Here is a 56,123-nt window from a genome sequence, read left to right as displayed (position 1 = left end):
CCGCTCGGGCTGGTACGGATCGGTCACGGTAGTGACCTTGGAGGCGGTGGTGCCCACCACCAGGGCCTGGCCGCCGGCGGTGTAGACATTCATGATGCCGCCGTCCTGCATCACCGCATTGCCGCCGGTGTAGCCGACCAGGTTGGCGATCAGCTGGTCACGGCGATCGAGCAGGTCCGGGGCCGCCGTGGCTGCGTTGCTGCCGATGGAACCATTGAGCTGGGCGATCTCCTGGGCCAACCGGTTGATCTCGGTGGCGCCGGCGATCAGGCCGTTATTGACCTCGCCATTGAGGTTGTTGAGCTGGGTATTGAGCTGCTGGAAGCGGTTGGCCAGGGTCTTGCCGCTGTCCAGCACGTTCTGCCGGTCGGCGCTGCCCGAGGCGTTGGATGAGAGTCCGCTGACCGAATCGAAGAAGTTCGACCAGACCCCGGCCACGTTGGTGGAGGCGTCGGAGAACATGGCATCGACCCGGTCGGCCATCGTGGACAACTGCTTCAGGCGCGCCAGCTCACCGCTGCCATCGAGCAGGCGCGAGATGGCCAGCTGGTCCGCCACGCGGCGGACATCGGTGATGCGGGTGCCATTGCCGACGTCGCCATACCCGTAGTTCTGCGGGTTGGCGGTGGCGAAGTCCACCTTCTGCCGGCTGTAGCCAGGCGTTTTGATGTTGGCGACGTTGTGGCTGGTGGTCGCCAGGGCCCGCTGGAAAGCGAGCAGGGCGCTGGTGCCGGTGGAGAGTACGCTGGACATGGGTTACCTCAACGACGGATGACACCCAGCCCGGTCGGGCTGGCGGTGCTGGCAAAAGTGCGGCCCAGGCGCTCGCCGGCATCGCTCACCGCCGCAACGGCGCGCTCGATGGTCGGGCCGCCGGCGATCGCGGCGATCTTGGCCGCGTAGGTCGGGTCAGTGGCGTAGCCGGCGCGCTGCAGGCCCTGCGCGAAGCTGCGCACATCGCTGCCGGCCTGCAGGGCGTTCTGGTAGCGCGGGCTGGTCTTGAGCAGGCGCACGTAGTCGGCGAAGCTCTCGCCCACCGAGTTGTAGGCGCGGAAGCTCGCCGTCTCGTTGCGGCGCACACCGTTGACGTACTCGTGGGTGCCGCTGGTGGCGCGTTCACCCTGCCAGCCATTGGCCTTGATCCCGAACAGGTTGTGCGAGCTGTCACCGCCACTGCGGCGGACCAGCTTGCGGCCCCAGCCGGTTTCCAGCGCGGCCTGGGCGACCAGCGCCTTGGCATCCACGCCCAGTTCACGCGCGGCCTGTTGCGCATGGCCCCAGATGCTGGCAACGAAGCCGGCCGGGGTATGCGGACCCAGTTCGGCCGCAGCGGTGGAGGCGGCCAGGTTGTCGACTGCGCTGGGGCCGCTGGCCGCCGGGCGGGTCACACCGCTCCAGCGGTCATCGCCCATGGCCCAGTCGGCGCTGGCTGGGTCGCTCCCGGCAGCCGCCGCATACGGATCGCTGCGGCCGATCGCCTCATGCATCTGGCTGCTTTCACGGCCCGCGATCAGGTCCAGCGCGCGTTCCATCGGCTGCAGGACGGCAGAGGGTGCCTCGCCGTTCAACTGCTGCAGCAGGTCGGCCTCGCGCGGCGCGGGCGGCGCGGCACTGGCCGGCAGCGGCATGCCGGCGGCCGGTGCATTGAGGCGGTAGGCGCGCAGCGCCGCGGCCGGATTGAGCGTGGTGTCGACCGGCTTGGCCGCCTCGCCTTCGGCGCCGCCCAGCTGGCGCGCGATCATGCTCGACAGCCCCAGGCCGCGCCCGCGGGTCATCGCATCGGCGATCTTCTGGTCGTACATCTCGCGGAACATGGTGTTTTCGCCGGGGAACAGCGAATCGCCAAAGCTCGCCTCGCGCATGCTCTTGATCAGCATCTGCGCGAACTGGCCTTCCAGCTGGCGGGCGACCTTGTCGACCTTGGCCGGGCTGTTGGGCTGGGCGGGATTGAGTTCCAGGGCCGGTTGGATGCGCATGTCAGATCACCTCGAGTTCGGCACTGAGCGCGCCGGCCTGCTTGAGGGCTTCCAGGATGGCGATCAGATCGCCCGGGGCCGCGCCCACGGCATTCACCGCGTGCACGATTTCATCCAGGGTGGTGCCGCCGTTGAACTTGAACATGCGGCTGCCATCGTTGGTGGCGGTGATGGTGGACTGCGGCGTCACCACGGTCTGGCCGCCACTGAACGCGCCCGGCTGGCTGACGTTGGCGTTCTCGTTGATGGTCACGGTCAGCGAGCCATGGGAGATCGCCGCGGCGCCCACGCGCACCTGCGCGCCGATCACCACCGTGCCGGTACGCGAATTGACCACCACCTTGGCCGGCGCACTGCCGGGGGTCAGTTCCAGGTTCTCGATGCGCGCCAGCAGGCCGATGCGTGCGCCTGGGTCGGACGGCGCGTTGACCGCCACGGTGACGCCATCGATCGCACGCGCGGCGCCTTCACCGAAGGCATTGTTGAGTGCCGCCACCATCCGCGAGACCGTGGTGAAGTCGTTCTTGTGCAGGTTCAGGGTGATGTCGCCACCGCCGCTGAACACATCCGGCAGCGCACGCTCGACGGTAGCGCCGTTGGGAATACGCCCGACGCTGGGCACGTTGACCGACACGCGCGAGCCATCCTTGCCCTGCGCACCGAAGCCGCCCACGATCAGGTTGCCCTGGGCGATGGCGTAGACCTGCCCATCGGCACCGCGCAGCGGCGCCATCAACAGCGAGCCACCGCGCAGCGAGACCGCGTTGCCCACCGAGGAAACGGTGATGTCGATCGGCTGGCCGGGCTTGGCGAACGGCGGCAGCTCGGCATGGATGGCCACGGCCGCCACGTTCTTCAACTGCGGATTGACGTTGGCCGGCACGTTGACGCCCAGCTCGCCCAGCAGGTTCTTCAGGCTCTGCACCGTGAAGGGCGCCTGGCTGGTGCGGTCGCCGCTGCCATCCAGGCCGACCACCAGACCGTAGCCGACCAGCGCGTTGCCACGCACGCCGCCGACCTGGGCCAGGTCCTTGATGCGTTCGGCGGAGGCGGGCGCGACCAGCGCGAACACGGCCAGCAGTGCCAGCACGGCACGCATGGTGTGGAACGACGCCGCGCGTCGCTGCCGGAACGGGGAGGGGAAGAAGGTCATGTCAGGCTCAGTACGGCGCCAGCGCCGAGTTGAAGAAGCGGCTCAGCCAGCCCATCGCGTTGGATTGGGCGATCGCGCCGCGGCCGCCGTAGACGATGCGGGCATCGGCAACGCGGCTGGAGGGAATGGTGTTGTCCGGGAAGATGTCCGCCGCGCGCACGATGCCCTGCACCTGCACCAGCTCATCGCCCCGGTTCAGGCGCAGGTTCTTGGCGCCCTGCACGACCAGGTTGCCGTTGGGCAGGCGCTGGATCACCGTGACGGTCACGCTGCCCTGCAGGCGGTTGCTCTGCGCGCTGGTGCCCTTGCCGGTGAAGTCGCGCGAGCCGGCGGCACTGGCGCTGAGGATGTCCTTGCCGCCCAGCGTCACCGGGGCACCGAAGATCGTCGGCGTGCCGATGCTCAGCTCCGACTCTTTCGAGGTGGAGGTATTGGCGGTGGTCTGCGCGGTCGTGTTCTCGGTCAGCGTGATCGTGAGCAGATCACCGACATCGCGGGCGCGGCGGTCCGAATACAGCTGCAGGCCGGGGCCGGCGGCGTAGATCGCACCGGCCGTGGCCTGGGCCGAGGGCGGCATGATCGGTTCCACCGGCGCCATGGCCGGGTAGGGGCGGACATCGCCGGCGATCACGCAGCCCCCGAGGGTGGCGATGAGGGCGGCGGCGGCGAGCAGGCGGAGGGTAGGGGCAAGACGCGACATGGCAGGTTCCCGGGTCGACCGATCAGACGTTCTGGTTGAGGTAGCCGAGCATCGCGTCGGTGGTGGAGATCGCCTTGGCGTTCATTTCGTAGGCGCGCTGGGTTTCGATCATCGAAACCAGCTCTTCCACCACGTTGACGTTGCTGCCTTCCAGCGCACCCTGCACCACGGTGCCCAGGCCGTTGAGGCCGGGATTGCCGTTCTGCGCCGGGCCGGAGGCGGTGGTTTCCAGGAACAGGTTTTCACCGCGGGCCTGCAGGCCGGCCGGGTTGACGAAGTCGGTCAGGGTCAGTGCGCCGATTTCCACCGAGGCGGCGTCGTCGGCCATCTTCACGCTGATCGTGCCGTCGGTGCCGATGGTCAGCGACTGCGCGCCTTCGGGAATCTGGATGCCCGGCTGCACCGGGTAGCCGCTGTTGGTGACCAGCTCGCCATCCTGGTTGCGCTGGAACGAGCCGTCGCGGGTATAGGCCGAGGAACCGTCCGGCATCTGCACTTCAAAGAACCCGCGGCCGTTGACCATCACATCCAGTGCGCGGCCGGTCTGCTGCTGGCTGCCCTGCTCGAAGTTCTTGGCGGTGGCCACCACGCGCACGCCGGTGCCGATCTGCAGGCCGGTGGGCAGCTGCGTCTGCGCCGAGGACGCACCGCCCGGCTGACGGACCTGCTGGTACAGCAGGTCTTCGAAACTGGCACGGTCCTGCTTGAAACCGGTGGTGTTGGTGTTGGCGAGGTTGTTGGAAACCACCGACATGCGCGTCTGCTGCGCATCCAGTCCGGTCTTGGCGATCCACAATGCCTGGTTCATGGCGTCATTCCTGTGTTGTAGCGGGTGGCCGCGTGGTGCGGCCCTTGCGAAGGGCAATGCATGGCGCGTGCCAGAACGGCGCCGGGATTACGTCACGGCGCGCGGTCAACCGCCCAGGCGCAGCAGGCTGTTGGCGCTGCGTGCGTTGTCATCGCCGTGCTTGATGACCTTCACCTGCATTTCGTACTGGCGCTGCAGCTGGATCATCTGCACCAGCGCACCGGCCGCATCGACGTTGCTGCCTTCCAGCTGGCCGCTTTCCAGCGACTTGCCCTGGGCCTGCACGAAGGGCTGCTGCGGGTCGTTGTTGCGCATCAGCCCATCCAGGCCGCGTTCCAGCCGTGCGTCGTCGGCCTGCACCACGCGGATGCGGCCGATGTTGGCCATCGTCTGCGGGCCTTCGCCCAGCGGGATGATCGAGATCGTGCCGTCGTTGCCGATGTCCATCGCCTGGTGCGGCGGGATCGCGATCGGGTTGCCGTTCTCATCCAGCACCGGATGGCCGCCGGCGGTCACCAGCTGGCCATTGGGCGTGATCGACAGCGCGGCGCCGCGGGTATACGCCTCGCCGCCATTGGCGCCCGGTGCCTGCACGGCCAGCCAGTTGCCGGCCTGCAGGGACAGATCCAGCGGGTTGCCGGTGATCTGCTGGGCGCCCATGCGCCGGTTGAAGCCGGCATCCACGTGCAGGGCATCCACGCGCGAGGCATAGCCGGTCCCCTTGATCGGGAAGGCCTCGGTGTTGGCGAGCGCCTCCTTGAAGCCGGGGGTATCGGTGTTGGCCAGGTTGTGCGACAGCGTGCCCTGCGCCTGCAGGGAGGCGCGTGCACCGGTCATCGCGACGTAGAGTGCCTTGTCCATCGGTGTAATCCCGTGTTGCGGTCAGTGGCTCATCAACGCAGGTTGATGATGGTCTGGGTGATCTGGTCCTGCGTGGAGACCATCTGCGAGTTGGCCTGGAAGTTGCGCTGGGCGGTGATCATGTTGACCAGCTGCTCGGTCAGGTCGACCGTGGAGGCTTCCAGCGAACCGGCCTGGATCTTGCCCAGGTTGGAGCTGTCCGGCGCACCGGTACGCGGCGTGCCCGAGGCGAAGCTTTCCGTCCACAGGTTGTTGCCCTTGGCTTCCAGGCCCTGTGCGTTGTTGAAGGTGGTCAGGGCGACCTGGCCCAGCGCCTTGTCATCGCCATTGGAGTAGCGGGCGTAGACGATACCCTCTTCGGAGACGGTGATCTCGTTGAGCTTGCCTGCCGCATAGCCGTCCTGCTGGGTGTTGCGCAGCGCGAACTTCTCGCCGTACTGGGTCGAGCCGCTCAGGTTCAGCGACATCGACAGCACGCCGGCGCCGGTGGTCGGGATGAACGGATCCATGACGATCTGGCCGTCGGCCGGGCTGGTCAACGCACCGCTGTCGGAGAACTGCAGCGTGGCCGGGGTCCCAGCGGCCTTGCCGTCCACGTAGTTGTAAACCTGCCACTCGTTCGGGTTTTCGGTCTTCACGAAGTAGGAGGTCTGGGTGTGGCTCACGCCCAGCGAGTCGTACACGGTGATGCCGCCGGTGGAGTGGTTGTAGCTGTTGGAGTCGGTCGGGTCGAAGGCGGCGACCGTCGGCTGCTTGGCGTTGGCCGGGAGGGTGAAGCTCACATCGACCTTGCCGGTCTGCCGCGGCGGGCTGTCGGTGGTCATCAGCTGCAGGTCGGTCAGGCGGCCGGCATCGAAGTTGGTGCCGTCCGCATTCGGGGCGAACACCTGCAGGCGCGCACCCTGCGGGTTGGTCACGTAACCGGCCTGGTCGGTCTGGAAATTGCCGGCGCGCGAGTACACGCGCTCACCGTTCATGGTCAGGGTGAAGAAACCTTCGCCGGAAATGGCCATGTCCAGGCTGCGCCCGGTCTGTTCGTTGTTGCCCTGCGAGAACTGCTGGGCCACGTTGGTCACCCGCACGCCGGAACCGACCGCGTTCTTTGACAGGCCATAACTGGTGGCCGAGAACAGATCGGCGAACTCCGCGCGCGACTGTTTGAAGCCGGTGGTGTTGACGTTGGCGATGTTGTTCGCGGTGACGTTCAGATCGGCATTGGCTGCGTTGATGCCGGACAACGAGACGTTGAAGCCCATGGGATGCTCCTGTGGATGCGGGTGAGGCGGCTCAGCTGATGCGGAGCACGTAGTCGATCGGGGCCGTGCCCAGACCCTTGAGGTTGAGGTACAGGCCGTCCGTGCCGACCGTGACGCTCTCCACCGGGGCCTGCACGTAGGTGTTGAGCTTGGTCTTGGTGCCGGCGGTATCGGTGTGCGAGGCGGCGATGGTGTAGGTGCCTTCGGCCATGCGGTTGCCGTTGGCATCCTTGCCGTCCCAATCGAAGGTGACTTCGCCGGAGGCCTTGGCTTCCACGCTGATCTGGTTGACCTTGACGCCGTTGGCGTCGGTGATGTCCACCGTCACGAAGCCCGCACCGGGCGCGGCGACCATGCCGGTCACATCGCCATCCTTCTCCAGGGCCAGCTTTTCCGACGGCACCAGCACTTCGTGGCCGACCAGGGCCGCGCCGCGCAGGATCTGGTCGCTGGACATCGAATCCTGGAAGCCCTTGACCGTGTTGTTGAGGTCGGTGATGCCTTGGACCTGCGACAGCTGCGCCATCTGCGCGACCATCTGGGTGTTGTCCATCGGCTTGAGCGGATCCTGGTGCCGCAGCTGCTCGGTCATCAGGCGCATGAAATCGGCCTGGTCCAGGGTGCTCTTCTTCTTGCTGGTATCGCTGTTGGGCGCGTTCAGGCCCAGTGCGGTGTAGATGTCGCTGCTGTTCTGGCCGACGCCGGTGGTGCTGCTCATGGGAGGGGATTCCTGCGGTAAGAGGGTCAGCGACCCATGGTCAGCGTGGCCAGCGCCAGTTCCTTGGCGGTGGTCAGCATTTCCACGCCCGCCTGGTAATTGCGCGAGGTGGAGATCAGGTTGACCATCTGCGCGACCGGGTCCACGTCCGGCTGGTAGATGTAGCCATCGGCATCGGCCAGCGGGTGGCCCGGCTCGTAGCGCTGGATCGGCGCGGCGTTGCTCTGGCTGATCTCCTTGACCTGCACCGTGGTGATGTTCGGATCGTTGCGGCTGGTCACCGACTGGAAGATCGGCTCCAGCGGCTTGTAGACCGCATCGGCCGAGCCGGCGACGGTGTCGGCATTGGAGAGGTTGGAGGCGATGGTGCTCATGCGCACGGACTGCGCCTGCAGCGCGGACCCGGCGATGTCGAAGATGGGCAGATTGCTCATGGCTTACTGCCCCGTGATCGCGGTGAGCATGGAGCGCACCTTGGATTCGACGAAGCTCAGCGAGGCGCGGTACTCCAGCGCGGCGCGGCCGTAGGCGGCACGCTCTGCATCCGGGTCGACGGTGTTGCCGTCGATGCTCGGCTGCACGCCTTCCTTGGCGATCTGGAACGGGTTCAATCCGTTGCCGATCTCATAATGCTGTTCGTTGGTGGTCTTCATCCGACCATTGGCATCCAGCCCCTGGGCATTGCGCAGGGCGGCATCGAAGTCCAGGTCCTGGGCCTTGTACCCGGGGGTGTCGGCGTTGCTCAGGTTGCTGGCGATCAGCTTCATCCGCTGCTCGCGCAACGGCATGGCCTGGGCGTGGACACCCAGATAGTTCGAAATCAGATTGGGCATGACGCACTCCCACGGGACGATGCCTGGGGCAGTGCAAGCGGCGTGCCAGAGGGGGCGGCGGGCCGCTCCCCGGCGGCGTTTTCACGCCGGGGTGGATCCACGCCGGGCGTGGATGTCGCCTAGCGGCCGGGGGTCATTCCGGCCGCGGTGGGCGGCGTGTCATGCCGCCATCGCCACCTTGCGCAGGCGGTCCAGCAGGAAGTCCGCCAGCTCATGCGGGGAGTACTTGGCCACGAACGCGTTCGCGCCGACCCGTTCCACCATCGCGTTGTTGAACACGCCCGACAGGGAGGTGTGCAGCAGCACGTACATGCCGGCCAGGCCCGGGTGACGCCGGATTTCCGTCGTCAGGGTGTAGCCGTCCATCGCCGGCATCTCGATATCGGAGATCACCATGGCGTAGCGCTCGGCCGGGTTCTCGCCCGAAGCATGGATCTGCAGGAGGTGATCCAGGGCCTGCTTGCCGTCCGAGAGCAGGGTCGCCCCGACCCCCAGCTGGTCCAGCACGCTGCGGATCTGCTGGCGGGCCACGCGCGAGTCGTCCACCACCAGCACCTGCATCGGCGGGGCATCGGGCGGCAGGGCCATGGAGGGATCCAGCACCGCCTCACCGCGGATCTCAGCGATGTCGGCCAGCACGCTTTCCACGTCGATCACCTGGATCAGCTCGCCCTGGAAACGGGTCACGGCGGTCAGGTAGCTCGACTCGGCGCCCAGTTCGGGCGGCGGGTGGATGTCTTCCACGGCGATGTTGACGATGCGTTCCACACCGCTGACCAGGAAGCCCTGGATGGAGCGGTTGAACTCGGTCACCACCAGGTAGCCGGGCGCCTTGTCGGCATCGGGCTCACGCTCGGGGTGGCCGATCGCCAGGCCCAGGTCCAGCACCGGCACCGAGCGGCCACGCACATCGGCCACGCCGGCGAACTGGCTGGGCAGCCCCGGCACCTGGAACAGGCCGGGGCGGCGCAGGACTTCCTGCACCTTGAAGACATTCACGCCAAAAAGCTGACGTCCACCCAGCCGGAACAGCAGCAGGGCCAGACGATTGTGGCCGGCCAGGCGCGTACGCTGGTCGATGCGGTTGAGCAGGTCATGGGACATGGCCTTGGTATCGGCGGCACCGCCGATGACTTGAGCGCGGCATGCGCAGGGGTTCGGCACGGCCCTTGCATCGTGCTGCCCATGTTCCTTGCCCGTGGAGTGCCCATGCGTTCTCTTGTCCTTGCCGCGCTGCTGCTGGTGGCGCCCGCCTGGGCCGCCGGTGGCTGGCAACCCGTGGACAGCATCCGCCAGGCGGCGCTGGGCACCCTGCCGGCCGGCAGTGAAGGTGACACCACGCTGGACTCGGCACTGCGCCTGCCGGCCTGCGGCCAGCCGCTGGCGGCCCAGCCGACCGGCAGCAGCACCGTGGAGGTCAGCTGCCCCGATGCGGGTGGCTGGCGCCTGTTCGTGCCCGTGAAAGTGCGTCGCAACCAGACCGTGCTGATCCTCAACCGTGGCGTGGCCGCTGGAGAAACCCTCTCGGCGGCCGATATCACCACTGGCCAGCGTGATGCGGCACGGATCGCCGGTGCTGCGCTGGCCGATCCGGCCGCTGCGGTCGGCCGCGTGGCACGCAGGACCCTCAGTGCGGGCAGCCTGCTCTCGGCCAATGATCTGGTCGCGCAGCGGCTGGTGCGGCGGGGCGACAGTGTCGCGCTGGTGTCGCGGCGGGGCGGGGTGGAGGTCCGGGTAGCCGGACGCGCCATGGCCGATGCCGGCGAAAACGAGCGGGTCTCGGTCGAGAACCTGTCCTCGCGCAAGATCGTGCAGGGCACCGTCGCGGCCAGCGGTGACGTTTTAGTGACGCGCTGAACACCATTGTGAATACGCGCCACTTTCCCCGCGAAACCTGCAATATTCCCCTAAAGATGGCGTCCGCCCGGCCGTTATCCCTTGTGAACCGCATTCCCAGGACAACTCCATGAGCCAGAAAATCGACGGCAACCTCCCGGCCACCGCCCATCTGCGCAGCGTCGCTCCGGGCAACAAGCCGAGCGTCAGCACCGATGCCCCGGCCCGCCCGGTGGAAGCCGCTGACAGCCTGCGCCTGACCGGCGAAGCGACCAGCCTGCAGACCCTGCAGCGTGAACTGTCCTCGGCGCCGGCGATCGATGCCGGGCGGGTGCAGGCGGTGCGCGAAGCCCTGCAGAACGGCAGCTACAAGATCAATCCTGACGCGATCGCTTCGCGCATGCTTGAGCTGGACCAGCAGCTGCAGGGATGAAGCTGGCGATGAGCGAGCCGCTGCAGCGCCTCAGCGATGCCCTGGACGTCGAACGCCAGGCCTTGGTCGAGCATGACGTGCACGCGCTGATCCGTGCGACCGGCGCCAAACTGGAAGCGCTTCGGGCGCTCGAGGCCGCGCTGCCGGTCGGCCAGGCCGAACGCGTGCAGGAACTGGCCGAGCGCAACCACGCCAACGGGGTGCTGCTGTCGCGCCGCCGCCGCGAAGTGAACTGGGCGCTGCGCCAGCTCGGCCGCAGTGAAGAATCCTCGGCGTATGACGCCAAGGGCCAGTCGCACATCCTGCACACCCGGCGGCCCCTCGCGGTCGCCTGATCTCCCTGTCTGGCAGCCCCGGGCTGCCGATGTGAACGTCACCGCGTATATTGAGCGCCTGTTTCCAGCCGCCTCGATGTGACCGTGACCGTAACTTCCACCCTTGTCACCGCCCCGTTGCCTCCGCATCCGGTCCTGCTTGCCCTGTTCGAGCGGATCAAGGAGGGCGTGCTGCTGTTCCGCGAGGATGGCAGCGTGGCCCTGGCCAATGCCGCGGTCAGCGAGATCCTCGGCCAGGCCGAACGCGATGCCGAGCAGACGCCGGCGCAATGGCTGCGCCAGCTGCTGCCACCGGATGCCCTGGAACACGCGCGCCTCAACGGCCACTGGAACGGCAGCCTGCCGGTCGGCGAGCGCATGGTCATTGCCCATGTCTACCATCACGACGACGCTGGCCAGCGGCACTACCTGGCGCTGTTCCGGCGTATCGAGGGCCAGGAAGACTACGAGCGCGAACTGCAGCAGCGCCATGCCGAACTGCGCCAGGCCTACCTGCGCCTGAACGGCACCCAGGAAAAGCTGCTGCAGTCGGAAAAAATGGCCTCCATCGGCCAGCTCGCTGCCGGCGTGGCGCACGAGATCAACAACCCGATCGGTTACGTGCATTCCAACCTGGGCAGCCTGCAGGAATACCTGCGCAGCCTGTTCACCGTGATCGAAGCCTACGAGCGCGCGTTGCGTGCGCCGGACCCGAAAGCACTGATCCCGGAAATCGACGACATCCGTCAACGCTTCGACATCGACTTCATCAGCCGCGATCTGCCGCAGCTGATGGCCGAATCACGCGAGGGCATCGAACGGGTGACCCGGATCGTGCGTGACCTGAAGGACTTCTCGTATTCCGGCCGCGATGAATCGTGGAAGCTGGTGGACCTGCATGCGGGCCTGGAATCCACGATCAACATCATCTGGAACGAGCTCAAGTACAAGGTCGCCCTGCACCGCGAGTTCGGCCAGTTGCCGCTGGTGGAGTGCCTGCCTTCGGAGTTGAACCAGGTCTACATGAACCTGCTGCTCAACGCTGGCCACGCCATCGCCGACCGCGGCACGATCCACGTGCGCACCGGTGTGGACGGCGACACGGTGTGGGTGGAATTCGAAGATACCGGCGGCGGCATCTCACCGGACCTGCGCCAGCGCATCTTCGATCCGTTCTTCACCACCAAGCCGGTTGGCAGCGGTACGGGGCTGGGCCTGTCGATCTCCTACAGCATCATCAACAAGCACCACGGCCGCATCGATCTGGAGAGCACCCCTGGCGTGGGCTCGAAGTTCCGCGTGGTGCTGCCGATCAAGCAGCCGCGCTGAGCCGGCAATGGTCGTGCCGGTCGCTGGCCGGCATTGCGGGGGCTTTCAGGCATCGCGTTCGGTTGAGCAAGAGCAGCCGACCAACGGTCGGCTCTACCTGGATATCTGGCGCGTGCAACGTAGAGCCGACCGTTGGTCGGCTGCCGCGTCAATCCGCCTCAATCCGCGTCAATCCGCGTCAACCGCTGGCAGCGCTGGCGCCGGTGCCGTGTTCGCCCGGCGCTGTTCCTCGTGCGTGCGGAAGGCCTGGTGGATGTGCTTGCGCAGCTCATCATCGTTCCATGGCTTGGTCAGGAACCGGTAGATCGCACCGCGGTTGATCGCGTCGGTCACCGTATTGAGGTCCGTGTAGCCGGACAACACCAGCCGGATCGTGTCGGGGTAGAGCATCTTCACCCGGCCCAGGAACTCGGTGCCGCTCATGTCGCTCATGCGCTGGTCGGAGAGGATCACCTGCACATCGTTGATGGCCAGCAGATCGAACGCATCGCGCACGTTGCCGGCGGCCAGGATGCGGTAGCCGTCGCGGCGGAACAGGCGCACCAGCGAGCGCAGCACGTTCTCTTCGTCGTCGAGCAGCAGCAGCGTGCGGTCCGGGCGTGTCTCGGCGAAGGCCTCCGGGCGCAGGTAACGGCGGCGCAGGGTCATTCCGGCCGCGTCGGCCGACATCGGCTCGCCGAACAGATACCCCTGGAACACATCGCAGTCGTTGCGGCGCAGGAAGCCCAGCTGTGCCTGCGACTCGACGCCGTTGGCGATCACCGTCATGCCCAGCTGGTGGCCCATGGCGATGATCGCGCGCGCGATGGCAGCCTCGCGATTGCCGGCCGGCGCGCTCTTGATGAAGCTTCGGTCGATCTTGAGCTTGTCCACCGGATAGCGGACCAGCGCGCTGAGGCTGGAATCGCCGGTGCCGAAGTTGTCCAGGCTCAGGCTGATCCCTTCGTTGCGCAGGTTGACCAGGGTCTCGTGGACGAAGTTGACGTTGTTGGTCAGCGCGCTTTCGTTGATCTCCAGCGTCAGCATCTGCGCCGGAACGCCGGCCGCCTGCATCAGTGACATCACCTCGGCGAAGAAGTTCGGGCGCAGCAGCTGCAGGGTGGAGACGTTCACCGCGATGGTGAAGTCATCAAACCCCTGGTCGCGCCACAGCCTGGCCTGTTTGAGTGCGCCTTCCAGCACCCAGGTGCCGATCTGCACGATGATGCCCAGCCGCTCGGCGGTACGCATGAAGCGCTCGGGCACCAGCATCCCCAGGGTGGGCGACTGCCAGCGCAGCAGTGCCTCCATCCCCACCACGTGGCCGTCGCGGGCGCTGACCAGCGGCTGGTAACGCAGCTTGAGCTCGCCGTTGGGGATCGCATCGACAATCTGGCGCGCGATGATGCTCTCGCTGTGCGCGCTGGAGGGGGTATCCACGGCGTGGATGCGCACGGCGTTGCCGCCTTCGCGGGCGGCCTGGTACAGCGCATCTTCGGCGTGGTCGAGCAGGCGCGAGACACCGGTGGCGTGTTCCGGGCACAGGCTCACGCCCAGCTTGCCGGTCATGAACAGGGTGTAGGGCAGCACCGACAGCGGCAGCTCGAGTTGCTGGCGGATTTCCTCGGCCAGGTCTTCGGGCAGTGGCATGTCGGCGGTGCGCGGCACGGCCAGCAGGAATTCATCGCTGCCGTGGCGCCACAGCTTGCCGCGGCCACGCAGGTGGTGCTGCAGGCGCTGGGCGACCAGCACCAGGGCCTGGTCGCCGACTTCGGCGCTCATGTTCTCGTTGACCGAGGCGAAGTGGTCGATGTCCACGTGCATCAGCATCAGCGGCGTGCCGCCGGACGCGGCCTCGGTCACCATCGCCTGCAGTTCGGGATTGCCCGCGCCCAGGCGGGCCGGGGCGTCCTCGATGCTGACCAGGGGCAGGGAAGGGTTCCACATGAGCTCAGTGTTCCAGTGCGTCGTGAGCCGTCGCGCCGGTGGCGCGGTACGGCAGGTAAAGGTCGATCAGGGTACCGGCGCCATGCGCCGATTCAATGCGTAATGTGCCACCCACGCTCTGCGCGCGCTCGCGCATCACGATCAGGCCCAGCCCGCGCGGGCCATCCGGGTCGAAGCCCTCGCCGTCGTCGCGGACCTGCAGGTGCAGGCCGTGGTCGTCCACATCCCTCAGATGCAGGTTCACCTGGCTCGCACGCGCATGGCGCAGCACGTTGGTCAGGCTTTCCTGGGCGATGCGGAAGCAGGCCTGTTCGATATCCCCGGCCGGGCGCCGGGGCAGGGACTGGATATCGGGCAGCAGCTCGATCGCCGCCGAGCGGAACAGCACGCCGGCCTGCCAGCGCAGCGCCGCTTCCAGCCCGAGCGCATCCAGCTGCGGCGGGCGCAGCAGGGTCGAGATGTCGCGCAGCTTGCCCACGGTCGCATCAGCCAGCTGGATGATCTGGGCCAGGTCCTCGTCGCGGCGGGCGGCGTCCTGCTCATCCTGGGCCGCATACGCGGACAGTTTCATCGCGGTGATCGCCTGGCCGATATCGTCGTGCAGATCGCGCGAGATGGCGCGGCGCTCGTCTTCCTGCAGCGAGAACAGCCGGCCGGCCATGGCCTGCAGCTCGCGGTTGCTGGTTTCCAGCGCCTCGCGGATGCGCTCGGGCTCACTGAGGTCGCGCACGATCAACAATTTGCAGTTGCGGCCGCCATATCGCACATCGCCGACCGCCAGGCCGGCCTGGAACGCTTGGCCGTTGAAGCGGCGCATGCCGATCACCTCGCCGGCCCCGCCATGGTGCAGCGGCAGCTGGGCGAACAGCTGGGCGCGTACACGGGGCAGATCGTCGGCGGTCACCAGCGCGGCCAGCGGCTCGCCGAGCAGGGTGTTGTGGCCATACCCGAACTGGGTAGCGGCGCAGGCATTGGCGTACAGCACGTGTTCTTCGGACAGGATCACCACGCCATCGGGCAGCACCCGCACCAGCTCGCGGAACTGCTCTTCGCGCTCACGCAACAGGCGCCGCGACTGCTCGCGCTCGGTGACGTCCTGCAGGGTGCCCAGCACCCGCGGGCGCCCGGCATCGTCCTGGCCGCTCTCGGCGCGCAGGTGCACCATCAAGGCGCGCCCGTCCATCGCCAGCAGCGGCAGCAGCACATCGATCTGCACCGGTTCGCCCGAGCTCATTTCCTGCAACAGCTGTTCGCTGAGCGCGGCGGTGGCCGGATCGGCGGGCACCAGCAGTTCCTCGAAACGGTGCCAGCGCCGGGCCTCCGGCGCACGCCGCCCCAGCAGGCGGTAGACCTGGTTGGCGTAGCGGCCCAGCCCGGTGGCCGGGTCGATCTCCCACGCGCCGATGCGCGCCATCTCGTGCGCTTCCTCCACGCGGGCCAATGCCTGGTCGCGGCGCAGCAGGGCCTGGTCTTCGCGGGTACGGTCGATCGCGATCAGCAGTCGCGCACGGCGGCCGCCGTAATCGATGAAATTGCTGCGCATCTCCATGCGCCGGGTGCTGCCATCACTCAGGCGCAGATCGGCGGTGATCACGCACAGCTGCTCGGGGTTGGCGCGGATGTGGTCCAGCTTGGCTTCGAGCAGGGCCTCATGACCGGGCGGCCACAGCGCCGTGATCGGCATCGCGGTGAAGGTTTCCCGGCTGTAGCCGAAGAAGCCCGCCGCCGCCGGATTGACGTCCAGGATCGCCAGCGATTCCAGGTCATACACCAGGATGGGGCCGGGATTGCCTTCGAACATCTGCCGATGACGGGTTTCCGAACTCTCCAGTCGCGCATGGGTGTGCAGCACGTGCTGGGCCAGCGGCCGCAGCAGCAGATAGATCAGCGCCGCACTGGCGACCACGAAGAACGTGCCCTTGATGGTCTGCCACTGCGCCGCGGTCTGCAGGTCGCCGGCCACCACCTTGACCGCCGCATCGCTGCACAGGATCCACACCAGGGCCAGCACCAGGTAGGCCACGACCACGCGCCAGCGGTCGCGGCGCAGATCGCGGGCCAGGGGCGTGTCGGCAGCGGGTGCGGAAGGGCCTGGCAGGTGGGTCGGCATGGGGCAGGGCGGGGCCAGTCGGACAAGGCGAGGGTCATCTTACCTGCCCGGGGTGAGGATGCAGGTCGCCAGGGAACTCAATAATCCGCAATCTCCGCCGTTAACGATTGCGTTCCCCGGTTGTCGGGTGCGTTTTCGGAGTTACAGGGCGTGGACCAAGGCATTATCGCGAGTCTGCTGCAGCACCCACTGGCCTCGGCGCTGGTGATCCTCGACCGTGCCGGTCGTCCGATCGCCGCCAACCCGGCCGCGCGCGAGCACGGCCTGCCGGCAACCGTCGCCGCGTACGGCGAGGTACTGGAAGACCTGCGCCTGCTCGCCGCGGACGGCGGGCTGGTGCCCTGCCAGCTGCCCGGTGGGCCCGGTGGCCGCTTCGATGGCTGGATGCGCGCCGTGCACGATCCGGATGGGCATCTGCTGGCCTTCACCCTGAGCGTGCCCGAGCCGGTCGCCGCCTATGCCGGCAGCCGTTGGGAGGTCGCCCTGGATCATGCCGGGCACGGGCTGTGGGACTGGGATCTGCCCAGCGACAGCGTGCGCCGCTCGCGGCGTTGGGATGGTCAGCCCATCGAGGACTCCCACAGCCATGCCGAGGGCGTGGGCGCGCTGCTGGAGAACGTCCACCCGGACGACCAGCCGGCGGTGCGGCTGGCGATGGATGCGCACCTGCGCGGCGAGAGCGAGGCCTATACGGCCCAGTTCCGCGCCCGGCACCCCGATGGTGAGTGGCGCTGGGTGCTGGATCGGGGCCGGGTAGTCACCCGCACGGCCGATGGCCAGCCGCTGCGCATGGTCGGCACCCATACCGACATCCAGGCCCAGAAGCAGATGGAAGTCCAGCTGCGCGAGCAGCAGGTGCAGCTGCGCGAAGCCCAGCGCATCGCCAGCATGGGCAGCTGGTCCTGGGATCCGGAGGCGCGCCGGTTCTGGTGGTCGCCCGAGTTCCGCGTGCTGCTGGGCACCGGCGAAACACCGCCGCACGGTCGCCGCCATTGGCTGCGTCAGCTCGAATCGCAGTCGCGGGGCCGGTTGCGCCATGCCTGGCGCCGGATGTGGCGCGACGGTGCGGCCACCACGCTGGAGCTGGAGCTGATCCGCGACAACGGCGCGCTGCACCTGCGCGTGTGGATGCAGCCGCTGATCGGGCCGGACGGTCGCATCCAGCGCCTGCTGGGCCAGGTCCAGAACATTACCGAACAACACCAGACCGATGCGCTGATCCGCTGGCGTACCGAGCTGCTCAACCGCGTCTCGGCCCTGGGTCGTATCGGCGGCTGCGAGATCGAGGTGGGCACCCGCCACATGCAGTGGACCGAGGAGTGCTACCGCATCCACGGGCTGCGCAAGGAGCCGATCAGCCTTGACCAGGCCCTGAGCCTGTACACCCAGGATTCGCGCGATGCGTTCGAGGCGGCGCTGGTGCGGATCGCCGAGGGGGGCCTGCCCGAGCAGCTGGACCTGTGCTTCTACCGGCAGTCCGGACTGCGCATCTGGGTCCAGGTGCTGATCGAGCTGGACCGCCGCGACGGCCTGCCGACGCGGTTCGTGGTGCTGTTCCGTGACATCACCCGTGAGCGCGAAGCCAACGAGCGCATCGAACTGCTGGCCCATTACGACCTGCTCACCGGCCTGCCCAACCGGATGCTGCTGCGCGAGCAGACCGCCGATGCCATCGAGGTGGCGCGCGATCGCGGCAGCCCGCTGGCGATGCTGTTCATCGACCTGGACGGCTTCAAGACCATCAACGACACCTTCGGCCACGCCACTGGCGATGCGCTGCTCAAGGCGGCCGCCTCGCGCCTGCACCAGAGCCTGCGAAACAACGACCTGTTCGGCCGCTTCAGCGGCGACGAGTTCATCGTCGTGCTGCGCGACCTGGCCGCACCGGAAGATGCCGGCCATGTCGCGCGCAAACTGATCGCCTCGCTGGCCGAGCCGCTGCACCGCGGCGAGAGCACGCTGAAAGTCGGTGCCAGCGTCGGCATCGCGATGCTCGATGAGAGCCGCCAGGATTTCGAATCGCTGCTGCGCGCCGCCGATGCCGCCATGTACGCGGCCAAGGAAGCCGGGCGTAACACCTACCAGTATTACAGCCAGGACGCCCTGGCCAAGATCCAGCGCAAGCTGGAGATCGAGCACGCACTGCTCGGCGCGATCGAGCGCGAAGAATTCACCCTGGCCTACCAGCCGCTGCTGCATGCCGAGAACGACCAGCCGCCAGCCATCGAGGCCTTGCTGCGCTGGCATCGGCCCGGCATCGGCTACTGCAGCCCGGCCGAGTTCATTCCAATTGCCGAGAAGTGCGGCGAGATCGTGCGGATCGGTGACTGGGTGCTGGCCGAGGCCTGCCGCCAGGCCGCCGCGTGGGACGCCGCCGGCCTGCAGTTCGACCGCGTGGCGGTCAACGTGTCGGCCGTACAGCTGCGCGACCGCGGGTTCGCCGAACGCGTGATCGACATCTGCCATGCCCACGGCTGGCCGCCGCAGCGCCTGGAGCTGGAGCTGACCGAGTCCGCCCTGATCCGTGACACCGACGTGCTGCGGCACTGCTTCGAGGTGCTCGAACGCCACGGCGTGCCGCTGGCGGTCGACGACTTCGGTACCGGCTTCTCGAACCTGCACTACCTCAACCGCTTCCCGGTGGGGCGCCTGAAGATCGACCGCAGTTTCGTCCAGGGCATGCTGCATGACGCCGGCACGGCCGAAGTGACGCAGGCGATCGTGCACCTTGGCCACGCGCTGGGCATGAAGGTCGTCGCCGAAGGCGTGGAGACCGAGCAGGAGGAGGCGATGCTGCGCCGCCAGGGCTGCGATGAGATCCAGGGCTACCTGTACTCGCGCCCGCTGGCGCCGCGCGATCTGGCGCAGTGGTTGAAGCTGGGCACGCAGACGCTGCCGCGCGAGAGCTATGCCGCGGTGACGCAGAGCGTTTGAGTAAGGTCCTGCAGCGCCCCTCCGTGGGCTCTGCACAGCCCTGGGTTGCCGTCCCGTCATACGGGTCGTGCGCGACATCGGCGCTTGCGTTGCATGTGACTGCGCACAGCCCTCCGGCCGGGTTCCCCCCTCGGTCCGGCACAGGCCATCGCCCGGCGATATCAGCGGGCACGCAGATGGAAATACGATGAAGCTGTCGAACCGCCCTGGGCGTCAGTCCTGCGGCGAGTGCTGCGCTCGCCTCAACGGGTAGCGCCGTGACGGCCGCTTGCGGACGTGCGATGACGGGTAGCTGCGTTGGCGTTCACGGCGGTTGATGCCGGGCAGGCAGCGTCAGCGCGCAGCCGCATCCAGGTCATCGCCGCTCAGGCCCAGGTCCCAGGCCAGCCCGGCCAGGGCGGGGTCGACGGCGGAGGGCAGGGCGACGATGCCCGGCGCGGGGCGCTTGGCCAGCTGCGCGAGTTCCTGCTGGGCCAGCTGCTCCAGCCGTGCGATCAGAGCGCGGCCCTGCAGCGGGGCAACCGGCGCTGCCGCAGCGGCAGGCGCCGCAACGGCGGTGACAGTCTCAGTGCGCTGCACCGCCGGCTCCAGCTCGGCGGGGACAACGGATGCAACGGACAACACGGACGCGTTCAACATCGGGTAATCATCTGCAGCCAAGGCGGGTCGTGCAAGCGCAACGGCCCCGGGGAAACCGGGGCCGTTGGCTGTGCCGGGGTCGGCACGGGACATCTGGATCAGAACAGCTCGACCGCGCCTGCGGCCATGCTCTGCTGGGCGACCGCCTTGTGCGGCGGGCGCTCCCACTCGGTGCGCATGTCACGCAGGCGGCTGCCGGTGCGCTGCAGGGCGGTCACGACCTCCTCGTCGAACACGCCGCCACTGCGATGCAGCAGCTCCTGCAGGGCGACGGCCTCGCGGTTGATCGCCGTCAGGCGGTCCAGGTGGGTGTGCACGCCGCCCAGGGCCTGGGTGGCGATGTCTTCGAACTGCAGGGCGCGCACGGCTTCAGCGACGCTGCTGTCGATGGCGCGACCGCATTCGGAGATCTCGCGCATGCCGTCACCGAGCGAGGCATTGATCTGGGCCACGTTCTCCAGCATCTGCGCCGCCTCGTGGCGCGCTTCGCGGGAACGGTCCATATCGCGGGAGGCCATGTGCGAGACCGTCTCGCGCACCTTGGCGATGGCGTCCTTGGAGCTGTGCGCCAGCTTGCGGATCTGCTCGTTGAAGGTGGTCGAGCGCTCGGACAGGTTACGGACTTCGTCGGCGACCACCGCAAAGCCACGGCCGGCTTCACCGGCACGTGCGGCTTCGATGGCCGCGTTCAGGGCCAGCAGGTTGGTCTGGTCGGCGATCGACTTGACGTCCTCCAGCAGCGCGAAGATGCCATCCAGGTGCTGGGCCATCTGATCGATGTGCTGCACGGTGTTGCTGCTCTGGCCGCTGACCTGTTCCAGCGCCTCGACCAGCTGCTCCATCCGCTGGCTGGCGTGCTGGGCGAAACGGGCCACGTCGACGCCGGCACCGCCTTCTTCGCCGGCGCGGTCGACGATGCGGGCCAGGGCCTGGCTCTGCTGGCGCGACTTGCGGTTCATCGCATCGAAGCTGCTGCCCAGGCCACCGACCGCATGACGGATCAGGTCGCGGGCACGTTCGACTTCGCCACGCGAGCCGTCGATTTCGTTGCCGACGAACGAGCGCAGCTCGGTCAGCAACTGGTCCTGCTCGCGCATGATGCGGGCCTGTTCAGGCGAACGCTGGGTCTGGGCGCGGACGCTCCACCAGGCAAACCCGAGCCAGCTGAGCGTCATCGTGCTCAGGATCGCCCAGCGCAGGGCGGCGGGCCACTCGAAGCCGATGGCAAAGGGAAGCAGAAGGGTCAGGACCAGGGGGGCGGCCAGGCGGATGAAGAGGCGTGAGTACATGGACGTTCTCGGGGAGGTGCACGGATGCTGTATCGGCCGTACCCCCGTTTGCTTTAGTCCTGCACAACACATTCGATCAAAAACCGCGCGTTCCGGCCCCCCGGGTGGAGCCACCCGATGGGTGGCTGCCGAGCTCAGCGCAGCTGGCGCGCGACCGCTTCCAGCATCGTCTTGCGCGAGAACAGGAAGTCCCAGTACTGGCCACCGGTCTGGCGCCACAGCACCGCCGAACGGACTGCGGCCAGCAGCAGCGCACGGATCTCGGCGACCACGCCCGCCTGGCCGAGGTAGTGCGGGTTGCCCTGGACCATCACCCGCGGCTTGAGGTTGCTGATGGTGTCCGCGTACAGGCCACCCAGCGCGGCGAGCACGTCCGGGTGGGCGCTGTCGCCCAGCTCGCCGGCCTGGGCGCGGGCGCGCTCGATCCCGGTGCTGACCTTGGCCACGATCGCGTCCTCGCGCACGAAGCGGCGCTCAAGCTGCAGCACCGACAGCGCCAGGCGCGGCAACTGCTCGTCCTGGCCCTGGCTGCTGAGGTAGTTGTGCAGCAGGCGCAGGCCGGGGGCGACATTGCTGGCGCTGCCGTAGATGTCCTGCGGGCTGGCCGCATCGATGCGGAACACGCTCTCCACCGCGGTGCGGACCACGGCGGCTTCGGAGTGGCCGGTTTCGGCGATGCGGCGCACCTGCTGCAGGGCCTGGGCGATGCCGGCCAGAGCGAGTACGCGGTCGTCGACGGAAAAACTCATGCAGCAGATACCTCGAAAGGAGAAGGGGTGGCACGAAGGCGTTGTTCCAGCGGCGCATCGGTGGCGGCGATGACGGCGCCACCAAGGCAGACCTCATCGTCATACAACACCAGCGATTGGCCCGGGGTGACGGCACGCTGCGGGCGCGCGAAGCGCACGTCCACGGTGCCATCGTCGCGCACGGTGACGGTGCACGGCTCGTCGGGCTGGCGGTAACGGGTCTGGGCGGTGCACTCGAAGCGGCGCGCGGGCGGGGCGCCGCCGATCCAGTGGGCGGCCTCCGAATGCAGGCGGGTGGACTGCAGCCACGGGCTCTCGCGGTCCTGGTCCACGTACAGCACGTTGCTGGCCACGTCCTTGCCGACGACGTACCACGGGGCCGCCGGCCGGCCACGCACGCCACCGATGTTCAGGCCCTCGCGCTGGCCGAGCGTGAAATAGAACACGCCAGGATGTTCGGCGATCAGGGCGCCATCGGGATCGCGGATCTCGCCCGTCCTGGCCGGCAGGTAGCGGCCGAGGAACTCGCGGAAGTCGCGTTCGCCGATGAAGCAGATCCCGGTCGAATCCTTCTTGGCGTGGGTCGGCAGGCGTGCATCCCGTGCGATCCGGCGCAGGTCGTTCTTCTGCAGGTCGCCGATCGGGAACAGGGTGGCGGCCAGCTGTTCCTGGCCCAGCTGGTGCAGGAAGTAGCTCTGGTCCTTGCTGCGGTCGGCGCCGCGCAGCAGCGCCCAGCGGCCGCCCACCTGGGCGATCCGCGCGTAATGGCCGGTTGCGATGCGTTCGGCGCCGAGCTCGCGCGCGGCGTCGAGGAAATGCTTGAACTTCACTTCGCGGTTGCACAGCACGTCCGGGTTGGGCGTGCGGCCGGCCGCGTACTCGGCCAGGAAATGCTCGAACACGCCCTGCCAGTACTCGCTGGAAAAATCGCGGAAGTGGAACGGGATGCCGAGCAGGCCGCAGACCGCCACCGCATCGCGGCGGTCATCTTCGGCACGGCAGTCGCCACTGCCGTCATCGGCCCAGTTCTGCATGAACAGTCCCGCCACCGGCTCGCCCTGCTGGACCAGCCGCCAGGCCGCGACCGAGGAATCCACGCCGCCGGAGACACCGACCATGATCCGTGGGGGGCTCATGCGGCCTCCTTGACGATGGAGAGCGGGTGGCGCTGGCCAGCCAGATAGTCGGCCACCACCTGCCAGACCAGCGGGCTGCGCAGGCGGCCGGGGTCGGCCTTCAGTTCGGCCGGGGTCAGCCACACGGCCCGCAGGATCCCGGTGTCCAGCGGACGGGCGGGATCGTGCGAGACCGGCTCGGCCGCATAGGCAAAGCGCAGGAACGGCGTGCCGTCCGGGGCGGTCCACTGGTAGGTGCCGATGAAGGCGCTCAGGCGCACCGTCCAGCCGGTCTCTTCCAGCGTTTCCCGGCACGCGGCGGCGGCCAGGCTCTCGTCGGGCTCCAGGTGGCCAGCGGGCTGGTTCAGCACCTGGCGGCCGTCGATCGCCTCCTCGACCAGCAACAGACGCCCGTCACGCACCACCACGGTGGCGACGGTGACATGGGGCGTCCAGCGCGGTTCCTGCACGGCATTCACCTCAGTATTCGTCCTGCTCGGTCAGCTCGAGCTCCATGGCATCGGCCGTACGCACGGCCGCATCGATCGCGTCGCTGAGCGCTTCGGGGGTGGCGTTGGCATCGACCTTCACCACGAACATCGCCAGCTGGTCCTGCTTCACCCAGGCGCCCATCTTGGCATCCTGCGAGTCTTCGAGCAGGCGGTTGGCGACCGCAGCGGGGAACTGCTTGCCCGGCGAATTGTAGGCCGGCGACCAGATCTCACGGATCCTGTGCTTGCCGAACTCCTCGACGGTGGAGCGCACGAAGGCCAGCTGGCTGCGGCCGTCATCCATGTCGAACACCATCTTGTAATCGCCGTCCTCGTCCACCTCGTAGGTGTACTTGAGCGTGTCCAGCGCTCGCCCGACGGCCTTGTCCGCGTCGGCCGCATGGGCGCCGGTGGCAGTGACGGCCAGCAGCAGTGCGGCAGCAATCCTTTTCATGAAATCCCTGTGAACATCTGGTTGGAGAGTGCAGATTGTGAAGGCCGCAGGGGGCAACGTCCAATCCGGCCGGGCGGGGCCCTATAATGGGGGGATGCCCCGCGAGACTTCCCACGAAACTCATCACGACCACGGCGTGCTGCTTGAGCCTGCACGTCCCGAGGTCGCGCCGCCGCCGCTGTACCAGGTGATGCTGTTGAACGACGACTACACCCCGATGGATTTCGTGGTGACGGTCCTGCAGCACTTCTTCTCGATGGACCTGGACCAGGCCACCCAGGTGATGCTCCACGTGCATACCCGCGGCCGCGGCGTGTGCGGGGTGTTCACCCGCGAGGTCGCCGAATCCAAGGTCGCCCAGGTCAATGAATTCTCGCGCATGAACCAGCACCCGCTGCTGTGCACGATGGAGAAGGCCAGCGGCTGAGCCGCCCTTGGCCCCGCCATAGGCGCGCCAGCGATCCGCACTGTTCCAGCCATGGCGACAGCCGTGCGGCCGGCCCCAGCCGAGCCGGAGCCATTCGGTTCTCCGGCATCCGCACCCACCCTGAGCATCGCCAGGCTGCCGCCCGGCAGCTGCACCGGCCAGCGCTGGCCCGGCGTGGCGTCACGATGACATCACCATCACGTTGAAGCTGCCATTTCGTGGCGGCAAGTTCGTGCATGATGGAGGCCGTCCAATGGATTGGTGCGATCGGCGGAGTGCTAACGCCGTCTGAACGCACTGATCCGCTAGGGTGATGGAAATCGTGAAGGTTGGCCGCATATTGTTCCTAACTGCCGCCGGAGTTAATCATGTTCAGTAAAGACCTCGAACACACCATCGGACAGTGCTACAAGCGCGCCCGTGAGGCCCGGCATGAATTCATGACGGTGGAACACCTGCTGCTGGCACTGCTCGACAACCCGTCCGCCCAAGCCGTCCTCAAGGCCTGCGGTGCGGACGCCGAGCGCCTGCGACAGGAACTGGAACAGGCCATCGAGGCATCCGTCTCGCGCCTGTCCGAATATGATGGGCGCGATACCCAGCCGACCCTGGGCTTCCAGCGCGTGCTGCAGCGCGCGGTCTACCACGTGCAGTCCTCGGGCAAGAAAGAAGTCACTGGCGCCAACGTGCTGGTCGCGATCTTCGGCGAGAAGGACTCGCATGCCGTGTACTACCTCAACCAGCAGGACGTGACCCGGCTGGATATCGTCAATTACCTCTCCCATGGCATTGCCAAGCTGGGCGAGGAGGGCGAAGTGCCGCCCGCCGCCGATGGCGAGGGCCGCGCCGAGGGTGCCGAAGGCGAGGGCAAGGGCGATGCCCTGGCCGAGTTCGCCAGCAACCTCAACGACCAGGCCCGCAACGGCAAGATCGACCCGCTGGTCGGCCGTGCCGATGAGATCGAGCGCACCATCCAGGTCCTGTGCCGCCGCCGCAAGAACAATCCGCTTTACGTGGGCGAGGCCGGTGTGGGCAAGACCGCCATTGCCGAAGGCCTGGCCAAGCGCATCGTGGAAGGGTCGGTGCCGGATGTGCTCGCCGATGCGGTGATCTACTCGCTGGACCTGGGCGCGCTGGTGGCCGGGACCAAGTACCGCGGTGATTTCGAAAAGCGCCTGAAGGGCGTGCTGACCGCGATGAAGAAGCTGCCCAACGCGGTGCTGTTCATCGATGAGATCCACACCATCATCGGTGCCGGTTCGGCCTCGGGCGGCACCATGGACGCCTCCAACCTGATCAAGCCGGCCCTGGCCTCGGGCGAGCTGCGCTGCATCGGCTCGACCACCTTCCAGGAATACCGCGGCATCTTCGAGAAGGACCGGGCGCTGGCCCGCCGCTTCCAGAAGATCGACATCGTCGAGCCGACGGTGGGCGAGACCTACGAGATCCTGCAGGGCCTCAAGCCCAAGTACGAAGCGCACCACGGCGTGACCTATGCCGATGACGCGCTGCAGGCCGCCGTGGACCTGTCGGTCAAGCACATCAACGACCGCCTGCTGCCGGACAAGGCGATCGACGTGATCGACGAGGCCGGTGCCCGCCAGCGGCTGCTGCCGGACGGCGAGCGCAAGGAGCTGATCGACATCGAGGAGATCGAGACCATCGTCGCCAAGATGGCGCGGATCCCGGCCAAGCAGGTCAGCGCCACCGACAAGGACGTGCTCCAGCATCTGGAGCGCAACCTGAAGATGGTGATCTTCGGCCAGGACCCGGCCATCGAGACGCTGTCCTCGGCGATCAAGCTGGCCCGCTCGGGCCTGGCCAATCCGGAAAAGCCGATCGGCAACTTCCTGTTCTCCGGCCCGACCGGCGTAGGCAAGACCGAGGTGACCAAGCAGCTCGCGCTGCAGCTGGGCATCGAGCTGGTCCGCTTCGACATGAGCGAGTACATGGAGTCGCATTCGATCAGCCGTCTGATCGGCGCCCCTCCGGGCTATGTCGGCTTCGACCAGGGCGGCCTGCTGACCGAGAAGATCGTCAAGACCCCGCACTGCGTGCTGCTGCTGGACGAGGTGGAGAAAGCCCATCCGGACATCTTCAACATCCTGCTGCAGGTCATGGACCGCGGTGTGCTGACCGATACCAACGGCCGTGAGGCGAACTTCAAGAACGTGGTGCTGGTGATGACCACCAATGCTGGCGCGGCCCAGGCCTCGCGGCGTTCGATCGGCTTCACCCGCCAGGACCATGCCACCGACGCGATGGAAGTAATCCGCAAGAGTTTCACGCCGGAGTTCCGCAACCGTCTGGATGCGATCGTGCAGTTCCAGGCGCTGGGCTTCGAGCACATCCTGCGCGTGGTGGACAAGTTCCTGATCGAGCTGGAAATGCTGCTGCAGGAAAAGCACGTCAGCCTGTCGGCCACGCCGACGGCGCGCGATTGGCTGGCCCACCATGGCTTCGATCCGCTGATGGGTGCCCGCCCGATGGCGCGCGTGATCCAGGACAAGATCAAGCGTCCGCTGGCCGACGAACTGCTGTTCGGCAAGCTGGTCAACGGTGGCAAGGTCAGCATCGATGTGCGCGACGACCAGCTGTTCGTCGAGACCGAAGCCGAGCCGGAGCGTCTGCTGCCGGCCACGGTCTGACCGCGCGGTAGACGCCGGGCGGCAGATGCCTGCACCGTCATTGAAGAGCCCCCGCAAGGGGGCTTTTCTTTGGGTGCGCGGCGCCTTCGGTGCGGTTACTGGCGGGCGCGTGCCTTGCGGGTGAATTCTTCGGCGGTGATCGGCTCGACCGCACTGATCGTGCAGCTTTGTCCGTTCGTGCGCAGCCTGCTGGCTCCTGCGCCACAGAGTTGGCCGTCCCGGCCGGGAGTGACAAAGGCCAGTTTCGGGGACATGGCTGCGCTGCTGCACGAGCGCTCGAAACGGACCAGGTAGTGCTGGTCGCCGTTGCGGAGCAGTACATCGCGGTCGGCCCCATTGCGCACCAGCTGCTGATCCGGGGACAGGGTGATGCAATCGCCGGCAGCGGCCGGTTCGGCGGCCTGGACCGAGGCAGCGGTGGCCAGGCAGGCAGCAAGCAGGAGCAGGGAAGGCAGGCGTTTCATGGCGGGGGCCATCGGGTCGGGATCCGGATTGGATCGAGGGCCACACTGGGCGTTTTCGCGCCAGGGCGAATCTGCATCAAGGCATCCTGACCGACGTCAGGGTGCACAGGGTCAGGGTGACGCTTGGCAGGGGTGGGGCGATGGCTGAATGGCGCCCACGCGAAAAGGCCAGCACCTGGCTGGCCTTCTGGCGGGAACAACCCCCGGACCGCTTATTTCATGCGGTAGGTGATGCGACCCTTGGTCAGGTCGTACGGGGTCATTTCGACCTTGACGCGGTCGCCCGTCAGGATGCGGATGTAGTTCTTGCGCATGCGGCCGGAGATGTGGGCGATGATTTCATGCCCATTTTCCAGTCGTACGCGGAAAGTGGTGTTCGGCAGCGTCTCGCTGACGGTGCCTTCGAACTCGATGGAGTCGTCTTTCGACATGTAGTCCTGTGCAGTTCTGTAACCGGCCGAGCTGGCCTGAAGAGCGGGCATTTTACGCGCGTCGGGCGTTTGATGCAAAGTTTTGGTTAAGGCCAGGCCCGCGTGGCCAGATCGGCCGCTGCCATCGTCCCGAACAAATCCCGCCAATCGCCTGCGGGAGCTGGCTGTTGGACCTGTTCACGGACAAGGGCCAGGAAGCGTTGGCGTGGCCAGTGTTCGGCGCCCATGCGCAGCAGATGGTCATTTTCGACCTGTGCGTCGATCAGCGGCCAGCCCCAGCCGGCCAGCCGATGGGCCAATCCGGCCAGGGCAACCTTGGAGCCGCCGGTAGCCGCACTGAACATGCTCTCGCCAAAAAACATCCGGCCGATCGCTACGCCATAGATGCCGCCGACCAGTTGTCCGCCATCGAACACCTCCACCGAGTGCGCGAAGCCCAGCCGGTGCAGTTCGATGTAGGCATCGCGCATGTCGCAGGTGATCCAGGTGCCGTCCTGCCCCGGCCGCGGGCTGGCCGCGCAGGCATCGATCACCTGCGCAAAGCAGCTGTCGGCGCGCAGCGTCCATGTGCTCTGCCGCAGCGAGCGGCGGAAGCGGCTGGACAGGTGCACGCCGTCGGTGCGGAACACCATCCGCGGGTCCGGCGACCACCACAGGATCGGCTCGCCTTCGCTGAACCACGGAAAGATGCCGCCGGCATAGGCGTTGAGCAGGCGCAGCGGATGCAGGTCGCCACCGAGCGCGAGCAGGCCATCGGGATCGCGCAGGGCGGTCTCGGCGGGCGGGAACGGGGCATCCGGCGCATCGGCCAGGCGCCAGGGCAGCTGACGGGTCATGTGGGGGATTGTAGCCAGCGCCGCACCGGTAGCGCCGAGCCATTCCCGGCGATTCTTTGAGATTCATTGCATTCCATTTGCCAGCGCGGGCGGCCACTCTGTCCATCTCTTTCGAACTCACGGCCTGCCATGCCCGTCACCGTAGATACGCTGCTCGAAATGATCCGCCAGCCGCAGCGCTCGGATGCCGCCTTTGAGGCGATGTTGGATCTCTTTGAGCGTGATCCGGCCGCGCTCTCATTGCTGTTGATCCACGCGATGGAGGCCCAGACGATGCGTTGCGAGATGCTGGTGGCGGCCTCCGAACTACTTCCGGATGAGGATGCCTGTGAGGTCTATCGATTTGCCTGGAGCAGGTTCAAAGCAGGGAGCAGTCATGGGTTGGTGAGCGAGGTCTGCTTGCAGGCCGCCCGCAGCGCGCCTGGGCTGCTGCGCGATGACTGGGATGCGGTGTTGCGACTCTCTGAATCAGAAGAAATTGGAGGGTTGGTCTGGCAGCACTTGCCTGCGGAGACGGGATACCGCTGGATTCGGGAAGCAAAGACGAAGCCTCCGCTGGCACAGTGGCCGACCAGGAATGCGCTGAAGGCCAGTGGCATTGCTGAGCTTCAACTGGCGGCAAATGAACTGGGCGGCCCCCTTGACGAGCCCTGGGGCACTGTCGAACTTGAAGCGCGGGCCGGCAAAGAGAGTCGGACCGGTCGCGCGTTGCATGGCAGGAGGGGGTTGCACCTTCGGTTCGGCGCGAAGATCCAGCGCGTGCAGTTGGCCGATTCCAGAAGCGTGGTGCGTCGATTCCAGCGACTGCATCCGACATGGGCTGGGGGCAAGTCAAGAACAACGGCGCGTATGGGGGGGCGTCTGGAAGGGCGCTGTGGAATCTGTGGTGCCCCGTTGCAGCGTTTGCTGGATTTGGACGTCCGTCTCGTCGGCCCTTGCTCGATCCCGCTGGTTACCTTTGGATTGTGCCTGGCTTGCCCGGATACCGGAGAGTCGGGCTGGTGCCATGGAGACCCCGTGTTCTTTCGTCATGATGAACAGGGCCGGCCTGATGCGCATGAATCGCAAGAGCTCGATCCGCGAATTGTCCCTGATGCCTCCACGGTTCTGCTGGATCTGGAAGTGGAACTCGTTGAATTGCCGTGTGCGCGCTGGGAGCCCGTCAGCTATTCAGGAGGATGGCATAACTATAGTCGGGTGGGCGGGGCGCCCTCGTGGGTACAGAGCGGAATGTATCTTTCCTGCCCCGACTGCCATCGAAGCATGTTCTTTGTTATGCAGCTCGACTCCCACGTCCCCCTGACGGATGGCTCCCTGATGCCATGGATGAACGGAGGTATGCTCTATACGTTCTGGTGCGATCAGTGCCTGATCAGCGCGCATTACAGCGAGTACAGCTGATTCAGACGAGCAGGCTCGACTCTACACACCCGCACGAAACGGGCCATGCCCCTGCAGCTCCTGCTGGTACCGCCGCACATCCCGCCGCTCCTGCCGGCACCAGTCGCGCAGCGCTTCGGCGAACTCCGCATCGGCCACCCAGTGCCGGCTTCGCACGATGGTCGGCAGGAAACCACGCGCCAGTTTGTGCTCACCCTGCGCACCCGGTTCGAAGCGGGCCACGCCCTCGCGCAGGCAGTACTCGATGCCCTGGTAGTAGCAGGCCTCGAAGTGCAGGCCGGGCAGGGTAGCGCCGCCCCAATAGCGGCCGTACAACGTGTCGCCGCCGCGCAGGCACAGCGCGCCGGCGATCGGCTCACCGTCCTGTTCGGCTAGGAACAGCACCAGCCCGCGCCCGAGTGAAATTGCCAGATGGCGCAGGAACGCCTCGGTCAGCGCTGGCGCGTTGCCGTACTCGAGGAACGTCTGCAGGTAGAAGCGGTACATGGCCTGCAGATCGGCGCGGGTGGCTTCGTCGCCATGCACCACCCGGAAAGTGATGCCTTGCCGGCTCACCTTGGACCTCTCCTGGCGGATGTTCTTGCGGTGCTTGTGGTTCATCGCGCCCAGGAACTGCTCGAACGTGCTCCAGTCGCCCGGGTTCTGCCACTGGAACTGGATGTCCTCGCGCAACAGCCAGTCGTCGCCAAAGGCTGTTTCGTCAGCTGCCGTGTGGAAATTGATGTGCGCTGACGACACGGCGAGTGCGGGCATCTGTTCGCGCAGTGCCGTCAGCAGGGCAGTGCGCTGCGACGCATCACGGGCCAGCAGTCGCGGGCCAGTCACCGGCGAGTACGGCACCGCACCGAGCCACTTCGGGTAGTAGTCGCGGCCATGGCGCGCATAGGCATTGGCCCAGGCGTGGTCGAACACGAACTCGCCATGCGAGTTGGTCTTCAGGTAGCCGGGAATGGCGCCGAGCAAGGCATCGCCGTCCCACAGAGTGAGATGCTGCGGCTGCCAACCCCAGTCCTCGCGCAGGCAACCGTAGGTTTCCAGGCCGGACAGGAAAGCGTGGCTGACGAATGGGTTGCCGCCGTCGTGCAGGGCATCCCAGTCGGTGGCGGGAACGGACTGCAGGGAGTCGAGGAAGCGGGCGCTGGGCATGGGGGAAAGGATAGGGCAGGTGGGATGCGGGCTGGGTGTGCGTAGCCGGTCCAGTTTGTTGCGGCCATGGCCATGCTTGCCAGGCATCGCCTGGCACTGCTGAAAGGAAAAGGCCGGCGCTTTCGCGTCGGCCTTCCCGGTCAATCATGCCTCGGCGCTATGGAAGCCAGCCTCAGCTGGCCTTGCCCTGCGCATCCAGATAACGCTCGGCATCCAATGCGGCCATGCAGCCGAAGCCGGCCGAGGTGATCGCCTGGCGGTAGTGCTGGTCGGCCACGTCGCCCGCGGCGAACACGCCTTCCACCGAGGTCTGGGTGGCGTTGCCGCCCAGGCCCGAGCGGATGTCCAGGTAGCCGTTGTTCATGGTCAGCTGGCCGTCGAACAGCTGGGTGTTCGGGTGGTGGCCGATGGCCACGAAGAAGCCGTGGGCATCGATGTCGCGGGTGCTGCCGTCCAGGGTGGACTTGACGCGCACGCCGGTCACGCCGGCCTCGTTGCCCAGCACTTCATCGACCTGGTGGTGCCAGACGGTCTCGATCTTGCCGGCTTCGACCTTGGCGAACAGCTTGTCCTGCATGATCTTCTCCGCCTTGAGAGTGTCGCGGCGGTGGACCAGGTAGACCTTGCGGGCGATGTTGGACAGGTACAGGGCTTCTTCCACGGCGGTGTTGCCGCCGCCGACCACGACCACGTCCTGGTCACGGTAGAAGAAGCCATCGCAGGTGGCGCAGGCGGACACGCCGCGGCCCTTGAAGGCCTCTTCGCTGGGAATGCCCAGGTACTTGGCGGTCGCGCCGGTGGCGATGATCAGGGCATCGCAGGTGTACTCGGCACTGTCACCGATCAGCTTGAACGGGCGCTGGGAAACATCGGCGGTGTGGATGTGGTCGAAGATGACCTCGGTTTCGAAGCGCTCGGCATGCGCCTGCATGCGGCTCATCAGGTCCGGGCCCATCAGGCCGTGCGCATCCCCGGGCCAGTTGTCCACCTCGGTGGTGGTCATCAGCTGGCCGCCCTGCTGCAGGCCGGTGATCACGACGGGCTTGAGGTTGGCGCGCGCGGCGTAGACGGCGGCGGTCCAGCCGGCCGGGCCGGAACCAAGGATCAACAGGCGGGAGTGCTTGGAGTTGCTCATGTAAGCTCGCAATAGAAGGTAGGGCGGGAGTGCCGGCGCAGTGATTGCGCGGCATCCGAGCGAAGTCATAGAGTGGCGGCAGGGGCGGGGCGATTCAAGGCGCGCAGTGGAACGCGGCGACCCGCGCAGCACGACGCCCATTCCGGCGCCGGGGTTTTGACGCTGACCGTGCCGGCCAGCGGCCGGCACCTACCGGGGTGGGGTCCAGTCGTTTATTATCAAGCACTAACAGTGCATTCCCAAGGTGTGGTCTAAGGTGGCGAAACAGGTCCCGGAACGATCCAAGGCGTCCGACAGCAAGGCAGCGCCGCGCAAACCGGCCAGCGTGGACAACCCGCGCCGGCAGCGCCTGTGGCGCGACCTGGGCTTGATCGCGGTCGCCCCGGCGCTGCTGTATCTGGTCGCCAGTCTGTTCACCTATTCGGCCACCGACCCGGGCTGGTCGCATACCGGCAGCGTGGTCGCGCCGGTCCACAACATGGGTGGCCGCGCCGGTGCCTGGATCGCCGACGTGCTGCTGCAGCTGTTCGGCTACATGGCCTTCGTACTGCCGATCGTGCTGGGCGCACTGGCGTGGATCGCGATGTTCGGCCTCAAGCGCGAGGCCAAGGGCGAGCATGACCTGGATCCGGCCCTGCGCCTGGTCGGTCTGGTCGGCTTCCTGATCGCCGGTACCGGCTTCCTGCACCTGCGCCTGTTCGTCGCCGATGTGGCCCACGCCGGCGGCATCCTCGGCAAGCTGGTGGGCAGTTCGCTCAGCGTCGGTTTCGGCGCCTTGGGCGCGAATCTGTTCGTGCTGGTGCTGCTGCTGGCGTCGATCACCCTGGCCACGGGCATCTCCTGGTTCGTGGTGATGGAGAAGATCGGCAACTGGGTGCTGGCGTTGCCGCCGCTGTTCAACAAGAAGAAAGAGCAGGCCACCGAGTGGCAGCAGACCCGCGCCATGCGCGAGGAGCGCCAGGAAGTGCGCAAGGTCGACGCCGAGGTCCGCGCCAAGCGCGAGCCGGTCAAGATCGAGCCGCGCCCGGAGCCAGTCCTGGAGAAAAGCGACCGGGCCAAGCGCGAGACCCAGATTCCCATGTTCCGCGGGGTCAATGGCGATGGCTCGGATGTGCCGCCGCTGGCGCTGCTGGATGATCCCAAGCCGCAGCCCAAGGGCTACGACGAGGGCACGCTGGAGACGCTCTCGCGCCAGATCGAGTTCAAGCTCAAGGACTTCCGCATTGATGCGCAGGTGGTCGGAGCCTATCCCGGCCCGGTGATCACCCGCTTCGAGATCGAACCCGCGCCGGGCATCAAGGTCAGCCAGATCAGTTCGCTGGACAAGGACATCGCGCGCGGCCTGTCGGTGAAGTCGGTGCGCGTGGTGGATGTGATCCCGGGCAAATCGGTGGTGGGTCTGGAGATCCCCAACGTCACCCGCGAGATGATCTACCTCTCCGAACTGCTGCGCTCCAAGGAATACGACAAGTCGGCCAGCGTGCTGACCCTGGCGCTGGGCAAGGACATCGCCGGCCGCCCGACCGTGGCCGACCTGGCGCGCATGCCCCACCTGCTGGTAGCCGGCACCACCGGCTCGGGCAAGTCGGTGGCGGTCAATGCGATGGTGCTGAGCCTGCTGTACAAGGCTTCGCCGAAAGACCTGCGGATGCTGATGATCGACCCGAAGATGCTCGAGCTGAGCGTCTACCAGGGCATCCCGCATCTGCTGGCGCCGGTGGTCACCGACATGAAGGAGGCCGCCAACGGCCTGCGCTGGTGCGTGGCCGAGATGGAACGCCGCTACAAGCTGATGAGCGCGGTGGGCGTGCGCAACCTGGCCGGCTTCAACAAGAAGGTCAAGGATGCCCAGGATGCCGGGCAGCCGATGATGGACCCGCTGTTCAAGCCCAACCCGGAACTCGGCGAGGCCCCGCGTCCGCTGGAGACGCTGCCGTTCATCGTCATCTTCATCGACGAATTCGCCGACATGATGATGATCGTCGGCAAGAAGGTCGAAGAGCTGATCGCGCGGTTGGCGCAGAAGGCGCGTGCGGCCGGCATCCACCTGATCCTGGCCACGCAGCGCCCCTCGGTGGATGTGATCACCGGCCTGATCAAGGCCAACATCCCGACCCGCATCGGCTTCCAGGTCAGTTCGAAGATCGATTCACGCACCATCCTCGACCAGTCTGGCGCGGAAACGCTGCTGGGCCACGGCGACATGCTGTATCTGCCGCCGGGCACGGCGTTGCCGGACCGCGTGCACGGCGCGTTCGTCTCCGATGAGGAAGTGCACCGCGTGGTCGAGCACCTCAAGGCCAGCGGCCCGACCGACTACATCACCGGCGTGCTGGACGAGGTGCAGATGATGGGCGACGGCGTGGTGGTCGGCCCCGGCGGCCTGCCCGAGGCAGGCGGTGGTGGCGGCGACGAATCCGATCCGCTGTACGACGAGGCCCTGCGCATCGTCACCGAAACCCGTCGTGCGTCGATCTCCGGCGTGCAGCGTCGGCTGAAGATCGGTTACAACCGGGCCGCGCGCCTGATCGAAGCAATGGAGGCCGCCGGCGTGGTGAGCCCGCCGGAGCACAATGGCGATCGCAGCGTGCTGGCCCCGCCACCGCCCAAGTAAGGTCGGGTACTGCCCGGCCGTCATTGATCGGCACCCGGCCGGCGACGTGCTCGCCGGCCGCTTCGCACAAGGAACCTGCAATGAAGCCGATGCGCTGGATGATGGTAGGTGCGCTGCTGATCGCGCCGGTGGTGGCGCAAGCCCAAGCCCAAGCCCAAGCCCAAGCTGCGCCCCCGGCTGCCGCACCGGTCGCGCCAGGTGGGCAGGGTGCGGGCACTGACGCGCAGGCCAGCAACAACTTCAGCTTCGTGCGCTATCGCGCCGACTACGTGGTGCGCCCCGATGCGGGCAACACCCAGACCGAAGAGTACGAGATCCTGCTCAAGACCAAATCGGCGGTCGAGCAGTTCAGCCAGGTGCGGCTGAGCTACAGCGAGAAAATGGAAACGCTGGAGGTGCTGCAGGCCTATACCCTGACCGCCGATGGCCAGCGCCGCGACGTGCCCGCCGACCGCATCTACACGCAGGAAAGCTACTCCAGCGCTGCCGCAGCGATGTATGCCGACCGCAAGGTGCGGGTGGTGGTGTTTCCGAACCTGGCGCCGGGCACGCGCGTGGTCTACCAGACCCGCCGGACCCAGAACACGCCTTACTTCCCCGGTTACTTCGGTCTGTGGGAAACCTTCAGCGTGTTCACGCCGTACGACGATGCGCGCGTGACCCTCACCGCCCCGGCCAGCCTGCCGATGCAGGTGGAGCAGCGGGGCGTGCGTGGCAGTGAGAAGCCCCGGATCCGCAATGGCCAGGCGCAGTGGGAGTGGACCTACCGCCGCAGTGAGCCGCTCAAGGCACAGAACTGGTCCGCTGCCGCCTGGGAATACAGCCCGGGCATCATGGCCAGCACGTATCGTGACTGGTCGCAGGTGGCACAGGCCTATCAGCTCAAGGGTGGCGAGGCGGCCGCGGTCACCCCGCAGATCCAGGCGCTGGCGGACCAGCTCACCCGTGGCATCACCGACCGGCGCGAGCAGGCCGCCGTGCTGTACCGCTGGGTCGCCCAGAACATCCGCTACGTGGCGGTCTACCTGGGCAACGGTGGGCTGGAGCCGAACCCGGCGCAGAGCATCCTCGACAATCACTATGGCGACTGCAAAGACCATGTGGTGATCCTGGAGGCGCTGCTGGCTGCACGGGGCATCCAGAGCACCCCGGTGCTGATCGGCGCCGGTGGCGGGCCGACCCTGCCGACCATTCCGCTGCTGGGCCGCTTCAACCACGCGATCACCTATCTCCCCGAGTTCGACCTGTATCTGGACTCGACCACGTCCTATGCGCGCTTCGGCCAGCTGCCCGACGCTGATCTCGGCGCACCGGTGCTGCACACCCGCCAGGCCGTGGTGGCGCGCACCCCCGCCAACGATGCCAGCCGCAACGGCACCGGGCTGGAAGTTGATTTCCGCTTCGACGCGGCTGGAAACCTGGTCGGCCAGACCCTGCAGCAGCCCAGCGGCGTGGCCGAGATCGGCATGCGGGCCGCCTTCGCACGGCTCAACGCACAGAACCGGGCGCGGGCGGAAGAATCGATCATGGCCGCCTCCGGTTTCGATGGCAGTGGCGCGCTCACCCTGCTCGGGGATCCGCAGGACCTGACCCGTCCGTTCAACTTCCGCTACGACTTCCAGGCCAGCGACTACGTCGATTTCGCGGTTCTCGGCGGCATGGTGCTGCCCGATGCGCCGGGCGGTGAGTCGTTCCGTGACCTGTACGCCAGCACCTCGGCGCCGGACAACGCTACGCCGTTCTACTGCAACGACAGTCTGCGCGAGGAGCGCTATCGGCTGACCTTCCCGGCCAGCGTGCCGATCGTGGCGATTCCGCGCAGCCAGCAGTTCGACAATGCGGGTGGGCAGTACACGGTGGAGTGGACGCGCGAAGGGCAGGTGGTCACCGCGCGTCACCGGCTGCATCAACGCGCCGTGCGCGGGGCGGACGCGCTCTGCCAGCCGCAGGACTACGCGGCGTTCCGCGAGCTGTACCAGCAGGTCCGGCGCGGCTTCCGCGGGCAGGTGGTGTACGGCGATCTGAAGACGGTGCAGGCCGGGCCTTGAGGATGCTCGGTACACCCGTTTCCAGCGCATAATGCGCCCCTGATCGCCCATTCAGGATTGAATGGGCACACTGCCTTCCATCCTTCCCATTCGCCTGGATACCTCGCATGCACACCACCTTCCGCCGCTCCCTGCTTGCTGCCACCCTGGTTGTCGCCAGTGTCGGGTCGGCGTCGGCCTGGGCCGGCGCCCGTGATGAGCTCAATCGCTTCACCCAGGGCCTGAAGGGGCTGGATGGGCAGTTCAGCCAGCAGGTGTTCGACAGCAAGGGCAAGGTCAAGGAAACCACCAGTGGCCGCGTCGCGTTGTCCGCACCGCGCCTGTTCCGCTGGGAATACATCAAGCCGCACGAGCAGCTGATCGTGGCCGATGGCAAGAAGGTGTGGGTCTACGAGCCCGACCTGGAGCAGGCCAGCGTGCGCCCGCAGGGCCAGGAAGAGCAGAACAGCCCGCTGACCGCACTGATCAATCCGGCCCTGCTGGACAAGCAGTACGACGTCAGCGAAGAGGCGGCCGTGCGCGATGGCCTGCAGTGGCTGGCGCTGAGCCCCAAGCGCGAAACCGATACCGCGTTCCAGTACGCCGCGCTGGGCTTCAATGCCCAGGGCCTGGCACGCATGGAAGTGGTGGACGCGGTCGGCCAGCGCACGGTGATCAGCTTCACCGGCTGGAAGCGCAACCCGAGCTTTGCCTCCGGCACCTTCAGCTTCACCCCGGCCAAGGGCGTGGACGTCATCGGCGAATGACGGTGTAGATGCCGGCCGGGCCGCTGGCCGGCATCTACCCTGCAATCCGCCGCGATACACTAGGCACGTGGCCAGAAACCGAACGACTTTCAATGGGCCCGATCTGCTGACCGTGGATCGGGACAACATGCGTCCGCTCGCCGAGCGGATGCGTCCGCAGACGCTGGATGAGATGGTGGGGCAGAAGCGCCTGCTCGCCCCGGGCAGCGCACTGCGCCGCGCGGTCGAGTCCGGCCATGTGCACTCGATGATCCTGTGGGGCCCCCCGGGCTGCGGCAAGACCACGCTTTCGCTGCTGCTGGCGCACTACGCCGACGCCGAGTTCCGCGCGATCTCCGCCGTACTGTCCGGTCTGCCCGAGGTACGCCAGGTATTGGCCGAGGCTGCACAGCGCTTCGCCGAAGGCCGGCGCACGGTGCTGTTCGTGGACGAGGTGCACCGCTTCAACAAAGCCCAGCAGGATGCGTTCCTGCCGCACATCGAGCGCGGCACCATCGTGTTCGTTGGCGCCACCACCGAAAATCCGTCCTTCGAACTGAACTCGGCGCTGCTCTCGCGCTGCCGCGTGCACGTGCTGGAGTCGGTCTCGCCAAGCGACATCGTCGAGGCGCTGGAGCGGGCGCTGCACGACACCGGGCGCGGCCTGGGCGCGGAGCATCTGCAGGTCGCCCCCGAGGCGCTGCTGGAGATCGCGACCGCCGCCGATGGCGATGTGCGGCGTGGGCTGACCCTGCTGGAAATCGCGGCCGAACTGGCCAGCGGCGATGGCGGGCGGATCAGCCCGGAAATGCTGGTGCAGGTGCTGGCCGACCGCACCCGTCGCTTCGACAAGGGCGGCGAGCAGTTCTACGACCAGATTTCGGCACTGCACAAGTCCGTGCGCAGCTCCAACCCGGATGCCGCGCTGTACTGGCTGACCCGGATGCTCGACGGCGGCTGTGATCCGTCCTACCTGGCCCGGCGGCTGACCCGCATGGCCATCGAGGATATCGGCCTGGCCGATCCGCGGGCGCAGTCGATGGCGCTGGAGGCGTGGGATATCTATGAGCGCCTGGGCAGTCCGGAAGGCGAGCTCGCCTTCGCACAGCTGGTCCTGTACCTGGCCAGCACCGCCAAATCGAACGCCGGGTATGCCGCGTTCAACAAGGCCAAACAGGAAGTGCGCGAGACCGGCACCCAGGAGGTGCCGTTGCACCTGCGCAACGCGCCAACCAAGCTGATGAAAGAGCTGGGTTACGGCAAGACCTACCAGTACGACCATGATGCCGATGGCGGGATCGCGCTGGACCAGACCGGCTTCCCCGATGCGATGGGCGAGCGCGTGTATTACGAGCCGGTGCCGCGCGGGCTGGAGATCAAGCTGAAGGAAAAGCTGGACCGCCTGCGTGCCGCGCGCGAACAGGCCCGTGCGGAGAAGGGCAGCGACTGATGGACGGCATCGGCGTCTGGTGGCAGCAGCTGGGCCTGGTGATGGCCGGCGGCGCACTGGGCGCTGCGCTGCGCTTCATGGTGGGCGATGCGATGCTGCGCCAGTTCGGCAATGGCTTTCCGTGGGGCACGCTGACGGTGAACCTGGCCGGTGCGTTCGTCGCCGGTTACGTGATGATCTGGCTGCAGAGTCGTGGCACGGCGGCGCTGTACTGGCGCGCGTTCCTGATCGTCGGGATCGTGGGCGGATTGACCACGTTCTCCTCGATGATGCTCGAATCGCTGGTGTTTACCCGCACCGATCGCAGCGTGATGGTGCCGCTGTATCTTGGCGTGAGCCTCGTCGGCGGGATGCTGCTGGTGTGGGCGGGCGCGCGTGTTGCAGAGGCGTGGCGCTGACGCTTGCGTCGCAAATGCAGAAATCCACGGAAAACGCTGGATTAAAGTGATGTCTCACGATATGGTGCGCGCCCCCGTTTGCATCCTCGTCCGTCATGCGCGATGAACAAGACCCCGGAACACTGGAACTGACGCTGCCGCGCAAGCGCGGCCGTCCGCCCACCTTCGGCTACGCGATGACCGATGCACAGCGCGCCGCCCGCTACCGGGCCCGCCGCGCCGGCCAGGCCGGCCACGCCGATGTGCGCAACTGCAGCGACATGGTGCTGCTGGACAAGATCCGCGCCTCGATCACCAGCAAGGACCCGGAACTGACCGGGTTCCTGGTGCACGTGCTCTGGCAGCGCTACCCGCTGCAGCTCAAGTAAGGACAGCCTGCCACTGGCGATACAGCCTGACGTCGTGGTCGATCCACTGGTGCGTGATCCGGATCGACTGCGTGCTCAGGCCGGCGTGACGTTGTTGCTGGCGCGCTCGTGGTTGAGGAGTTCGCCAAGGCGCATCGCCAGCATCTTGACCAGCGGGTCGGCGGTGGCGCGATGGAGCAGGGCGATTTCGAACGTATCGATCGGTGGCAGACCCTGCTCGACACCCAGCACGGTGTGCTCGCGGCTCAAGGCACGCGCCGGCAGCAGGCTGATGCCCATGCCATCGGCCACCGCGCCCTGGATCCCGCTCAGACTGGAACTGGTGAAGCTGATCCGCCAGCGACGCCCGAGCGCTTCGATCGCGTCGATGATGTCATCGCGGTAGAGTCCGCGCGGCGGAAAGGTGACCAGGGGCACCGGATCCAGGCCGATGCAGCCATTGCGGGCACTGTCGATCCAGACCATGGTCTCGGGCCAGCAGGCCACCGCGGCGCGGCTGTTGCGACGCTGCTTGACCAGGATCAGGTCGAGTTCGCCATGATCGTAGCCGTGGGCCAGGTCGCGGCTGAGGCCGCTGGTGACCTCCAGCTTCACCTGGGGATGTTCGCGGTTGAAGCCGCCAAGCAGCTGGGTGGTCGCGGCGCTGACGAAGTCCTCCGGTACGCCCAGCCGCACGGTGACGGCCACGGTGGTGCCGGCCAGGGCCTCCAGCAGCTGGTCGTTGAGCGCCAGCAGTTGGCGCGCGTGACCCAGGACGATCTCGCCGGCATCGGTAGGATGCACATCACGGTTGCCGCGCACCAGCAGCGGATGGCCGGCCATTTCCTCCAGCCGGCGGATCTTCTGGCTGATGGTGGATTGGGTGGAATGCAGGCGGGCGGCCGCCGTGGTGAAGCTGGCGCAATCGGCCACCATCACCATGGCGCGCAACAGGTCCAGGTCGAACAGGGCCCGATTCGGTTTTTCACTGGCAGTCATGGCGCCATTGTGAAGCGCAATGACCACGGCCGCCATGGCCATGCCCGGTGGCTACGCGTCCGCGGGCGTCGGCACGGCGTCGGCGACGCCTGGGGTCAGGCTGCGTGCCACCCGCTCGCCAGCCGCGCGTAGCCGGTCGATCAGTGCGGGTGGCCCCAGCACCTCGAACTCCAGGTCCATGGCCAGCAGCCAATAGATCACCGAGCCCGTTGGGTTGGCGCCACAGCGCAGCAGGCAGCGCTGGTCATCCACACCCTCGAGCACCCCGGCCGACGCAGGGATGCGCTGGCGCAGGGCAGCCAGGGGTGCGTGCAGGATGATCCGCGCCTCATCGGGGTACTGCCCGAGCGAGAGCGAGCGGGCCACCCACTGGCGCAGGTCGCCGTCGCCGGGCCCGGCGCGCGGCGCGAAATGCGCGCCCACCACGGGCGTACTGGTGATCCGGTCGATGCGGAAGGTGCGCCAGTCGACGCGTGCGGGGTCCCAGGCAACCAGATACCAGCGCCGATCGGTGTGCACCACGCCTTGTGGCTCCACCTGGCGAGAACTCGGCTGACCTGTGCGGTCGATGTACTCGAAGGCCAGTTGCAGTTGGTCGCGGCAGGCTGCGGCCAGGGCGGTCAGCCGACCGGCATCGACCAACGGTCCGATCTGATCGGTGGGCAGGATCGCTGAGCGCAGTGCCTCCAGACGGGGCCGCAGGCGCGGTGGCATCGCCTGTTCAATCTTGACCAGCGCGGTGATCGCGGTCTGCTCGATCCCGCTGATGGTGCCGGTCACCGCCGTGCGCAGCGCGATTGCGGCCGCCAGCGCTTCATCGTCGTCCAGCAGCAGCGGTGGCAGGGCCCGGCCCGGGCGGAAGGCGTAGCCGCCGGCGACACCGGTGCTGGCGTGGATGGGGTAGCCCAGCTGGCGCAGCCGGTCGATGTCGCGGCGGAGCGTGCGTGGATGGATGCCCATGCGCTCGGCCAGCATGCCGCCGCCCCAATGCGGGCGCGATTGCAGCAGGGACAGCAGGCTCAGCAGGCGGGCGGAGGCGGTCAGCATCAGGAAAGCGTAGCAGCCATTGCGGGCGGGTTCTGTCCGCAAGGGTAGCTAGCCTTGAGGCCACGGTGCAGGACCGCTTTGGTCGCACCCCTGACCACCCTCAAGGAGTTCCAGATGTCCCTCGTCTTCTATTGGCACCCGATGTCCAGCGCCACCCCGATCGCCTGCGCCCTGGCCGAACTGGCCGTCCCTCATGAGCGGGTCAGGATCGACATCCGCGCCGGCGAGCAGCGCACGGCCGACTACCTGGCCATCAATCCCAACGGCAAGGTGCCGTGCCTGGTGGTGGATGGCACGCCGATGTTCGAAGCCCTGGCGATCCACCTGTGGCTGGGCGAGCACTACGGCGTGGCCAAGGGGCTCTGGCCGCAGGACGGCACACCGGCGCGGCTGGAGGCGATGTCGTGGTGCACGTGGGCATATGTCACCTATGGCGCGGTGATCGGGCGTGTGTGGCTGGCCACCACGGACGATGCGCTGCGCCATGCCGACCATGCCGCAGCCGGCATCCGCGCGGCCAATGAACTGCTGGACGTGCTGGAGGCGCGCCTGTCGCAGCAGCCATGGATGTTGGGTGAGGCCTACTCGCTGGCGGATCTCGTGGTGGGCCAGGTGGTCGGCTACGGGACCTTCGTGGGCGCTGCCGTGGACGCGCACCCGGCCGTGGCGGCGTGGCTGGCGCAGCTGCAGGCACGGCCGGCGATGCAGGGCGAGATGTGAAGCAGCATGCTCATCTGGAATGTGCATGACGCGCATTCCAAAATTTAACTGGTGAATGGACCGGGCCCGACCGTAAGGTGGCCCGGTTCTCCATTTTCCGGTGCACTGCCCATGTCCCTGCGTCTTGCCCTTCCGGTGCTGCTTGCACTGGCCCCTTCCGCATTCGCGGCCGAGCAGGCCGACCTGATGATCCGGCATGCGACCGTGGTCGATGTGGAGCATGCCTCCACCGTGCCGGACCAGACCGTCGTGGTACGCGGCCAGGACATCGTGGCGATGGGCAGTGATCGCGCGATGCGCAAGGCGTGGAAGGCCCGCGAGGAGGTCAACGGCAAGGGGCACTATCTGATCCCGGGCCTGTGGGACATGCACGTGCATTTCGGGGGCGGCCCGGAGCTCATTGAGGAGAACAAGGCGCTGCTGCCGCTGTACATCGCCCATGGCATCACCACCATCCGCGACGCTTCCGGCGATCTGCCCGACCAGGTGCTGCAGTGGCGCGGCGAGATCGCCAGCGGCCGGTTAGCCGGCCCGCAGTTGTTCACCTCCGGTGCCAAGATCGAAGGCATCAAGCCGGTCTGGAAGGGCACCATCGAAGTCGGCTCGCAGGCGGACCTGGATGCGGCGTTCGTGCGCTTGAAGCGCGACCGCGTCGACTTCGTCAAGATCACCGACAGCACCCTGACCCCGGACCTGTTCCTGGCGGCCGTGCGCGGTGCACGCGCCAACGGTCTGCGTGCATCCGGGCATATTCCGATGGCATTGACCGTGCAGCAGGCGGTCGATGCGGGCATCAGCTCGATCGAACACCTGGACTACGCCTACAAGGCGGGCGTCAAGGATGAAGCCGCGATCGCCGCGGACTTCGGCGCCAAGCGCATCGATCGCGCGCAGGCGAACGCGCGCTTGGATGCGGGCTTCGACCGTGACACCGCCATGGCCGCCTATCGCGGTTTCGCGGCCAAGGGCGTGTTCGTGACGCCGACCCTCAATGGCGGGCGCATTCTGGACTTCCTGGACCAGGACGACCATCGCAACGATCCCTACCTGGCCTACATCGGCCCGAAGCTGCAGGCCACCTACGCCTGGCGCGTCGAGCGCGCGTCGAAGGCGACCCCGGCGCAGATCGACGCGCGGCACCAGGAGTACCACCAGGTCGCTGCGGTGCTGCCGATGCTTCAGCAGGCCGGCGTGACGATCATGGCCGGTACCGATGCGGGCTTCCTCAACTCGTTCAACTATCCCGGTATCGGCCTGCATGACGAGCTGTCGCTGTTCGTCAAGGAAGGGCTGACCCCGGCGCAGGCCCTGTCCGCGGCCACGCGCGCGGGGCCGGCCTGGTTCGGCACCCTGGATCGTTACGGTGCGGTGGCGCCCGGCAAGGCGGCCGACCTGGTGTTGCTGGAGCGCAATCCACTGGAGGATATCGAGGCCACGCGCGGCATCCAGTACGTCGTGCTGCGCGGCCAGGGCTATGACCGCACGGCGCTGGATGCGCTGTTGACGCAGACCAGGGCCAAGGTCGCTGCGTGGAAGGCGGAAGCGGCGAAGGAGTGACGCCTTGGCGCGCTCACCGGAGCGGTGGGCGCGCCCGCGTCCGGAGGATGCAGGTCCGCGGGCGCAGAGGTCTGGTGGCGTGCCGGCCTACGGCCCCGCCGGCGAAATGAACTCCAGCGTACGGCCGTCTGCCAGGCGGGCGGTCGCGCTGCGCGCCGGAAGCGGACGGCCATCCACCTGTCGTGGTTGATCGGAGAAATTCGCCACGATCACGCTGCCATCGGCAAATGTGGTCTGCTGCACCTGCCCGGCGGCATCGCGCCAGCGGAAGTCGGTCAGTGCCTGGTCGAACAAGTGCTCATGCACGGGACGGAAGAACGCGTCCAGCTGGCGCAGGTAGGCGATCCGTGACGGGGCGGTCGCCACGCTGAGGTTAAGCAGGGGTGGTACGTTGTACAGCTGCTGCAGCAGCTCGGTGGTGCTGCGGCTCTCGCGGAACTTGAGGCTGTCCAGGGTCCAGTGATGGGTGCTGACCACGCTGTCGTGGAAGGCCGCCTGCAGCAAGGGCAGGCGACGGGCCGGGTTGAAATAGAGCTGCTGGTAGCGGGGCTTGAGCCGGCTCTGTTTGAAGAAGAAGGCAGGCTGGTGCTCCGGCGCCCACGCCCCGAGGTAGTACGGCGAGTCGCGCTCGCGGCGCATCTGCGGATCGCGCCAGCCAAACCCGGCGGTCTGCGCGCCGTGCGCGAAGACGATATGCCGGTTGACCACGGCCGAGCCGACTTCCGAGCCGACCACCAGTGCCTGGGTATCGGCCAGCCAGGCGAGGGCCGCGTTGCGGTTGGCCGCATCCTGCGCCTGCGGGGTGGGCTTGGCCGGGTCGCTGTCATCGAACAGCATGCCGGTCGCTGCGACATCCAGGAACCAGCTGTTGTAGGGCGTGGTGGCGCGCAGGTCCCGCACCCGACGTTCCATCAATGGCCGGATACAGGCTGCGTTGGTATACACCCCGCTGCCCTGGAACCCTTTGATCCGCTGGCCATCGGGTTTCATGATTCCGCAGCGCTCGAACGCGTCCTGCCCGAGCTGGGCCGACAGCCAGGACGGATTGTCGTTGCCGTCGGGCAGGGCGGTGTCATAGGAATCGTACGGCGCCACCAGGTAGCCGGCCTGTACGCCTGCTTCCACGCCGCCCGGGCTCGCCCAGCCCGCCGTCCAGTCCGGCAGTCCCAGCCACAGGCGCGGCAGGCCCGCGGCCTGCAGGGCGCGGATCATCCGCGGCGACGCGCTGTCGCCCCGCAACGCCTCGGGCTGCAGCGCCGTGCCCAGCGTGGCATCCAGCTGGTGCCGGCGTTGCTGCATGGCCTGGGCGGTGTCACCGGGAAACTGTTCCGCCAGCGCGGCATTGATCGCGGCCACCAACACCTGTTGCACATAGGGGCCGCTGTGTGCGGCCGCCAACGCCTCCAACGCCTCGTCATCCTTCTGGATCCACGCGCGTGGCAGCAGCGCCTTCAGCGTCGCCCAGTCGCGCACGTCCTGTTCCACCAGCAGGCGGTCACCCCACAGATACAGGTGGCTGGCACCGATCAGCTTCTCACCGTCCGGCAATCCGGCGAGTTTGTCCTTCAGCGGCACGAAGCCGCCCTGCGCCTGCAACCACGCCCGGTAACGTTTGGCCGGCGCCAGCCAATCCGGCGCATCCAGGCTGACGATGACGGTATACGGCTCAGACACGTTGAGCGCATTGAAGTGGTGCTCGGCGGCGACCGCGACGCCTGGCCCATCGGCGCTGAAGTGAACGGTGTTGTTGAACGGTGTCGCGAACAGGATCGACAGCACGCGATCCGGCCACGCCAGGCCGATCACGGGCAGGGTAAGGTCTTCGGTGGTGTTGATCTCGCCGTAGGCATCAAGCAGTTCATCCCGCCAGACGGCGTCATCGGCGGGAAGGTAGTAGCCCTCGTGCAGCGGCAGCAACAGGGCGTGCGGACCGGCGGGCAGTCGCGGCCAGTGCACGCTGCCCTCGGTGGTCCGGTTGAAGTGCATCTGCAGCGTATCGCCGACCAGTTCGGCCCGTACCTGCGTTGCATCGCCCCATCGCCATCGACCGGTAGCGGCGGTCTGCTTCAGCGCCGACACCGTGCCGGCGTCGCCCGCCGAAGAGATGCGGGTGGTGGTGCCGTCGGCCTGGGTGGCGGTCACCGCCAGCGTTGCAGAATCGATCTCGACGCGCCACGCCGGGTTGGTCAAGGTCAGGGCGTGGCTTTGCGTTGCGGGCAGCAACAGCAACAGAACAAGGAAGTACTTCATGCAGGGTCCGGCGAAGGTGGCGTGCGGGGCGAGGCGGTCGCCGGAGAGTAAAGCGCCGGCGGTCGCCGGCGCCTGCCGCACGTCACAGTTGATGCGCGGGGTGCTGTCGCGATTCATGAAGCGTGCGGCGCGTCATGCTCGTGTCGGTGCTTCAGCCTCGTCGCATCGCGTGCTGTCTTCTCCGCTCACCGCGCTGCCGTCGCGATCCGCTCGCCGAGCGCGAACGCACTGTGCAGGTGGGCCTGAGCATCACCCGTGTCGGTCTCCAGCAGCAGCGTGGACGAGAGCACCGGCGCGCCGCAGTAATCGAAGATGCCGGTGTCGATCTGGGTCTTCATAGCCTCGGTGTAGCCGCGCTTGTGCCAGGTGCGCGCATCGGCGCCCCCCAGGCCGACCAGATGGACGGACAGGTGCCCCAGTTTCTTGAGCACGCCCTGGCCGCTGCTGTCGTCATAGGCCCAGCCGCCCGTGAAGACGCGGTCGATCCAGCCCTTCATCAGCGCCGGCATGCTCCACCAGTAAACGGGAAACACCAGCACGAGTGCGTCGGCGCGGTCCAGGCGGGCCTGTTCGGCCAGTACATCGGCCGGGAACGCGCTCAGGCGGTGGTGGCCGTCCAGGTCGTGCCGGGTGTAGCGGGGGTCGAAGCCCTCGGCATGGAGGTCGGCCAGTTCCACGGTCGCGCCGGGGGCGGTGGATAGACCGTCCGCGATGCGGCGGGCGACGGCCTGGGTCAGGGCGTCGGGATGGGGGTGGGAGGTGACGATCAGGGTGTGCATGGGCGTCCAAGGGGAGGAGGTTGTATACTTTCGGTAAGTTACGAATTGTAAGTTACGATTGGTATATAGCGATGTCAAGCCCGCTCGACTCTGCCGTTCCGGTGGCGCCTCGCCGCCGCATGACCCGCGACGATCGCCTGCGCCAGTTGCTGGAGGAAGCGTGGCGGCTGGTGCGCGAGGAAGGCACCGACGCGCTGACCCTGGGGCGGCTGGCCGAGCAGGCCGGGGTGACCAAGCCGGTGGTGTATGACCATTTCGGTACGCGGGCCGGTCTGCTCGCGGCGCTGTACCAGGATTTCGATGCGCGCCAGGGTGTGGTGATGGAAGCACGCTTTGCAGGCAGCGGTCCGACGCTCGCCGAGAAGGCGCAGGTCATTGCCGATGCCTACGTCGCCTGCGTCATGAAGCAGGGGCGTGAGATTCCCGGCGTGATCGCGGCGTTGGCCGGTTCGCCCGAACTGGCACGGATCAAGCGCGAGTACGACGTCGTGTTTCTCGAGCAGTGCCGCGCGCTGCTGTCACCGTTCGCACCCTCGGGCGTGCTGGCCCAGGCGGGATTGTGGGGCATGCTGGGCGCGGCCGAAGGGCTCTCCTATGCCGCCACCACGGGCGATATCACCGCGCAGCAGGCCGTGCAGGAGCTGGCGGCGACGATCGCCGCGATGGTGACGCGTAGCTGAGCGCTTTGCGCGGTGCGGGGCCATGGCGTGCGAGTGAGCGATGGCCGGACGCGTATGATGTCCCGCCCTCTTGGACTGGATGCCATGCGCGTTTTCCTGCCTGTGCTTGTACTTGCTGCCGCGATCGGTGCAGCGCTGCCCGCTGCTGCCACGACGATCTCGTTGAACGAGCGTCTCAAGGCGGCGTCGCGTATCGAGGTGAACCAGGTGCCGCCGAGCGGTGCGTCGTTGCTGGCCCATGTGCAGCAGTTCCGCAACGGCGACAGCCTGATCAGCCTGGGCGAAGGCGAGGGCACACCGGTGGTGCTGACGCTGTGCAACGGCAAGGCGCATTTCAATCTGGAGGCGAACTGGCCAGGCGCGCCCGAGGCGAAGACGCAGGAAGAGAAGCAGATGCGTGCGTACGGGATGTACATGGCGGTGATGGGCGGCATGGCGATGGTGCAGGCGGCCGCGGGCGATGCGCTGGCACTGCCTGCCGCAGGACAGACCGCCAGCGTGCAGCACGAAACGCCGTGGGCCTATGGCAAGGAGCACTACGCGGTGGCGATGACCAGTGCGACCAGTGGCGATCTGCGGATCAGGGCCACCAAGACCGGGACGACCGCCAAGGCGCCCTCCGGGGCGGATGACGTAATCAGTACCGATGACGACCAGGCCGCGCGGCTGGCCGAACTGGAGCCGGTGGGTACCTGGCGGGAGCTGGTGATCGGCTCGGCGCCGATGGCAGCGTCGCTGCCGGACACCTTCCCGCTTAAGGGCTGGATGTCCGTCGCCGGCAAGGGCGGTGCGACGGTGGGCGCGGCGCGCAAGGCGTCGGGCGATTGCGCGCGCTGAGCCCGTGCATGGCGAGCGCGATGGCAGGGCGCTCAGCGCAACGTCAGTGATACCCATTCTCATTTGAGTTACACTGGCGGGATAGCACTGTCTCTCGCTTCGGGTTGTCATGATCGTTTCTTCCTCCCTGATCTCTTCCGTATCGCCGTGGCTGCGCACGCTGGGCGTGGCCACCGCCATCGGCATGGCCGCGTTGTCGCCCGCGGCGGCGCAGCAGCGCAATCCCGAACAGAAGGTTGGCGAGACGGTGCTGGACCAGCCGGCGCAGAGCTATCGCTTTGAACATTTCGTGCTGGACAGCCCCGACAAGGCCCGACGCTGGCGCGTGAACATCGGTGTCCCGGCCAAGGCGGCCGCTACGCCCGCCCCGGTGCTGTACATGCTGGATGGCAATGCCGCGGCGATGGTGCTGGACCAGGCCATGCTGGCCGACCTGGCCGCGCACGCCGCGCCGGTGCTGGTGTTCATCGGTTACGACAACGACCTGCGCATCGATTCGCCCGCCCGTACCCGCGATTACACCGCATGGATCGACACCGCCGACGATGAGAACGGCACGTCGCAGTCCAGCGGTGGCGGTGCATATGCGTTTCTGGATCTGATCGAACGCCGGATCAAGCCGGAAGTGCAGCGCCGCGCGAGCATCGATCTGCAGCAGCAGTCGCTGTGGGGCCATTCGCTCGGCGGTCTGTTCGTAGTCAGTACGCTGTATACCCGGCCGGCCGCCTTCCAGCATTACGTGTCGGCCAGCCCGTCACTGTGGTGGAGCCAGGGCGCACCGCTGGGCGACATGGAACGCCAGTTCATCGCCAACAACCAGAGCCAGCCGGCGCAGGTGACGGTGATGCTCGGCGGTGACGAGCGCACGGGCAACCGCGGTGTGCGCGACATGACCAATCCGCGCGTGGTCGCGCACCTGCGCCGCATCGGCGGCGCGACCCCGGATGCCGCGCAGCAGCTGGCCAGCCGGTTGGCGGAAGTGCCCGGCCTGACGGTGCAGTACCGCGAGTTCCCCGGCCTTGGCCATGGGCCGATGCTGCCGGCCTCGCTCAAGGCCACGCTGAGCCAGCTGTACGGCATCGCCGATCGCAGCGGCACGCCCGCGCCGGCGCCCTGATTTTTCGATACCCAGGCAGTTCCGTGGCCTTGTGCCACCGCCGCAACGGACCGCGGCCACGCCAAGGCAAGCACTGTGACAACGCGCCAACCGGCGCGCCCCCAACAGAAGGAGTCTGCTGATGTACACCCTGAAATCCCTCCCGCGTGTCGCCACCCTGGCCCTCGCGCTGTCCTTGGCCAGCCCGTCGCTGTTCGCGCAGCCTGTCTTCGATGCCCCGGCCAACGGCTTCCGCGGCGAAGTGGTCAGCCGCGGCCAGAACGTGGTGCCGGGCAGCGATGCCGAGGTGATCGGCCGTCAGTTCGTGCCGGGCCAGCAGGTCACCCTGCTGCGTGGCGAGACGGTGCTCAATGCCACCCCGTACGTGGTCGATGCCGAGGGCAACTTCAAGGGCAAGGTAGCGATTCCCTCCGATGCCGTGCCCGGCCAGCAGCCGGTGATCGTGCGTGCCAGCCAGCCGTCCGCGGCGACGGTGTTGTCGCTGCGCGTTTCGCCGAACCTGCCGCTGAGCGGCCAGCAGAACTTCAACCAGACCTCGGCCAAGCTGGTCCAGGGGCTGTACCAGTCCGCGTACAGCGCGGCCAGCAACGCGGTGTTCGTCACTGCCGCCGTCGGTCGCCCGCCGGTGACCCAGTCGCAGCTGCTCAAGCTCGACCCGAAGAGCCTGAAGGTCACCGCCAGGATCACCCCGGCTGAAGTTCCGGGTGGCAAGGGCGGTGCGGTGTTCGCGGTGTATGGCGTGGGCGTGGATGATGCCAACGGCAACGTGTGGGTCACCAACACCCGCCAGGACACCGTGGCCGTGTATCGCCAGAAGGATCTGTCGCTGGTGCGCCAGTTCGATGTCGGCGCCGTACCGCATGCCCGCGACATCGTGGTCGATGGACGTCATGGCAAGGTGTTCGCCTCGGCCGCCGGCGAGGATCATCTCTCGGTGTTCGATGCCCGCACCCTGCAGCCGCTGGAGCCGATCACCCTGGCCTCGGGCGTGGACGACAAGAAGTTCGTCCCGATGAGCCTGGTGCTGGATGAAGCGTCCGGCAAGCTGTTCACCGTCAGCATCGGCACGCCCGAAGCGGCCGTGATCGACACCACCACCGGCAAGGTGGAGAAGGTCATCGATCTGGGCAACTCGATCAGCGCCTCCGGCGTTGCCTATGATGCCGCGGCGGGTCGCCTGTACGTGGCCTCCCAGGGCACCGACAACCTGTTGATCGTCGATGTCGCCAGCGGCAAGGTGCTGCACGACGTGCCGGTCGGCGCGGGTGCGCTGAACGTGGCGTTCGAGCCGGTCTCCAAGCTGGCCTACGTGACCAATCGCGGCGCCGGCACGGTGACGGTGGTCGATGGCAACGGCAAGGTGGTCGGCAACCTGGATGGCGGCACCTTCCCGAACCATGTGCGTGAGGATGGCAAGGGCAACGTGTTTGCCGTCAACAAGTCGCGTGATGCCCAGGACCCCAAGGGCGACCGCATCACCCGCATCAGCACCCGCGCGAACTGAGTTCAGCGCACTGCGTTGCTTTGACGGCGGGGCAGACAGCCCCGCCGTTCTGATTGAAGAGGAACTGCCATGAAGTCCAATGATGTCCGCCGCAGCCTGCTGGCCCTGTCCCTGGTCGCGGTGATCGCCGGTTGCTCGAAAGAGCCCGCCGCCCCTGCCGCCGACGCCGCTGCGGCACCCGTCGCGCAGTCCGCCGAAGCACTGCCGGAGGGTTGGCAGCGCGTGGTGGGCGTGGACGTGCCGGACATCGAGGGCGCCACCCAGCAGTTGCCGGCGCAGGTCACCTCCGACGATGGCGTGGCCACGACGGTGACCGATACCTCGAAGATCATCGCCGGTGGGGATGACATCATCGCCGTGCTCGAAGCCCTTGGCCTGGATGATCAGGTGTACGCCGCGCCGCTGCGCTCGGCCACCGAGTCCGGCCGCAAGGCCCCCAAACAATTCCTGTTCAACCGCACCACCGGCGTGGAAGGCGTGTTGAGCCTGCAGGGCACCCTGTTCCTGGGCAACAGCCTGCGTCGCCATTCCGATCTGGCCGCCAAGCTGCGTGGCGCGGGCGAGGCGGCGGTGATCGTCGACGATCTGCAGCCGGCGGCCGACAAGGTGCGCAAGGTCGCCGCGGCGGTCGGCATGGCCGAGCAGGGTGAAGCGCTGGCCTCGAAGGTGCAGTCTCAGCTGGATGCGGCCAAGGCGAGTGGTGCCGCGCTGGCGTGGCATCCGCGCGTGATCCATGTTTCCGCGACCGGTGCCGGCGGTGCGCCGACGGTGGCCGGCTCGGACAGCGCCTCGGGCAAACTGATCACGCTGGCCGGTGGCATCAACATCGGCGATGAAGCCGGCGTGGCCAACTATTCCGCGTTGAGCAATGAAGGCGTGGTGGCGGCGGCGCCCGACGTGATCCTGGTGACCGAGAACGATCTGGCCCTGTTCGGTGGCCAGGCGGGTCTGTGGCGCGCGTATCCGACGCTGCGCCAGACGCCGGCCGGCGCAGCCAACCGCGTGTGGGTGATGCCGGATGTGGAACTGAAATCGGCCAGCGTCGCTTCCGGCAGTGGCGCGGTCGCGCTGGCGGCCGCCTTCGCCACGGTGCCGCGCCCGTGAGGGCGTAAGGCATGGCGGTGTTGAGTCCTGCGCGTCGCCGTGGCGCGACGGTGTTGATCTGGGCCGCGATCGGTCTGCTGATCGCGGTGATCGCATCCTTCGCGGTGGGTCCGTTGCGGCTCCCACCGATGGAGGTGCTGCAGGCGATCGGGGTGAAGCTGGGGCTGGTCGATCCGGCCAGCGTCAGCACCCGCGATCTGGCCGTGGTGTGGCAGCTGCGGATTCCGCGTGCCTTGCTGGGCGCGATGGTGGGCGCCGCACTGGCGATGGCCGGTGCGAGCCTGCAGGGCCTGTTCGGTAATCCGCTGGCCGACCCCGGCATTGTCGGTGTGACCCAGGGCGCTGCCCTGGGTGCGGTCTCGGCCATCGTGCTGGGTGCCGGTGCTTTCGGCGCCTGGACGTTGCCGCTGGCGGCGTTTGCCGGTGCCGGTGGCGCGATCACGCTGACCTACCTGCTGGCACGGCCGGGGCAGGGCAGCGGCACGGCGACCTTGCTGCTGGTCGGCATCGCGATCGCCGCGTTCTGCTCGGCCGTGATCGGCTTCCTGACCTACATCGCCAGCGAGAGCGAACTGCAGTCGCTGGTGTTCTGGCAGATGGGCTCGCTGGCCCAGGCCGACTGGATGGATGTGATCGCAGTGGCGCCGGTGTTCGTGCTCGGCACGATCGCCCTGTTGCGCCTGGCGACGCCACTGGACATGCTCGCCCTCGGTGAGCGCCAGGCCCAGCACCTGGGCCTGGATGTAAAACGCACCCGGCTCAAGCTGATTGCCTTCAGTGCATTGCTGGTGGGCGCTGCGGTTGCCTTCGCCGGCTCGATTGGTTTCGTGGGTCTGGTCGTGCCGCACGTGGTACGTCTGCTGGTCGGTCCGGGCCATCGCTGGCTGCTGCCGGTCTCGGCCGTAGCCGGTGCCCTGCTGATCGTGGTCGCCGATACCGCCGCGCGCACGCTCGATCCGCCATCGGAGATTCCGCTGGGGCTGTTCTCTGCCGCGCTCGGCGCGCCGTTCTTCCTGTGGCTGGTGATGCGCCAGCGCCACCGGAGCGGTTCATGAGCGCGCTGTTGCAGCTGCGGTCGGTGCAGCTGAGCCGCGGTGCGCGGCGCATCCTGGATGACATCACGCTGGACTTCCTGCCCGGCTCGGTGACGGCACTGGTCGGTCCCAACGGTGCGGGCAAATCGACGCTGCTGGCGGTGGCCGCAGGTGATCTGGCGGCCGAGCAGGGCGAGGTGCTGCTGCAGGGGCAGCCGTTGGCCGCGTGGAAGGCCAAAGCGCTGGCCCGCGAGCGCGCGGTGATGCCGCAGGAGCATGCGGTCCGTTTTGCCTTCCGTGTGCACGAAGTGGTCGCGATGGGCCGCCTGCCGCATCCGCCGGATCCGGTGAAAGACGCAGCCTGCATCGCCGACGCGCTGGCGCGTGCGGACCTGCACGCCTTGATCGAGCGGGAGGTGGAGCATCTGTCCGGTGGCGAGGCGGCGCGCACGACCTTCGCCCGCGTGCTGACCCAGGATACGCCGGTGCTGCTGCTGGACGAACCCACCGCTGCACTGGATCTGCGCCATCAGGAACGCACGCTGCGCGCGGTCCGTGAACTGGCCGATGCCGGCGCCTGCGTGATCGTGGTGCTGCACGATCTGAATCTGGCCGCCGCCTATGCCGACCGGATCGTGCTGCTGGAACAGGGCCGCGTGGCGGCCGATGGCACACCGACCGAGGTGCTGACCCGTGAGCATATCGAGCGGGTCTACCAGCAACCGGTGCTGGTGCTGCGTCACCCGCAGCGTGATGTCCCGCTGGTCGTGGTGACCGATCCCTAGCGCCGGGTATTTCTCCCGGCGCGTTGAATGTGTGACGGGCGCCGGCCAGCGGCCGGCACTACCGTTGTCGGGAGGGTCGGTTACCAGCCGAAGCGCGCGGTTGCCATCACGGTGCGGCCGCTGCCGTAGTAGCACGACGACACGCCGGTGCAGGTCGACACGAAACGCTTGTCGGACAGATTGCTGGCATTGAGTGCCAGCTGCACCTGGGTGCCACCGATCTGGCCCACGTCATAGCGGATCGCCGCATCGAACAGGGTGTAGGACGGAATCCGGTACAGGTTGGCGCTGTCGCCGTAGCTCACGCCGTTGTAGCGCGCGCCCGCCGCCAGGCTCAGGCCCCGCAGTGCGCCGGCCTGGAAGGTGTAGTCCGCCCAGAACGAGGCACTGTAATCGGGCACCATCGCCAGTTCCTTGCCCTTGTAAGGCGCCGAGCGGGTCATCTCCGAGTCCATCCGCGAGGCGGCGCCGATCAGGCTGAAGCCCTCGACCGGGGTGATCCGGCCTTCCAGTTCGATGCCGCGCACCCGTCCTTCGTCGCCCTGGATCGAGCAGGTCGCGGTGCCCGTCGCGCCGCAGTTGCGATGCGACGCCACCGGATCGTCCACGATCATGTTCTGCTGGCGCAGGTCGTACACCGACAGCGTCACCAGGCCGTCCACCGAGGCGGGCTGGTACTTCAACCCCGCCTCCCACTGCGAACCGGTCACCGGCTCGAACGCGGTCTGGGTGAAGCTGTCCAACGGCGACTTGGTCGAGGGCTGGAACGATTCGGCGTAGCTCACATACGGGGTCAGCCCGTTCTCGAATACGTACAGCACGCCCGCGCGACCGGTGAAGGCCTCGTTCTTGATCACATTGCGCCCGCCAGGCGTGGAGATGCCGGTGGCGATATTGCGGTTGGCGCTGCTGCTGTCGTCCTTGGTCCAGTCGTAGCGGCCGCCCAGGGTCATGCGCCAGTTGCCGAGCGCCAGCTGGTCCTGCAGATACACACCGCTCTGCCGGTTGATGCCGGCGGTCGGGGTTTCCGTGGTCACTGTCGGCCGGTAGGTCGAATAGACCGGATTGAAGATGTCGATCGGGCGCGGGCTACTCATGGCACTGCGCACGCCCTCCCAGTCCGCACGTTGCCAGTCCCAACCGAGCAGTACGGTGTGATCCACCGCGCCGGTACTGAAACGGGCCTGCAGGCGGGTGTCGAAGGTGTCGCCATCGGAGTCGCCGGTGCCCATCACGCCGCGACGGTTCTGGGTGCGGCCATCGGCGTTGAGTGCGCCGAAGGTGACCACGCTGCGGAACAGCGAATCGACATGGGTGCGCCGCGCGCTCTGGGTCAGCGTGAGGTGGTCGTTGAACTGGTGCTCGAACATCCAGCCGGCGGTCCACAGGGTGCGGTCGAAGGTATTCCAGTCCGGCTCGCCAATGAAGGTGCTGTTCTTCATGTAGCCCGACGCCGTCGGGTTGAGCGTGCCGGCAGCCGGCAGGAACTGGTAGGTCGAGCCGCCATCGTCCTTCTGGTACATGCCCAGCAGGGTCAGGCGTGTACGTTCGGCAAGCTGCCAGGTGTAGCTGGGGGCGAGGAACCAGTGCTGCTGTTCGGTGCGCTTGATCTGGGTCTGGCCGTCGCGATACAGGCCGACCAGGCGGAACAGGTGATCCTCGCCCGCAGTGCCGGCACCGACGTCGAAGGCGGCGCTGTACTGGCCATTCGCATCC

At 67.3% G+C, this 56,123-nt stretch carries 52 protein-coding genes (2 of these 52 cut by a window edge); 23 read left to right on the top strand and 29 right to left on the bottom strand.

Annotation, left to right across the window (positions count from 1 at the left end; all coding sequences use genetic code 11):
- The 11 genes from flgK to POS15_RS07600 form a co-directional block, all read right to left on the bottom strand.
- On the bottom strand, positions 1–753 hold the beginning of the coding sequence (gene flgK, locus POS15_RS07650) for a flagellar hook-associated protein FlgK (RefSeq protein ID WP_284129340.1). It extends 1,128 nt beyond the left edge of the window; the window shows 753 of its 1,881 coding nt (coding positions 1–753); the start codon lies at positions 751–753; its stop codon lies off the left edge, out of view.
- An 8-nt stretch (positions 754–761) separates the two neighbouring features.
- Positions 762–1,976 carry a flagellar assembly peptidoglycan hydrolase FlgJ gene (gene flgJ / locus POS15_RS07645; protein WP_284129338.1) on the bottom strand — a complete coding sequence of 405 codons (1,215 nt, stop codon included), beginning with the start codon at positions 1,974–1,976 and terminating at the stop codon, positions 762–764.
- A 1-nt stretch (position 1,977) separates the two neighbouring features.
- Entirely contained in the window at positions 1,978–3,075 is a 1,098-nt protein-coding gene (locus POS15_RS07640) for a flagellar basal body P-ring protein FlgI (RefSeq protein WP_192814286.1), read from the bottom strand.
- Between the two features lie 61 nt (positions 3,076–3,136).
- Entirely contained in the window at positions 3,137–3,829 is a 693-nt protein-coding gene (gene flgH / locus POS15_RS07635; protein ID WP_046272458.1) for a flagellar basal body L-ring protein FlgH, read from the bottom strand.
- Between the two features lie 22 nt (positions 3,830–3,851).
- Complete coding sequence (flgG, locus tag POS15_RS07630; protein WP_019184780.1) at positions 3,852–4,637, bottom strand: flagellar basal-body rod protein FlgG; 786 nt, start codon at positions 4,635–4,637, stop codon at positions 3,852–3,854.
- A gap of 105 nt (positions 4,638–4,742) precedes the next feature.
- Positions 4,743–5,498 carry a flagellar basal body rod protein FlgF gene (locus POS15_RS07625; protein ID WP_019184779.1) on the bottom strand — a complete coding sequence of 252 codons (756 nt, stop codon included), beginning with the start codon at positions 5,496–5,498 and terminating at the stop codon, positions 4,743–4,745.
- A gap of 32 nt (positions 5,499–5,530) precedes the next feature.
- On the bottom strand, positions 5,531–6,754 hold the full coding sequence (gene flgE, locus POS15_RS07620) for a flagellar hook protein FlgE (protein ID WP_284129336.1): 1,224 nt from the start codon (positions 6,752–6,754) through the stop codon (positions 5,531–5,533).
- Positions 6,755–6,785: 31 nt separating this feature from the next.
- Entirely contained in the window at positions 6,786–7,472 is a 687-nt protein-coding gene (locus POS15_RS07615) for a flagellar hook capping FlgD N-terminal domain-containing protein (protein WP_019184777.1), read from the bottom strand.
- A gap of 26 nt (positions 7,473–7,498) precedes the next feature.
- Positions 7,499–7,906: a flagellar basal body rod protein FlgC gene (gene flgC, locus POS15_RS07610; RefSeq protein WP_019184776.1), complete on the bottom strand. Its 408-nt coding sequence runs from the start codon at positions 7,904–7,906 to the stop codon at positions 7,499–7,501.
- 3 nt (positions 7,907–7,909) lie between these two features.
- The gene (gene flgB, locus POS15_RS07605) at positions 7,910–8,305 is read right to left on the bottom strand and encodes a flagellar basal body rod protein FlgB (RefSeq protein WP_284129333.1); all 396 of its coding nucleotides are present in this window, start codon (positions 8,303–8,305) and stop codon (positions 7,910–7,912) included.
- A 159-nt stretch (positions 8,306–8,464) separates the two neighbouring features.
- Positions 8,465–9,409: a chemotaxis protein gene (locus tag POS15_RS07600; RefSeq protein WP_284129332.1), complete on the bottom strand. Its 945-nt coding sequence runs from the start codon at positions 9,407–9,409 to the stop codon at positions 8,465–8,467.
- 105 nt (positions 9,410–9,514) lie between these two features.
- Between POS15_RS07600 and flgA the strand changes: the two genes are divergently transcribed.
- From flgA to POS15_RS07580, 4 genes are all read left to right on the top strand, one after another.
- Positions 9,515–10,162, top strand: coding sequence for a flagellar basal body P-ring formation chaperone FlgA (gene flgA / locus POS15_RS07595; RefSeq protein ID WP_019184773.1), 648 nt, complete (start codon positions 9,515–9,517; stop codon positions 10,160–10,162).
- Between the two features lie 109 nt (positions 10,163–10,271).
- Entirely contained in the window at positions 10,272–10,574 is a 303-nt protein-coding gene (gene flgM / locus POS15_RS07590) for a flagellar biosynthesis anti-sigma factor FlgM (protein WP_019184772.1), read from the top strand.
- Between the two features lie 2 nt (positions 10,575–10,576).
- Positions 10,577–10,909, top strand: a complete 333-nt coding sequence (locus POS15_RS07585; protein ID WP_026070037.1) for a hypothetical protein — start codon at positions 10,577–10,579, stop codon at positions 10,907–10,909.
- 84 nt (positions 10,910–10,993) lie between these two features.
- The gene (locus POS15_RS07580; protein ID WP_026070036.1) at positions 10,994–12,217 is read left to right on the top strand and encodes an ATP-binding protein; all 1,224 of its coding nucleotides are present in this window, start codon (positions 10,994–10,996) and stop codon (positions 12,215–12,217) included.
- Positions 12,218–12,385: 168 nt separating this feature from the next.
- Here POS15_RS07580 and POS15_RS07575 read toward each other — a convergent pair whose 3' ends face one another.
- Together POS15_RS07575 and POS15_RS07570 are read right to left on the bottom strand one after the other, a co-directional pair.
- Positions 12,386–14,143, bottom strand: coding sequence for an EAL domain-containing protein (locus POS15_RS07575; protein ID WP_019184769.1), 1,758 nt, complete (start codon positions 14,141–14,143; stop codon positions 12,386–12,388).
- 4 nt (positions 14,144–14,147) lie between these two features.
- The gene (locus POS15_RS07570; protein ID WP_046272454.1) at positions 14,148–16,253 is read right to left on the bottom strand and encodes a PAS domain S-box protein; all 2,106 of its coding nucleotides are present in this window, start codon (positions 16,251–16,253) and stop codon (positions 14,148–14,150) included.
- A 150-nt stretch (positions 16,254–16,403) separates the two neighbouring features.
- On the opposite strand from POS15_RS07570, the gene POS15_RS07565 reads away from it, so the two are divergent.
- The gene (locus POS15_RS07565; RefSeq protein ID WP_284129331.1) at positions 16,404–19,187 is read left to right on the top strand and encodes a bifunctional diguanylate cyclase/phosphodiesterase; all 2,784 of its coding nucleotides are present in this window, start codon (positions 16,404–16,406) and stop codon (positions 19,185–19,187) included.
- Positions 19,188–19,520: 333 nt separating this feature from the next.
- Here the strand turns inward: POS15_RS07565 and POS15_RS07560 are convergent, their stop codons facing one another.
- From POS15_RS07560 to POS15_RS07535, 6 genes are all read right to left on the bottom strand, one after another.
- Positions 19,521–19,826: a hypothetical protein gene (locus tag POS15_RS07560; RefSeq protein ID WP_046272453.1), complete on the bottom strand. Its 306-nt coding sequence runs from the start codon at positions 19,824–19,826 to the stop codon at positions 19,521–19,523.
- A 98-nt stretch (positions 19,827–19,924) separates the two neighbouring features.
- On the bottom strand, positions 19,925–21,115 hold the full coding sequence (locus POS15_RS07555; RefSeq protein ID WP_284129330.1) for a methyl-accepting chemotaxis protein: 1,191 nt from the start codon (positions 21,113–21,115) through the stop codon (positions 19,925–19,927).
- Positions 21,116–21,249: 134 nt separating this feature from the next.
- On the bottom strand, positions 21,250–21,864 hold the full coding sequence (hflD, locus tag POS15_RS07550) for a high frequency lysogenization protein HflD (RefSeq protein WP_019184764.1): 615 nt from the start codon (positions 21,862–21,864) through the stop codon (positions 21,250–21,252).
- The gene (mnmA, locus tag POS15_RS07545; protein WP_284129328.1) at positions 21,861–23,000 is read right to left on the bottom strand and encodes a tRNA 2-thiouridine(34) synthase MnmA; all 1,140 of its coding nucleotides are present in this window, start codon (positions 22,998–23,000) and stop codon (positions 21,861–21,863) included. The genes hflD and mnmA overlap by 4 nt, the downstream gene beginning before the upstream one ends.
- A complete protein-coding gene (locus tag POS15_RS07540) occupies positions 22,997–23,458 on the bottom strand; it encodes an NUDIX hydrolase (protein WP_046272451.1) in 462 nt (153 codons plus the stop codon). The genes mnmA and POS15_RS07540 overlap by 4 nt, the downstream gene beginning before the upstream one ends.
- 1 nt (position 23,459) lies before the next feature.
- Positions 23,460–23,924 (bottom strand): hypothetical protein, encoded by a 465-nt coding sequence (locus POS15_RS07535; protein WP_284129327.1) that lies wholly within the window; start codon positions 23,922–23,924, stop codon positions 23,460–23,462.
- Between the two features lie 94 nt (positions 23,925–24,018).
- Between POS15_RS07535 and clpS the strand changes: the two genes are divergently transcribed.
- The gene (clpS, locus tag POS15_RS07530; RefSeq protein WP_019184760.1) at positions 24,019–24,351 is read left to right on the top strand and encodes an ATP-dependent Clp protease adapter ClpS; all 333 of its coding nucleotides are present in this window, start codon (positions 24,019–24,021) and stop codon (positions 24,349–24,351) included.
- 368 nt (positions 24,352–24,719) lie between these two features.
- The gene (gene clpA, locus POS15_RS07525; RefSeq protein ID WP_284129326.1) at positions 24,720–26,999 is read left to right on the top strand and encodes an ATP-dependent Clp protease ATP-binding subunit ClpA; all 2,280 of its coding nucleotides are present in this window, start codon (positions 24,720–24,722) and stop codon (positions 26,997–26,999) included.
- A 95-nt stretch (positions 27,000–27,094) separates the two neighbouring features.
- On the opposite strand, the gene POS15_RS07520 is transcribed toward clpA, so the two are convergent.
- The 3 genes from POS15_RS07520 to aat all read right to left on the bottom strand — a co-directional run bounded on the left by POS15_RS07520 (position 27,095) and on the right by aat (position 28,730).
- Positions 27,095–27,463, bottom strand: a complete 369-nt coding sequence (locus POS15_RS07520) for a hypothetical protein (protein ID WP_037553682.1) — start codon at positions 27,461–27,463, stop codon at positions 27,095–27,097.
- A 212-nt stretch (positions 27,464–27,675) separates the two neighbouring features.
- Complete coding sequence (gene infA, locus POS15_RS07515) at positions 27,676–27,894, bottom strand: translation initiation factor IF-1 (protein WP_005409596.1); 219 nt, start codon at positions 27,892–27,894, stop codon at positions 27,676–27,678.
- 86 nt (positions 27,895–27,980) lie between these two features.
- Positions 27,981–28,730 (bottom strand): leucyl/phenylalanyl-tRNA--protein transferase, encoded by a 750-nt coding sequence (aat, locus tag POS15_RS07510; protein WP_284129314.1) that lies wholly within the window; start codon positions 28,728–28,730, stop codon positions 27,981–27,983.
- Positions 28,731–28,859: 129 nt separating this feature from the next.
- On the opposite strand from aat, the gene POS15_RS07505 reads away from it, so the two are divergent.
- Positions 28,860–30,131, top strand: a complete 1,272-nt coding sequence (locus POS15_RS07505; protein WP_284129313.1) for a hypothetical protein — start codon at positions 28,860–28,862, stop codon at positions 30,129–30,131.
- 21 nt (positions 30,132–30,152) lie between these two features.
- Here the strand turns inward: POS15_RS07505 and POS15_RS07500 are convergent, their stop codons facing one another.
- Together POS15_RS07500 and trxB are read right to left on the bottom strand one after the other, a co-directional pair.
- Positions 30,153–31,277, bottom strand: coding sequence for a GNAT family N-acetyltransferase (locus POS15_RS07500; RefSeq protein ID WP_284129311.1), 1,125 nt, complete (start codon positions 31,275–31,277; stop codon positions 30,153–30,155).
- 172 nt (positions 31,278–31,449) lie between these two features.
- On the bottom strand, positions 31,450–32,412 hold the full coding sequence (gene trxB, locus POS15_RS07495) for a thioredoxin-disulfide reductase (protein ID WP_046272446.1): 963 nt from the start codon (positions 32,410–32,412) through the stop codon (positions 31,450–31,452).
- A gap of 256 nt (positions 32,413–32,668) precedes the next feature.
- Here trxB and POS15_RS07490 point away from each other — a divergent pair, with 256 nt between their 5' ends.
- The 6 genes from POS15_RS07490 to POS15_RS07465 all read left to right on the top strand — a co-directional run bounded on the left by POS15_RS07490 (position 32,669) and on the right by POS15_RS07465 (position 40,015).
- Entirely contained in the window at positions 32,669–35,026 is a 2,358-nt protein-coding gene (locus POS15_RS07490) for a DNA translocase FtsK (protein ID WP_046272445.1), read from the top strand.
- Positions 35,027–35,106: 80 nt separating this feature from the next.
- Positions 35,107–37,074 (top strand): DUF3857 domain-containing transglutaminase family protein, encoded by a 1,968-nt coding sequence (locus POS15_RS07485; RefSeq protein WP_284129310.1) that lies wholly within the window; start codon positions 35,107–35,109, stop codon positions 37,072–37,074.
- 107 nt (positions 37,075–37,181) lie between these two features.
- On the top strand, positions 37,182–37,820 hold the full coding sequence (gene lolA, locus POS15_RS07480; protein WP_019184753.1) for an outer membrane lipoprotein chaperone LolA: 639 nt from the start codon (positions 37,182–37,184) through the stop codon (positions 37,818–37,820).
- Positions 37,821–37,947: 127 nt separating this feature from the next.
- Positions 37,948–39,249 (top strand): replication-associated recombination protein A, encoded by a 1,302-nt coding sequence (locus POS15_RS07475; protein ID WP_235318852.1) that lies wholly within the window; start codon positions 37,948–37,950, stop codon positions 39,247–39,249.
- Positions 39,249–39,647, top strand: a complete 399-nt coding sequence (gene crcB / locus POS15_RS07470; protein ID WP_019184751.1) for a fluoride efflux transporter CrcB — start codon at positions 39,249–39,251, stop codon at positions 39,645–39,647. Before POS15_RS07475 ends, crcB begins: the two co-directional genes overlap by 1 nt.
- A gap of 95 nt (positions 39,648–39,742) precedes the next feature.
- Complete coding sequence (locus POS15_RS07465; RefSeq protein WP_019184750.1) at positions 39,743–40,015, top strand: hypothetical protein; 273 nt, start codon at positions 39,743–39,745, stop codon at positions 40,013–40,015.
- A gap of 75 nt (positions 40,016–40,090) precedes the next feature.
- Here the strand turns inward: POS15_RS07465 and POS15_RS07460 are convergent, their stop codons facing one another.
- Both POS15_RS07460 and POS15_RS07455 read right to left on the bottom strand, forming a co-directional pair.
- Positions 40,091–40,993, bottom strand: coding sequence for a LysR family transcriptional regulator (locus POS15_RS07460; RefSeq protein ID WP_046272475.1), 903 nt, complete (start codon positions 40,991–40,993; stop codon positions 40,091–40,093).
- 51 nt (positions 40,994–41,044) lie between these two features.
- Positions 41,045–42,040 carry a YafY family protein gene (locus tag POS15_RS07455; protein ID WP_046272440.1) on the bottom strand — a complete coding sequence of 332 codons (996 nt, stop codon included), beginning with the start codon at positions 42,038–42,040 and terminating at the stop codon, positions 41,045–41,047.
- 114 nt (positions 42,041–42,154) lie between these two features.
- On the opposite strand from POS15_RS07455, the gene POS15_RS07450 reads away from it, so the two are divergent.
- Both POS15_RS07450 and POS15_RS07445 read left to right on the top strand, forming a co-directional pair.
- On the top strand, positions 42,155–42,760 hold the full coding sequence (locus tag POS15_RS07450; RefSeq protein WP_046272474.1) for a glutathione S-transferase family protein: 606 nt from the start codon (positions 42,155–42,157) through the stop codon (positions 42,758–42,760).
- 111 nt (positions 42,761–42,871) lie between these two features.
- Complete coding sequence (locus POS15_RS07445; RefSeq protein WP_046272439.1) at positions 42,872–44,317, top strand: amidohydrolase family protein; 1,446 nt, start codon at positions 42,872–42,874, stop codon at positions 44,315–44,317.
- Between the two features lie 87 nt (positions 44,318–44,404).
- Here POS15_RS07445 and POS15_RS07440 read toward each other — a convergent pair whose 3' ends face one another.
- Together POS15_RS07440 and POS15_RS07435 are read right to left on the bottom strand one after the other, a co-directional pair.
- Positions 44,405–46,684 carry a glycoside hydrolase gene (locus tag POS15_RS07440; RefSeq protein ID WP_284129309.1) on the bottom strand — a complete coding sequence of 760 codons (2,280 nt, stop codon included), beginning with the start codon at positions 46,682–46,684 and terminating at the stop codon, positions 44,405–44,407.
- Between the two features lie 68 nt (positions 46,685–46,752).
- On the bottom strand, positions 46,753–47,346 hold the full coding sequence (locus POS15_RS07435; protein ID WP_019184744.1) for an NAD(P)H-dependent oxidoreductase: 594 nt from the start codon (positions 47,344–47,346) through the stop codon (positions 46,753–46,755).
- Positions 47,347–47,465: 119 nt separating this feature from the next.
- Here POS15_RS07435 and POS15_RS07430 point away from each other — a divergent pair, with 119 nt between their 5' ends.
- The 7 genes from POS15_RS07430 (at position 47,466) to POS15_RS07400 (ending at position 54,407) form a co-directional block, all read left to right on the top strand.
- Positions 47,466–48,026: a TetR/AcrR family transcriptional regulator gene (locus POS15_RS07430; RefSeq protein WP_237740328.1), complete on the top strand. Its 561-nt coding sequence runs from the start codon at positions 47,466–47,468 to the stop codon at positions 48,024–48,026.
- Between the two features lie 57 nt (positions 48,027–48,083).
- Entirely contained in the window at positions 48,084–48,863 is a 780-nt protein-coding gene (locus tag POS15_RS07425) for a hypothetical protein (protein ID WP_284129308.1), read from the top strand.
- A 109-nt stretch (positions 48,864–48,972) separates the two neighbouring features.
- Positions 48,973–49,980, top strand: a complete 1,008-nt coding sequence (locus POS15_RS07420; RefSeq protein WP_019184741.1) for an alpha/beta hydrolase-fold protein — start codon at positions 48,973–48,975, stop codon at positions 49,978–49,980.
- A gap of 121 nt (positions 49,981–50,101) precedes the next feature.
- Positions 50,102–51,484, top strand: coding sequence for an ATP-binding protein (locus POS15_RS07415; RefSeq protein WP_046272436.1), 1,383 nt, complete (start codon positions 50,102–50,104; stop codon positions 51,482–51,484).
- 69 nt (positions 51,485–51,553) lie between these two features.
- Entirely contained in the window at positions 51,554–52,588 is a 1,035-nt protein-coding gene (locus POS15_RS07410; protein ID WP_052727467.1) for an ABC transporter substrate-binding protein, read from the top strand.
- Positions 52,589–52,608: 20 nt separating this feature from the next.
- Positions 52,609–53,643 carry an iron ABC transporter permease gene (locus tag POS15_RS07405; protein ID WP_046272469.1) on the top strand — a complete coding sequence of 345 codons (1,035 nt, stop codon included), beginning with the start codon at positions 52,609–52,611 and terminating at the stop codon, positions 53,641–53,643.
- Entirely contained in the window at positions 53,640–54,407 is a 768-nt protein-coding gene (locus tag POS15_RS07400; protein ID WP_046272435.1) for a heme ABC transporter ATP-binding protein, read from the top strand. The genes POS15_RS07405 and POS15_RS07400 overlap by 4 nt, the downstream gene beginning before the upstream one ends.
- A gap of 80 nt (positions 54,408–54,487) precedes the next feature.
- Here the strand turns inward: POS15_RS07400 and POS15_RS07395 are convergent, their stop codons facing one another.
- Positions 54,488–56,123 carry the 3' portion of a TonB-dependent siderophore receptor gene (locus POS15_RS07395; RefSeq protein ID WP_284129306.1) on the bottom strand. Its footprint extends 563 nt past the window's final position, so only the last 1,636 of its 2,199 coding nucleotides appear in the window; its start codon lies beyond the right edge, outside the window — the gene reads right to left on this strand; its stop codon occupies positions 54,488–54,490.

The sequence above is a fragment of the Stenotrophomonas sp. BIO128-Bstrain genome, assembly GCF_030128875.1.
Lineage (GTDB): Bacteria > Pseudomonadota > Gammaproteobacteria > Xanthomonadales > Xanthomonadaceae > Stenotrophomonas > Stenotrophomonas bentonitica_A.
This window is presented reverse-complemented; position numbering and strand designations above follow the sequence as displayed.

Excerpts from the sequence above, each read along its gene's own strand:
- flgJ (WP_284129338.1), bottom strand. The coding sequence starts at position 1,976 with ATGCGCATCCAACCGGCCCTGGAACTCAATCCCGCCCAGCCCAACAGC.
- POS15_RS07640 (WP_192814286.1), bottom strand. The coding sequence starts at position 3,075 with ATGCGTGCCGTGCTGGCACTGCTGGCCGTGTTCGCGCTGGTCGCGCCC.
- flgH (WP_046272458.1), bottom strand. The coding sequence starts at position 3,829 with ATGTCGCGTCTTGCCCCTACCCTCCGCCTGCTCGCCGCCGCCGCCCTC.
- flgG (WP_019184780.1), bottom strand. The coding sequence starts at position 4,637 with ATGAACCAGGCATTGTGGATCGCCAAGACCGGACTGGATGCGCAGCAG.
- POS15_RS07625 (WP_019184779.1), bottom strand. The coding sequence starts at position 5,498 with ATGGACAAGGCACTCTACGTCGCGATGACCGGTGCACGCGCCTCCCTG.
- flgE (WP_284129336.1), bottom strand. The coding sequence starts at position 6,754 with ATGGGCTTCAACGTCTCGTTGTCCGGCATCAACGCAGCCAATGCCGAT.
- POS15_RS07615 (WP_019184777.1), bottom strand. The coding sequence starts at position 7,472 with ATGAGCAGCACCACCGGCGTCGGCCAGAACAGCAGCGACATCTACACC.
- flgC (WP_019184776.1), bottom strand. The coding sequence starts at position 7,906 with ATGAGCAATCTGCCCATCTTCGACATCGCCGGGTCCGCGCTGCAGGCG.
- flgB (WP_284129333.1), bottom strand. The coding sequence starts at position 8,305 with ATGCCCAATCTGATTTCGAACTATCTGGGTGTCCACGCCCAGGCCATG.
- POS15_RS07600 (WP_284129332.1), bottom strand. The coding sequence starts at position 9,409 with ATGTCCCATGACCTGCTCAACCGCATCGACCAGCGTACGCGCCTGGCC.
- flgA (WP_019184773.1), top strand. The coding sequence starts at position 9,515 with ATGCGTTCTCTTGTCCTTGCCGCGCTGCTGCTGGTGGCGCCCGCCTGG.
- flgM (WP_019184772.1), top strand. The coding sequence starts at position 10,272 with ATGAGCCAGAAAATCGACGGCAACCTCCCGGCCACCGCCCATCTGCGC.
- POS15_RS07575 (WP_019184769.1), bottom strand. The coding sequence starts at position 14,143 with ATGTGGAACCCTTCCCTGCCCCTGGTCAGCATCGAGGACGCCCCGGCC.
- POS15_RS07570 (WP_046272454.1), bottom strand. The coding sequence starts at position 16,253 with ATGCCGACCCACCTGCCAGGCCCTTCCGCACCCGCTGCCGACACGCCC.
- POS15_RS07560 (WP_046272453.1), bottom strand. The coding sequence starts at position 19,826 with ATGTTGAACGCGTCCGTGTTGTCCGTTGCATCCGTTGTCCCCGCCGAG.
- POS15_RS07555 (WP_284129330.1), bottom strand. The coding sequence starts at position 21,115 with ATGTACTCACGCCTCTTCATCCGCCTGGCCGCCCCCCTGGTCCTGACC.
- hflD (WP_019184764.1), bottom strand. The coding sequence starts at position 21,864 with ATGAGTTTTTCCGTCGACGACCGCGTACTCGCTCTGGCCGGCATCGCC.
- mnmA (WP_284129328.1), bottom strand. The coding sequence starts at position 23,000 with ATGAGCCCCCCACGGATCATGGTCGGTGTCTCCGGCGGCGTGGATTCC.
- POS15_RS07535 (WP_284129327.1), bottom strand. The coding sequence starts at position 23,924 with ATGAAAAGGATTGCTGCCGCACTGCTGCTGGCCGTCACTGCCACCGGC.
- clpS (WP_019184760.1), top strand. The coding sequence starts at position 24,019 with ATGCCCCGCGAGACTTCCCACGAAACTCATCACGACCACGGCGTGCTG.
- clpA (WP_284129326.1), top strand. The coding sequence starts at position 24,720 with ATGTTCAGTAAAGACCTCGAACACACCATCGGACAGTGCTACAAGCGC.
- POS15_RS07520 (WP_037553682.1), bottom strand. The coding sequence starts at position 27,463 with ATGAAACGCCTGCCTTCCCTGCTCCTGCTTGCTGCCTGCCTGGCCACC.
- infA (WP_005409596.1), bottom strand. The coding sequence starts at position 27,894 with ATGTCGAAAGACGACTCCATCGAGTTCGAAGGCACCGTCAGCGAGACG.
- aat (WP_284129314.1), bottom strand. The coding sequence starts at position 28,730 with ATGACCCGTCAGCTGCCCTGGCGCCTGGCCGATGCGCCGGATGCCCCG.
- POS15_RS07505 (WP_284129313.1), top strand. The coding sequence starts at position 28,860 with ATGCCCGTCACCGTAGATACGCTGCTCGAAATGATCCGCCAGCCGCAG.
- POS15_RS07500 (WP_284129311.1), bottom strand. The coding sequence starts at position 31,277 with ATGCCCAGCGCCCGCTTCCTCGACTCCCTGCAGTCCGTTCCCGCCACC.
- trxB (WP_046272446.1), bottom strand. The coding sequence starts at position 32,412 with ATGAGCAACTCCAAGCACTCCCGCCTGTTGATCCTTGGTTCCGGCCCG.
- POS15_RS07485 (WP_284129310.1), top strand. The coding sequence starts at position 35,107 with ATGAAGCCGATGCGCTGGATGATGGTAGGTGCGCTGCTGATCGCGCCG.
- lolA (WP_019184753.1), top strand. The coding sequence starts at position 37,182 with ATGCACACCACCTTCCGCCGCTCCCTGCTTGCTGCCACCCTGGTTGTC.
- POS15_RS07475 (WP_235318852.1), top strand. The coding sequence starts at position 37,948 with ATGCGTCCGCTCGCCGAGCGGATGCGTCCGCAGACGCTGGATGAGATG.
- crcB (WP_019184751.1), top strand. The coding sequence starts at position 39,249 with ATGGACGGCATCGGCGTCTGGTGGCAGCAGCTGGGCCTGGTGATGGCC.
- POS15_RS07465 (WP_019184750.1), top strand. The coding sequence starts at position 39,743 with ATGCGCGATGAACAAGACCCCGGAACACTGGAACTGACGCTGCCGCGC.
- POS15_RS07460 (WP_046272475.1), bottom strand. The coding sequence starts at position 40,993 with ATGACTGCCAGTGAAAAACCGAATCGGGCCCTGTTCGACCTGGACCTG.
- POS15_RS07455 (WP_046272440.1), bottom strand. The coding sequence starts at position 42,040 with ATGCTGACCGCCTCCGCCCGCCTGCTGAGCCTGCTGTCCCTGCTGCAA.
- POS15_RS07450 (WP_046272474.1), top strand. The coding sequence starts at position 42,155 with ATGTCCCTCGTCTTCTATTGGCACCCGATGTCCAGCGCCACCCCGATC.
- POS15_RS07445 (WP_046272439.1), top strand. The coding sequence starts at position 42,872 with ATGTCCCTGCGTCTTGCCCTTCCGGTGCTGCTTGCACTGGCCCCTTCC.
- POS15_RS07440 (WP_284129309.1), bottom strand. The coding sequence starts at position 46,684 with ATGAATCGCGACAGCACCCCGCGCATCAACTGTGACGTGCGGCAGGCG.
- POS15_RS07435 (WP_019184744.1), bottom strand. The coding sequence starts at position 47,346 with ATGCACACCCTGATCGTCACCTCCCACCCCCATCCCGACGCCCTGACC.
- POS15_RS07430 (WP_237740328.1), top strand. The coding sequence starts at position 47,466 with ATGACCCGCGACGATCGCCTGCGCCAGTTGCTGGAGGAAGCGTGGCGG.
- POS15_RS07425 (WP_284129308.1), top strand. The coding sequence starts at position 48,084 with ATGTCCCGCCCTCTTGGACTGGATGCCATGCGCGTTTTCCTGCCTGTG.
- POS15_RS07420 (WP_019184741.1), top strand. The coding sequence starts at position 48,973 with ATGATCGTTTCTTCCTCCCTGATCTCTTCCGTATCGCCGTGGCTGCGC.
- POS15_RS07415 (WP_046272436.1), top strand. The coding sequence starts at position 50,102 with ATGTACACCCTGAAATCCCTCCCGCGTGTCGCCACCCTGGCCCTCGCG.
- POS15_RS07410 (WP_052727467.1), top strand. The coding sequence starts at position 51,554 with ATGAAGTCCAATGATGTCCGCCGCAGCCTGCTGGCCCTGTCCCTGGTC.
- POS15_RS07400 (WP_046272435.1), top strand. The coding sequence starts at position 53,640 with ATGAGCGCGCTGTTGCAGCTGCGGTCGGTGCAGCTGAGCCGCGGTGCG.